Annotated in this window: 50 protein-coding genes and 2 tRNA genes (2 of these 52 cut by a window edge); 16 read left to right on the forward strand and 36 right to left on the reverse strand. The window is 41.7% G+C overall.

Translation table 11 applies throughout. The features are described 5' to 3' along the window. From murA to AC1EK3_RS04305, 8 genes are all read right to left on the reverse strand, one after another. On the reverse strand, window positions 1-516 hold the beginning of the coding sequence (gene murA / locus AC1EK3_RS04270; protein WP_004109784.1) for a UDP-N-acetylglucosamine 1-carboxyvinyltransferase. It extends 846 nt beyond the left edge of the window; only the first 516 of its 1,362 coding nucleotides appear in the window; it begins with the start codon at window positions 514-516; its stop codon lies off the left edge, out of view. A 91-nt stretch (window positions 517-607) separates the two neighbouring features. Further along, window positions 608-1,900 (reverse strand): metallophosphoesterase, encoded by a 1,293-nt coding sequence (locus AC1EK3_RS04275; RefSeq protein ID WP_415687441.1) that lies wholly within the window; start codon window positions 1,898-1,900, stop codon window positions 608-610. A gap of 646 nt (window positions 1,901-2,546) precedes the next feature. Next, a tRNA-Gln gene (locus tag AC1EK3_RS04280) sits at window positions 2,547-2,618 on the reverse strand. Window positions 2,619-2,658: 40 nt separating this feature from the next. Then, window positions 2,659-2,731, reverse strand: a tRNA-Glu gene (locus AC1EK3_RS04285). Window positions 2,732-2,921: 190 nt separating this feature from the next. After that, window positions 2,922-4,484, reverse strand: coding sequence for a glutamate--tRNA ligase (gltX, locus tag AC1EK3_RS04290; RefSeq protein ID WP_480033142.1), 1,563 nt, complete (start codon window positions 4,482-4,484; stop codon window positions 2,922-2,924). A 56-nt stretch (window positions 4,485-4,540) separates the two neighbouring features. Beyond that, entirely contained in the window at window positions 4,541-5,515 is a 975-nt protein-coding gene (locus AC1EK3_RS04295; RefSeq protein ID WP_480033141.1) for a hypothetical protein, read from the reverse strand. A gap of 28 nt (window positions 5,516-5,543) precedes the next feature. Then, window positions 5,544-6,260, reverse strand: coding sequence for a histidine phosphatase family protein (locus AC1EK3_RS04300; RefSeq protein ID WP_480033140.1), 717 nt, complete (start codon window positions 6,258-6,260; stop codon window positions 5,544-5,546). A gap of 34 nt (window positions 6,261-6,294) precedes the next feature. Continuing rightward, window positions 6,295-6,801 carry a GtrA family protein gene (locus AC1EK3_RS04305; RefSeq protein ID WP_032835361.1) on the reverse strand — a complete coding sequence of 169 codons (507 nt, stop codon included), beginning with the start codon at window positions 6,799-6,801 and terminating at the stop codon, window positions 6,295-6,297. An 84-nt stretch (window positions 6,802-6,885) separates the two neighbouring features. On the opposite strand from AC1EK3_RS04305, the gene AC1EK3_RS04310 reads away from it, so the two are divergent. Then, window positions 6,886-7,233: a phenylpyruvate tautomerase MIF-related protein gene (locus AC1EK3_RS04310; protein WP_004574134.1), complete on the forward strand. Its 348-nt coding sequence runs from the start codon at window positions 6,886-6,888 to the stop codon at window positions 7,231-7,233. Between the two features lie 24 nt (window positions 7,234-7,257). On the opposite strand, the gene AC1EK3_RS04315 is transcribed toward AC1EK3_RS04310, so the two are convergent. From AC1EK3_RS04315 to AC1EK3_RS04365, 11 genes are all read right to left on the reverse strand, one after another. Further along, window positions 7,258-8,322: a LacI family DNA-binding transcriptional regulator gene (locus AC1EK3_RS04315; RefSeq protein ID WP_032842347.1), complete on the reverse strand. Its 1,065-nt coding sequence runs from the start codon at window positions 8,320-8,322 to the stop codon at window positions 7,258-7,260. After that, on the reverse strand, window positions 8,319-9,713 hold the full coding sequence (locus AC1EK3_RS04320) for a glycoside hydrolase family 13 protein (protein ID WP_480033139.1): 1,395 nt from the start codon (window positions 9,711-9,713) through the stop codon (window positions 8,319-8,321). The genes AC1EK3_RS04315 and AC1EK3_RS04320 overlap by 4 nt, the downstream gene beginning before the upstream one ends. A 55-nt stretch (window positions 9,714-9,768) precedes the next feature. Continuing rightward, entirely contained in the window at window positions 9,769-10,611 is an 843-nt protein-coding gene (locus AC1EK3_RS04325) for a carbohydrate ABC transporter permease (RefSeq protein ID WP_050397215.1), read from the reverse strand. Then, window positions 10,595-11,560 (reverse strand): carbohydrate ABC transporter permease, encoded by a 966-nt coding sequence (locus AC1EK3_RS04330; protein WP_004105644.1) that lies wholly within the window; start codon window positions 11,558-11,560, stop codon window positions 10,595-10,597. Before AC1EK3_RS04330 ends, AC1EK3_RS04325 begins: the two co-directional genes overlap by 17 nt. Window positions 11,561-11,562: 2 nt before the next feature. Further along, complete coding sequence (locus tag AC1EK3_RS04335; protein WP_004105646.1) at window positions 11,563-12,843, reverse strand: ABC transporter substrate-binding protein; 1,281 nt, start codon at window positions 12,841-12,843, stop codon at window positions 11,563-11,565. 373 nt (window positions 12,844-13,216) lie between these two features. Then, window positions 13,217-14,773: a branched-chain amino acid transport system II carrier protein gene (gene brnQ / locus AC1EK3_RS04340; RefSeq protein WP_480033138.1), complete on the reverse strand. Its 1,557-nt coding sequence runs from the start codon at window positions 14,771-14,773 to the stop codon at window positions 13,217-13,219. Between the two features lie 253 nt (window positions 14,774-15,026). After that, a complete protein-coding gene (gene argS, locus AC1EK3_RS04345; protein WP_480033137.1) occupies window positions 15,027-16,823 on the reverse strand; it encodes an arginine--tRNA ligase in 1,797 nt (598 codons plus the stop codon). Between the two features lie 120 nt (window positions 16,824-16,943). Beyond that, a complete protein-coding gene (valS, locus tag AC1EK3_RS04350) occupies window positions 16,944-19,703 on the reverse strand; it encodes a valine--tRNA ligase (protein WP_480033136.1) in 2,760 nt (919 codons plus the stop codon). Between the two features lie 48 nt (window positions 19,704-19,751). Then, window positions 19,752-21,239 (reverse strand): ABC transporter substrate-binding protein, encoded by a 1,488-nt coding sequence (locus AC1EK3_RS04355; protein WP_480033204.1) that lies wholly within the window; start codon window positions 21,237-21,239, stop codon window positions 19,752-19,754. A gap of 130 nt (window positions 21,240-21,369) precedes the next feature. Then, window positions 21,370-22,023, reverse strand: coding sequence for an endonuclease III (nth, locus tag AC1EK3_RS04360; protein WP_480033135.1), 654 nt, complete (start codon window positions 22,021-22,023; stop codon window positions 21,370-21,372). A gap of 20 nt (window positions 22,024-22,043) precedes the next feature. Continuing rightward, complete coding sequence (locus AC1EK3_RS04365; protein ID WP_415683245.1) at window positions 22,044-22,835, reverse strand: response regulator transcription factor; 792 nt, start codon at window positions 22,833-22,835, stop codon at window positions 22,044-22,046. Between the two features lie 241 nt (window positions 22,836-23,076). On the opposite strand from AC1EK3_RS04365, the gene AC1EK3_RS04370 reads away from it, so the two are divergent. Beyond that, window positions 23,077-23,868: a beta-carotene 15,15'-monooxygenase gene (locus AC1EK3_RS04370; RefSeq protein ID WP_415683244.1), complete on the forward strand. Its 792-nt coding sequence runs from the start codon at window positions 23,077-23,079 to the stop codon at window positions 23,866-23,868. Between the two features lie 142 nt (window positions 23,869-24,010). On the opposite strand, the gene AC1EK3_RS04375 is transcribed toward AC1EK3_RS04370, so the two are convergent. After that, a complete protein-coding gene (locus tag AC1EK3_RS04375) occupies window positions 24,011-24,505 on the reverse strand; it encodes an inorganic diphosphatase (RefSeq protein ID WP_004105658.1) in 495 nt (164 codons plus the stop codon). A 303-nt stretch (window positions 24,506-24,808) separates the two neighbouring features. On the opposite strand from AC1EK3_RS04375, the gene AC1EK3_RS04380 reads away from it, so the two are divergent. The 4 genes from AC1EK3_RS04380 to pgl all read left to right on the forward strand — a co-directional run bounded on the left by AC1EK3_RS04380 (window position 24,809) and on the right by pgl (window position 30,790). Beyond that, window positions 24,809-27,265: an acyltransferase family protein gene (locus AC1EK3_RS04380; RefSeq protein WP_480033134.1), complete on the forward strand. Its 2,457-nt coding sequence runs from the start codon at window positions 24,809-24,811 to the stop codon at window positions 27,263-27,265. A 103-nt stretch (window positions 27,266-27,368) separates the two neighbouring features. After that, window positions 27,369-28,949, forward strand: a complete 1,581-nt coding sequence (zwf, locus tag AC1EK3_RS04385; RefSeq protein ID WP_480033133.1) for a glucose-6-phosphate dehydrogenase — start codon at window positions 27,369-27,371, stop codon at window positions 28,947-28,949. After that, entirely contained in the window at window positions 28,946-29,887 is a 942-nt protein-coding gene (locus tag AC1EK3_RS04390) for a glucose-6-phosphate dehydrogenase assembly protein OpcA (RefSeq protein WP_480033132.1), read from the forward strand. The genes zwf and AC1EK3_RS04390 overlap by 4 nt, the downstream gene beginning before the upstream one ends. Before the next feature lie 78 nt (window positions 29,888-29,965). Continuing rightward, window positions 29,966-30,790, forward strand: a complete 825-nt coding sequence (gene pgl, locus AC1EK3_RS04395) for a 6-phosphogluconolactonase (RefSeq protein WP_480033131.1) — start codon at window positions 29,966-29,968, stop codon at window positions 30,788-30,790. 98 nt (window positions 30,791-30,888) lie between these two features. On the opposite strand, the gene gndA is transcribed toward pgl, so the two are convergent. Then, a complete protein-coding gene (gndA, locus tag AC1EK3_RS04400) occupies window positions 30,889-32,343 on the reverse strand; it encodes an NADP-dependent phosphogluconate dehydrogenase (RefSeq protein WP_480033130.1) in 1,455 nt (484 codons plus the stop codon). Between the two features lie 426 nt (window positions 32,344-32,769). Here gndA and nrdH point away from each other — a divergent pair, with 426 nt between their 5' ends. From nrdH to AC1EK3_RS04425, 5 genes are all read left to right on the forward strand, one after another. Further along, entirely contained in the window at window positions 32,770-33,030 is a 261-nt protein-coding gene (gene nrdH, locus AC1EK3_RS04405) for a glutaredoxin-like protein NrdH (protein ID WP_480033129.1), read from the forward strand. A 3-nt stretch (window positions 33,031-33,033) separates the two neighbouring features. After that, window positions 33,034-33,534 (forward strand): class Ib ribonucleoside-diphosphate reductase assembly flavoprotein NrdI, encoded by a 501-nt coding sequence (nrdI, locus tag AC1EK3_RS04410; protein ID WP_480033128.1) that lies wholly within the window; start codon window positions 33,034-33,036, stop codon window positions 33,532-33,534. 85 nt (window positions 33,535-33,619) lie between these two features. After that, window positions 33,620-35,857: a class 1b ribonucleoside-diphosphate reductase subunit alpha gene (nrdE, locus tag AC1EK3_RS04415; protein WP_480033127.1), complete on the forward strand. Its 2,238-nt coding sequence runs from the start codon at window positions 33,620-33,622 to the stop codon at window positions 35,855-35,857. 98 nt (window positions 35,858-35,955) lie between these two features. Next, window positions 35,956-37,065: a class 1b ribonucleoside-diphosphate reductase subunit beta gene (gene nrdF / locus AC1EK3_RS04420; RefSeq protein ID WP_480033126.1), complete on the forward strand. Its 1,110-nt coding sequence runs from the start codon at window positions 35,956-35,958 to the stop codon at window positions 37,063-37,065. Between the two features lie 351 nt (window positions 37,066-37,416). After that, window positions 37,417-37,995 (forward strand): hypothetical protein, encoded by a 579-nt coding sequence (locus tag AC1EK3_RS04425; RefSeq protein WP_480033125.1) that lies wholly within the window; start codon window positions 37,417-37,419, stop codon window positions 37,993-37,995. A 356-nt stretch (window positions 37,996-38,351) separates the two neighbouring features. Here the strand turns inward: AC1EK3_RS04425 and AC1EK3_RS04430 are convergent, their stop codons facing one another. From AC1EK3_RS04430 to AC1EK3_RS04440, 3 genes are read right to left on the reverse strand one after another with little or no spacing between them, the layout of a single operon-like run. Continuing rightward, window positions 38,352-39,524 (reverse strand): sensor histidine kinase, encoded by a 1,173-nt coding sequence (locus AC1EK3_RS04430; RefSeq protein WP_480033124.1) that lies wholly within the window; start codon window positions 39,522-39,524, stop codon window positions 38,352-38,354. Between the two features lie 34 nt (window positions 39,525-39,558). Beyond that, entirely contained in the window at window positions 39,559-40,212 is a 654-nt protein-coding gene (locus tag AC1EK3_RS04435) for a response regulator transcription factor (RefSeq protein WP_410312083.1), read from the reverse strand. Window positions 40,213-40,246: 34 nt separating this feature from the next. Further along, window positions 40,247-40,708 carry a hypothetical protein gene (locus AC1EK3_RS04440; protein ID WP_480033123.1) on the reverse strand — a complete coding sequence of 154 codons (462 nt, stop codon included), beginning with the start codon at window positions 40,706-40,708 and terminating at the stop codon, window positions 40,247-40,249. Window positions 40,709-41,114: 406 nt separating this feature from the next. Between AC1EK3_RS04440 and AC1EK3_RS04445 the strand changes: the two genes are divergently transcribed. Then, the gene (locus AC1EK3_RS04445; RefSeq protein ID WP_480033122.1) at window positions 41,115-42,566 is read left to right on the forward strand and encodes an ATP-binding protein; all 1,452 of its coding nucleotides are present in this window, start codon (window positions 41,115-41,117) and stop codon (window positions 42,564-42,566) included. A gap of 186 nt (window positions 42,567-42,752) precedes the next feature. Here the strand turns inward: AC1EK3_RS04445 and AC1EK3_RS04450 are convergent, their stop codons facing one another. Continuing rightward, on the reverse strand, window positions 42,753-44,117 hold the full coding sequence (locus tag AC1EK3_RS04450; protein WP_480033121.1) for an RNA-binding domain-containing protein: 1,365 nt from the start codon (window positions 44,115-44,117) through the stop codon (window positions 42,753-42,755). A 288-nt stretch (window positions 44,118-44,405) separates the two neighbouring features. Here AC1EK3_RS04450 and AC1EK3_RS04455 point away from each other — a divergent pair, with 288 nt between their 5' ends. Together AC1EK3_RS04455 and AC1EK3_RS04460 are read left to right on the forward strand one after the other, a co-directional pair. After that, the gene (locus AC1EK3_RS04455; RefSeq protein ID WP_004110367.1) at window positions 44,406-44,699 is read left to right on the forward strand and encodes a DUF2089 family protein; all 294 of its coding nucleotides are present in this window, start codon (window positions 44,406-44,408) and stop codon (window positions 44,697-44,699) included. Continuing rightward, entirely contained in the window at window positions 44,696-44,869 is a 174-nt protein-coding gene (locus tag AC1EK3_RS04460; RefSeq protein ID WP_480033120.1) for a hypothetical protein, read from the forward strand. The genes AC1EK3_RS04455 and AC1EK3_RS04460 overlap by 4 nt, the downstream gene beginning before the upstream one ends. Window positions 44,870-44,946: 77 nt before the next feature. Here AC1EK3_RS04460 and AC1EK3_RS04465 read toward each other — a convergent pair whose 3' ends face one another. Together AC1EK3_RS04465 and AC1EK3_RS04470 are read right to left on the reverse strand one after the other, a co-directional pair. Beyond that, complete coding sequence (locus tag AC1EK3_RS04465) at window positions 44,947-46,164, reverse strand: histidine kinase (RefSeq protein WP_480033119.1); 1,218 nt, start codon at window positions 46,162-46,164, stop codon at window positions 44,947-44,949. After that, complete coding sequence (locus AC1EK3_RS04470; RefSeq protein WP_480033118.1) at window positions 46,158-46,898, reverse strand: LuxR C-terminal-related transcriptional regulator; 741 nt, start codon at window positions 46,896-46,898, stop codon at window positions 46,158-46,160. Before AC1EK3_RS04470 ends, AC1EK3_RS04465 begins: the two co-directional genes overlap by 7 nt. Before the next feature lie 193 nt (window positions 46,899-47,091). On the opposite strand from AC1EK3_RS04470, the gene AC1EK3_RS04475 reads away from it, so the two are divergent. Then, window positions 47,092-47,595, forward strand: a complete 504-nt coding sequence (locus tag AC1EK3_RS04475) for a hypothetical protein (protein ID WP_480033117.1) — start codon at window positions 47,092-47,094, stop codon at window positions 47,593-47,595. A 26-nt stretch (window positions 47,596-47,621) separates the two neighbouring features. Here the strand turns inward: AC1EK3_RS04475 and AC1EK3_RS04480 are convergent, their stop codons facing one another. Then, complete coding sequence (locus AC1EK3_RS04480; protein WP_480033116.1) at window positions 47,622-47,966, reverse strand: hypothetical protein; 345 nt, start codon at window positions 47,964-47,966, stop codon at window positions 47,622-47,624. Window positions 47,967-48,202: 236 nt separating this feature from the next. Between AC1EK3_RS04480 and AC1EK3_RS04485 the strand changes: the two genes are divergently transcribed. Next, complete coding sequence (locus AC1EK3_RS04485) at window positions 48,203-48,439, forward strand: hypothetical protein (protein ID WP_480033115.1); 237 nt, start codon at window positions 48,203-48,205, stop codon at window positions 48,437-48,439. A gap of 12 nt (window positions 48,440-48,451) precedes the next feature. Here the strand turns inward: AC1EK3_RS04485 and AC1EK3_RS04490 are convergent, their stop codons facing one another. From AC1EK3_RS04490 to AC1EK3_RS04525, 8 genes are all read right to left on the reverse strand, one after another. Further along, entirely contained in the window at window positions 48,452-49,051 is a 600-nt protein-coding gene (locus AC1EK3_RS04490) for an FMN-binding protein (protein WP_480033114.1), read from the reverse strand. Window positions 49,052-49,095: 44 nt separating this feature from the next. After that, on the reverse strand, window positions 49,096-49,941 hold the full coding sequence (locus tag AC1EK3_RS04495) for an ABC transporter ATP-binding protein (RefSeq protein WP_391496188.1): 846 nt from the start codon (window positions 49,939-49,941) through the stop codon (window positions 49,096-49,098). Between the two features lie 53 nt (window positions 49,942-49,994). Beyond that, window positions 49,995-51,326: an ABC transporter permease gene (locus AC1EK3_RS04500; protein ID WP_421790345.1), complete on the reverse strand. Its 1,332-nt coding sequence runs from the start codon at window positions 51,324-51,326 to the stop codon at window positions 49,995-49,997. After that, window positions 51,316-52,650: an ABC transporter permease gene (locus tag AC1EK3_RS04505; RefSeq protein ID WP_480033113.1), complete on the reverse strand. Its 1,335-nt coding sequence runs from the start codon at window positions 52,648-52,650 to the stop codon at window positions 51,316-51,318. The genes AC1EK3_RS04500 and AC1EK3_RS04505 overlap by 11 nt, the downstream gene beginning before the upstream one ends. A 12-nt stretch (window positions 52,651-52,662) precedes the next feature. Continuing rightward, window positions 52,663-53,934 carry a Fe-S-containing protein gene (locus tag AC1EK3_RS04510; protein ID WP_480033112.1) on the reverse strand — a complete coding sequence of 424 codons (1,272 nt, stop codon included), beginning with the start codon at window positions 53,932-53,934 and terminating at the stop codon, window positions 52,663-52,665. A 72-nt stretch (window positions 53,935-54,006) separates the two neighbouring features. Next, complete coding sequence (locus AC1EK3_RS04515; RefSeq protein ID WP_480033111.1) at window positions 54,007-54,651, reverse strand: iron transporter; 645 nt, start codon at window positions 54,649-54,651, stop codon at window positions 54,007-54,009. Between the two features lie 95 nt (window positions 54,652-54,746). Beyond that, window positions 54,747-56,465 carry an FTR1 family iron permease gene (locus tag AC1EK3_RS04520; RefSeq protein WP_480033110.1) on the reverse strand — a complete coding sequence of 573 codons (1,719 nt, stop codon included), beginning with the start codon at window positions 56,463-56,465 and terminating at the stop codon, window positions 54,747-54,749. 448 nt (window positions 56,466-56,913) lie between these two features. Further along, a protein-coding gene (locus AC1EK3_RS04525; RefSeq protein ID WP_480033109.1) for an Abi family protein crosses the window boundary here: on the reverse strand, window positions 56,914-57,671 show its 3' portion. It continues 196 nt past the right edge of the window; 758 of the gene's 954 nt are visible here — the last part of the coding sequence; its start codon lies beyond the right edge, outside the window; the stop codon is at window positions 56,914-56,916.

Genomic DNA, 57,671 nt, shown 5'->3' on the forward strand with positions numbered 1-57,671 from the left:
ATTAGGTGCAGTAATATGAATACCATCCTCGTGATCTTTATCTACATTTGCACCAAGTTTACGCAACGTTTCAAGATGAAAATCAATTGGACGACCACCAATATTACATCCTCCAAGCGCAGGAATAAACGCTTCTCCAAGACGATGAAGAAGAGGACCAGAGAAAAGAATTGGAATACGAGACGAACCAGAAAGAGTGTCGACGTCAGCTACATCTGCGAGCTGCACTTTTGTGGCATCAATTGTCACAATTCCTTCAGGCCCATTAACCTCAACGTCAACACCATGCAAACGCAACAAATCAGAAACTACATGAACATCGCGAATTTCAGGAACGTTTTTTAGAACAGACTTACCAGGCGCCAACAAAGCTGCAACCATAGCTTTGCTAACAAAGTTTTTTGCGCCACGCACTTTAATAGTGCCATTAAGCGGCTTACCACCTTCTACATGCAACACATCTGCAGCGTCAATGCCACTATTGTTGTTCTGTTCAGCCGTATTGTGTGCGGACACATTTACCTCTTTCGTTCGCGCTAAAACACTATTCACTATAATACCGGCATATTTGCCAACGCGCTCATGCAATCTATTAAAACTGATTAAATTAGCGCGTAGATCGTTGACGCCATCGACGAATCAATCTAGTAAGCAATGATGGTTTACGCAATAAATCTACTTCTGGCAATTCATGCTCAGACTCAGCTGTAAGAGCATAAGTATAGGCTTTTTTGGAAGAAGGTTTGCCAACAAGATTCCCAAATTCAAGCATTTGCGTACGCGGTTCAAACGGGTGACGAATATCAAATTCAAGCAAACGCACGCCTCTTTTAGCAGGTTCAGGGCCGTAAGATCCAAAACCACATGTAGGAGTAGCAACAAATAGCATATTACTCTCGGGATCTTTAGCTGCGAAAGAATTGCGGTGATCGTGACCGGCAATTAGCGCAAAAGCTCCTGCATCAAGCAAAGCAGCGTATTCACCACTATCGACGTCAGGGCAGCTAATTCCTTCACCTAAATACCCATCTGGCAGAACATGTTTTTCGTCAAGAGCATAATAGCGACCAGCAAAAGTACGATACCCTTCAATAGCATGTTCGCGCGCAGCGAGTTCTTGCGGAACTTCGCGAAGAACACGATAATATTGCGGCAATGGAAAATGCTGAAAAACGCAAATATGTTCAGGCAAATAAGAAGAAAGACCAGAAACAAACTCAATAGTTTTTTTAGAAGGGCTACCATAGCCGCCGGATTTAGCATAATCTCCCGAATCAACTAAAACTATTGAAAAAACAACCTTTTCATGCTTTTCATCCATAACAGGCAAGGCAAAAGTACCAGGCTCACATGTAAAAATAATCTGCTTTGGCAACACACATTTTGTCGATTGCATAGCACTTGCAGAAGATGCATTAGAAGCACTGCGATTCATGCAGCATGGAAAATCTTGATATATCTTATCAAGCTCTTCATTACTTAGACCGCACTGGAAATCATGATTACCATAAGTAACAACCCACGGAATACTGCGATCTTCTAGTGGCTTCATTAACTTAGCAACAAATTCGTGCACTTTATCAACCAATTGCTTCTTATCAGAAGCCGAAATATTGGAAGATTCCTGCCAGCGTCTACGCTGAAAAGTTTTTGCAAATACTTTTTCATAACCTGCAATCTGGTTTCCGCTAAAAACTACAAGATCTGGTCGCACAGCATCGCAAGCAGAAGCAATAAGTCGAATAGTATCTTGTGAAATACGTAACCCATCTTGAACATCTGCACACTGAAGCACCCGGAATTTACCAGAAAGATGGAACTGCAAACGTCCTAAACGCGCCGAAACAGATAAAGGAAGTGCCGCAGATGCATTAGCTTCAGATTGTGCAGAATCAGTCATACTTTAAGCATACGGCAGATATGCCGCGACTCACTCAATTTTGTGCGCAAGTTTACATAAATTATTTACATTCAAAAATACTAAATTAAGCAAATACTGATAATAAATAACCTAAAAGCGATAAAAACGTGCAATTTCAGTAAAATAGTTACAAATTCACAGACAATTCACAGGTAATCGCATTACTGCGCTCAGCATAAGGTGGTTATTATATATACATCAAAAGGAAATAAACTACAAGCAAGTAGTTGAATTTGACTTTAATAACTTAAACCTCTCTTCTTCTCTTCTTTCTCTAACCCCGGTCACGCACCGGGGTTTTTGATTTTAAGGCTGCATAAGAAGCACGCGGTAAGCGAGAGTAAGCGAGAGTAAGCGAGAGTAAGCGGCAGAAACTGAGCACGCATGTAAAGAAACTGCCGCTTTCACGCCAAAAAACGGCAGAAACTTTACAGCCGCGTAAAGAAAAGGTCGGCTACGCGCCCAAAAAAGGCAGAAACTTTACAGTGATGTAAAGAAACTGCCGTTTTATCGCCTTAATCCGACCAAAACTTTACAGCCGCGTAAAGAAAATGTCGCGCGCTGAGGCAAATCGCAGGAATACAGATAGATAACAAAAAAGCCCTCGTTCTACGAGAGCTATTCGCTGGGGTACCTGGACTCGAACCAAGAATGGATGAACCAGAATCACCTGTGTTGCCAATTACACCATACCCCAATTGGCAGGCTTCGCGGCTCTTGGAACCGTTCCGTCTTCGTACCCCCGACCGGATTTGAACCGGTGTTGGCGCCGTGAGAGGGCGTAGTCCTAGACCGCTAGACGACGGGGGCTTTCATTTATCAGCTACGCCTCTTGACGCAACAAATAGCGACTTTACAACATAACAGCTCAATACGCAACCGCGGCGTGTCGAAAATATATTAAACGAAGCATAAAACAAATAAAAAAGCGGAAACGTAGCAATAGTGCCACGTTCCCACCTTGTTCAAATTTTATTTGAGCTTATAAATTATTTGTGATTTACAAATGCTCACGCAATCCAGCCAAACGCGCCAAACTCACGTCTTTGCCCACGATTTCCATGGACTCAAACAATGGCGGAGAAACGCGACGGCCAGAAAGTGCAACTCGCACAGGACCAAACGCCAGGCGTGGCTTGTAACCAGCTTCCTCAACAAGCTTCTTATTCAAAAGCTCGTGCAAGGAATCAGTATGCCAATCAGCAGCATCAACGTCCTTCAAAGCAGCGAGCGCAGCGTCAAGAACCTCGCCTGCAGATTCCTTAAGCTGCTTACGCGCATCGTCATCTGGAGCAATGTAGCCATCTTCGCTTAACAGGCTTCCAACCATTCCAGCGACTTCACCAAGCAAACGCACGCGAGGCTGCACAAGAGGAGCTGCAGCTGTGAGTACTTCGCACTCGCGGTCAGTTAATGCATCCCAATTATCTGCGCTAACTACGCCATCCTTATGCAAGTAAGGCACAGAACGGTTCAAGAAATCTTGCGGATCTAGCATACGAATATGCTCAGCGTTGATGGAAATCGCCTTGTCCAAGTCAAAGTGTGCAGGATTTGCCTTAACGTCTCGCACATCAAACTTTTCAATCATTTCGTCCATAGTGAACACGTCACGATCAGGAGCAATCGACCATCCAAGCAAAGCCAAGTAGTTCAGCAAGCCTTCTGGAATAAATCCGTTATCTCTATGCAAGAACAAGTTGGACTCAGGGTCTCTCTTGGAAAGCTTCTTCTTACCTTCGCCCATAACGTAAGGCATATGGCCGTAAAGCGGAGTTTCCTTAGCAATGCCCATCTCCATAAGATAACGGTAAAGCACAATCTGACGAGGCGTGGAGCTCAAAATATCCTCACCGCGCAAAACCACATTCACATCCATTAACGCATCGTCAACAGGGTTCGTAAGCGTATAAAGTGGATCGCCATTCGGGCGCACAATCACATAATCTGGAACAGATCCAGCTTTAAAAGTAATTTCGCCACGAATCAAATCGTTAAAAGTAATGTCTTCATTTGGCATCTTCAAGCGAAGTGCAGGTTTGCGGCCTTCGTCGCGGAAAGCTTGCTTCTGCTCTTCCGTAAGATTGCGATCGTAGCCATCGTAGCCAAATTCAGCAGGACGACCAGCAGCAATATTACGCTCCTTAATTTCTTCAGGAGTAGAGAAGGATTCATAAGCGTATCCTGCTTCAAAAAGCTTTTGTGCTACGTCTTTATAAATTTCCATGCGCTGGGACTGGCGGTACGGTCCGCTATCTCCGCCAACATCAATGCCCTCGTCCCAATCAATATTGAGCCAACGAAGAGCCTCAACAATCTGCTGGTAGCTTTCCTCGCTATCGCGCTCATTATCGGTATCTTCAATACGGAACAGCAATTTGCCGTGAGTATGGCGAGCCTCCGCCCAGTTAAATAGCGCGGTACGAACCATACCTACGTGAGGTGTCCCGGTTGGCGAAGGGCAAAAACGCACGCGAACATTCTTTGGAAGTTCAGGCTTTGCGGATTTTGTTGCATTATTAGCAACTTCTTGAGTTTCCTCGATATCAGTCATAGGTTCCATTGTGCCGCGCGTTACGGACGTGCAGCATTCGCATCAAACATAAGTCAAGCTAAAAACTAATCAAGCGCCTGCGTAGATTCTTTATTACCCTCAACGTGCGCAAACTTCGCAGCAAGAGCCTCGCGTGACTTTCTATCATCCTCTTCTTTTGCGAGCTTCTTCGCAACTTCAGGATCCCACAGCACGTCTTCACGATGCTTTTCCCACTCTGAAATAAGCAGCGGCGAAATAAAATTGACCAACGCACTTATATCACAATTGCACTTATCGCTAGAATTGCGCACACAATCAACAATCTCACGCCATTGAGCATCCTTGAACATCATTCGCGGCAAACCAGCACACTCACATATTTCGTTAATATATAAGAAGATTGGTAAAGTTTCGCAAATCTCGTTAGTTTTTTTAATTAGATTTGTCAGTAAGCTTAAAACTACAATAATTTTTTGCGTTTCCAATGATTTATTTTCATAACAAGAAACCATTTGTTTCGCATAATTAATTGCAAAGTCAATATCGTTAATACTCCAATTACCTTCAACATTTAACGTATCGGCTGCTGCATTTATTGCATTAGAATCTTCGGCAGAATGAGATGCAATCTTACTAAAAATAGAATTTATATTATTACTATTTTCTAGTACTTCTTCTTCTGCTTCATCATAGTTAGGCTCATAGCATGAATCCATATTGTCGTAAGCATCGGCGGCAGCAAGTAGCGCGTCTACTATTTCTTGCGGACGTCCAGGAATTTCATCCGCGCCTTCATACACAAATTCAGCATCCGGAACAGTAACGTCAAGATTCGTAAGTATTCGTGCTATTGCTCGCATCGAGCGCACCTCAAGATTTTCCGCATATTTTGCGTCGTTATCTAAGTGTCGCGCTTCCGTCAATGGCCATAATTCTGTTAGTTTTGCGGCAGATTGCGCTGCATCATTCAGCATTAGCATACTTTTTTCATTCGTTTTAACATCTTCAGAATCTTTGACAGAACTAACCAAATCAACAGAATCAACAGAATCAACCATTTCAATGCTCCTTCGCATTATATGTTACTTACTTCACTTGCCCAGCAGGATTAACATACGTAATTGAAAGCACACGCAAAGTCTCGCAATCGTAAGTAACAGAAGTAATCGAAGCTAAAGCCGTGTGGCGAAGAAGCATATTATGTTCAGCGTGACCGGTTTCCAGTAGGTGTCTATAAGACCAGATTGGCGACTCATGAGTAACTGCAACGATTTGCTCACCCGGATGCTTACGAACCTGCTCGCGCGCAAAATCACCAACGCGAGTAGCAATACTGCGGTAGCTTTCTCCCCAACTTGGCTTCCACAAATTCGCAACAAGCTTCCAATTGTTGTTTTTCCACAGCGCGCCTTCACCGTAACCTATGCGTTTTCCACGGAAATTATTTCCAGCTTCAATTAAGCGTTTATCTAAAATAATGTCGCTTTCTTGAGATTGCGCAGAAAATTTCTCAGAAGATTGCGCAGAATCTTCGGCACAGTGCGCTTTTACATAGGCAGAATCTGCAATATTGCGCAAAGCATTTTCGATTTCACGCGCTGTTTCACGAGTTCGCTCAAGAGGAGACGAATAAATTGCAGTAATTCCGCGCATTTGCGGAACAGTGGCAATATATTTTGCTGTAGCTTGCGCCATCCTCACTCCGCGAGCCGAAAGATGAAATCCAGGAAGACGCTCATACAACACGTGATTTGGATTATCAACTTCTCCATGACGCACAAAATGAATTGTCGTAGCTGGCATTGCGTTCTACTTTCTGTTTAAAAGATTAAACCAATTACTTGCGGTTTTTTGTATGATTAAGCGACCACATTCCCAAGCGGTGAGCAAAACTCGTATCCTCTTGCGCAACATACCCAGGCTGTTGAGATTTAGTATCATCAAGCAACCACTTTCGTATAACAAAATTCCACACAGCAACAACAACAGTTGCTACAAGTTTTCCTATATTTGTGCGCAAAACGTATACTGCAGAACCGCGTAAAGTTTCAGCCATTCCTAACGTACTAGCCCAAATAATCAAATCATTTATAAGCAAACCTATGACTGCGGAAATAACAAAAATCAGAAGCTCCATCCACTTTGCCATATCTTCACGATGTTTAAAGACGTATTTCATACTGGCAATATAGTTGAAGATAAGTGAGATTACGAAAGAAATCGTACCCGCAACCACATTATTTAAGTGCGCAAGCATTAATAAATTGAGTAGCGCAACGTCAATAATAAGGGCAATAATGCCCACAATTCCAAACTTTACAACCTGTTCAATAAGCTTTTTCATAATATCCATTAAACACGCGGCTGCTAACAAATAACATATAATTGTTACGTAATAAAGCTTACTAAATTTAGCAAAGGAGCGATTATGCCAGTTATTCATACTCATGTTTCTGTAAGCACAACACCTGCCCAGCGCGACGCATTAAAAGCTGCTTATGGCAAAGCAATTAGCGCAGTTCCAGGAAAAAGCGAGCATTGGCTCATGTGCCCATTCGAGGACAATATGCCGATTTATTTTGCAGGAGACAATACTAAGCCTGCAGCTTACGTTGAGGTGAACGTGTTTGGTTCCAGCGTGCCAGGGTCTGCTTGGGAAAAGTTAACTGAGCAGATTATGGCAGCTTTAGAGCGAGAGCTTGGGATTCCACAGGATCGCACTTATATTCGTTACACTGCAACTACTGACTGGGGTTGGAACGGCGGCAACTTCTAAATAAAAAACTGCAGAATATATGAATTACTTCTTAAGAGGAGCTGCCCCAACCGATTCACGCACGATGAGGGCAGTTCCTAGTTTTTTATGCGAAACTGGCAAAGCTTCTTCATCAAAGCGTATTTGATCAATCAAACTTTCTGCAGCCAAACGTCCTTTTGAAGTAATTGGCTGATGAACCGTAGTTAATCGTGGCGTACAAATTGTAGACAAAGGCAAATCATCATAACCAGTAATGGAAAGGTCCTCAGGCACACGTAGTCCTTGTTGTTGAGCTGCTCCAAGCACGCCTAACGCAATAATGTCGCTAAACGACACAATCGCAGTAGGTCTGTATTCGAGATTAGTATCATTCCACATTTTATTGAAAACATCAGTGCCACCCTGATATGTGCAGGGCGTTTCTATAACGGTAATTTCTTTATCTTCTGGTGATAAGTTATGCTTTTTAAGCGCGCGCACAACACTTGCCATGCGCCTACCAACTATTCCTTGCCACCCAGGATAATCAGTATGCGATTTCGTTTCAATTGCCGCAATACCAATATTTCTATGACCTAAATCAATAAGTCGATCTACTAAATCTTCAAAATCATGCTCATCGTCAACTTCTACAGTCGGAACGTTAATAGGTTGAGCAGGATCCACAATCACTACAGGAACATGCTTATTCAAAATTTCAACAACTTCTGCACGTTCAGCTTCCAAGCCGCAAATTATAAAACCACTTACTGCAGCTGTAGGAATAGCTTTTAACATTGAACCTCTTAGCGGAGGAACAAGCATCAAAGTGTAGCCTTCCGACTGGCAAACCTGCCCAATGCCCTGAATCAAAAGTGAATAATAGGGATTTTGCAAAATCGTATCAATACCTTGCGGCAGCAACAAGCCCAAAGCATTCGAAGAATTTGTACGCAATGCTCTAGCTGTTGCACTTCGCACATATCCCATTTCTTCAGCAGTTTGCATAATATGTTCAACCGTCGCCTCAGATAGTTTTGACGGATCATTATATGCAAAAGATACTGCAGACTTGGAAACATTAGCTTTTTCTGCAACATCCTTAATAGTCACTCTACGAACATTCATAGCTTCCCCACTGCTTCACCTTCATATAATATAATGGATTTTTCTCCCATACGATATTGCTTACCTATTATACTTGGCACACCAAATAGCGCACGATCCATACGCACCGGCAAATCATCACAATTGATGTAAGCTCCAGATCCGCGATGCACTAAACATAAGCATGCACGCCCCGAAGGTAAGTTGCGCGTAATACACACAGTATGTTTACCTAAAGCAGCTACATGCTGCCTGCCATATTGGAGAGCAGCGTTTTCTCTACGTAGACGCATTAATTTGCAAACTGTTTTACGAACAGATAAATTCCAAGCATTCTCATTCCAAGTCATAGGAGCGCGGCAACCCGGATCATTTTCTCCTTCCATACCATTTTCATCGCCGTAATACACCATAGGAGCGCCATCAGCAGCGAATAACAGCGCATAAGCTAAATTCTCAGCGTCTTCAGCAGACGTATCCCAAGCATATTCATGAGCTTTTGTACGCGTAAGCAATCGCTCAGTATCGTGACTCCCAAGCAAATTCAACATACAAGAACGATGTTCTTCTGGAATATCGTTATACAAAGCATTCATACCATCTGCAAAATCATAAGCATCCAATGTTTCATCAGCGCAAAAACCTAGGACTAAATCACGAACTGTATAATTCATGGTTCCATCCATAAGTTCCGGAGTAAGCCATTGAGAAGGGTTACGCCATTCTTCAGCTACTAAGTATTTATCATCCCCAAAAGATTTCACTACTTTATGGAAACCCTTCCAAAATGTTTTATTGACGAAATATGGAACATCTAAACGCCAGCCATCAATACCACGATTTAACCAATATTTAGCAACGTTATAGTGATGTCTACGCACTTCTGGATTATATACATTCCATTTTGGTAAATAGTAACAGCCGGAACATGTTTTATAATTCGGTTCCGGATGAGACACTACAGGAAAGCCCTCTACCGAAAACCAATTAACATATTGCGATTGTTCGCCGTTACGTACAACATCTTGAAACGCCCAGTGGCCTATTCCACAATGATTGAATACACCATCTAAAACTACACGAATCTGCAATTCATGAGCACGCTTAATAAACCCATCAAAATCTGCGTCATTACCAAGACGTGAATCAATTTTGAAATAATCAGTGGCATCATAGCGATGATTCGTATCCGCTTGGAAAATTGGAGTAAGATACAAAGCATTGACACCCATATCCGCAAGATATGACAGATGCCCACTGATCCCTTGCAAATCACCACCGAAAAAATTGTCCCTAGTTGGAGATTTATCCCATGATTCTACAGGATTAGGGTTAATAGAAGCATTTGCATTTGCGAAACGCTCCGGAAAAATCTGATAAAATACACTTGATTTTACCCATTCAGGTTGCATGACTTGTTCCTAACAAATAGTAAATTTTACAAATTGTGAACGTCTTAGCACTTCTTCAATCTTTAAGACCTGTAGAAGCGATTCCTCGTTCAAGAGCTTTTTGGAAGAAGAAGAAAATAATAATTGATGGCAAAGTTGACGTCAAAGTTCCAGCCATTAAATAGTTCCATGACGTACCATAACGTCCAACAAAACCACTCAAGCCGATTTGAATAGTACGCATTTCTTCTGCATTTGTAACCAACAGAGGCCACAGAAAATCATTCCATGCAAATAGGAATGAGAATACACCAAGAGTTGCAAGAGCTGGCTTAGAAAGCGGCAGAATAACTTTAATAAAAATACCAAGGCTTGAACATCCGTCAATTCTTGCAGCCTCATCTAGCTCACGCGGGATAGTAGTAAAATGTTGGCGTAGCAAAATAATGCCAAATACATCAGCCAAACGCGGAACTGTTAAAGCTGCCATAGTATCAATCCAACGCAACTGAGCGATAATACCGTACATAGGTATAACTGTTACGAAAGCAGGAACCATGAAAGCAGAAAGTAGCAGCACGAATAATATTTTCTTTCCAGGAAACTCTAATCGCGCAAAAGCAAAAGCTGCCATAGCATCAAACGCAAGGTGACCAACTACAATAATTGCCGACATGATCAAGCTATTAATATAATAGTTTGCAAACGGAGCGCTTTGCCACGCATGCAGATAATTTTCCCAATGCCATGATGTTGGAATCACTGACTGAACGGCATACGTTTCGGCTTTTGTTTGCAACGACGTTGTAAACATCCACATAAATGGAATAAGTACCGAAGCTGCACCGATAATGAGTACAATATGCCGAGCAAGATGCAACGAACGCAATCTCGTAAAAACCTTACTTATTTTCTGCATTACTTACCTTCCATTGCACAAGAGTTACGATAAGAACTAACACCAGCGACGCTATAGCAATTGCCGTACCATAACCGAAATTGCCTAACCTAAATGCTTGACGATACATAAACATTCCTAGTACGTCAGTGCCACCTCGAGGACCGCCTTCAGTAAACACATAAATTAAATCAAATGATTGGAAACTACTAATCAGTGCTTGCACAACCACAAAGAATGTCATTGGTCTAAGCAGAGGAACTGTAATATAACGCAGCTGTTGCCAGCTCGTAGCACCATCAAGACTTGCAGCTTCATAAGTCGACTTAGAAAGAGATTGCAAAGCAGTCAAATATAGAATGATATTAAAACCTAAGTTCTTCCAAACTGTAAGGAGTGTAGTAGCAAGTAATGCTAGCCACTTGTTGTGGAGCCAGTCGGGTCCTGCAATACCTAGGGATGAGAGTACAGAATTTACAAGACCCGATGGATCCAACATATATTTCCACACAATTGCTACAGCCACCGAGGAGGTAACGACAGGAAGGAAATATATAGTGCGATACAATCCGCGAGCGCGAATTGGCGCATCTAGTAATACCGCAAAAAGCAACCCCGAAACAACCGATAGCACAGCTACACCAAATGCATAGATAACAGTCACGGTTAAACTATTCCAAAATTCTGGATCTTGAGATAGTTTCACATAATTCTTCAATCCAATAAAATCTGGATTTACAGAAAACCCGTTCCAATTCGTTAAGCTCGTATAAGCTGCAGAAATAATTGGATAAAAAGTGAAGATGACGAGAATCACTAATCCCGGAAGCAACAATCCCCATGCTGTGAGAATTTGCTCCCATTTACCTACAGTTTTACGACTATCACGAATCAGCTTACCATTACTAGCCTTTGCTTCTGCATTAGCAGCTGACTTGTTCTTTTTCAACTGTACTATCGGATTACGCATGATTACTTACCTTGCGATATTACTTCGTTGACTGCTTTTTCTGCATTCTTTAATGCAGTTCCAACATTTACTTCGCCAGAAAATGCTTTTTCCATTTCCTTTGCGAATGCCAACGAAATCTGTGGATATAGTTTGGTGTTTGGACGAGTATGAGCAGTTGCCATTTGTTCAATATATGGAAGTAAGCGAGGCTCTTTCTTTTCAACCCATGAACGATACTCTGCATTGTTAGCAGCACTCTTTGTCGCAGGCAGGAAACCAGTAGATTCACACCAATCAAGCACTTGCTTGTCTTGCAAGAACCAAGTCACAAATTCAGCAGCAGCTTTTACTTTTGCATCATCATTGTTAAACAACATGGCTTGTTCTCCGCCAAGATTAGTAGATGGTTTACCACCTTCAGGAGTTGGTAAAGGAGCTGCAGCAAAATCAAATGGAGGATCCGCTGCCCAAATACCTACCATCCAAGAACCTTCCTGAGCAGAACCACCTTTACCTTTTTCAAACTTGCCCCATCCAGCATATGGGCTCACTCCACTTTTAATAAGATCCATCCAGAAATTGGCAGCTTTCTTACCTGCAGGAGTGTTAAAAGCAGCAGCAGAGTTATCTTTCTTTAAGAATTCACCCCCAGCTTGCCAAAGATTGACTTGGAAGTTCCAGGTAAGAGCCTCACCGCTGTCTCCTGCTTCAGTTGGCAAATCGTATCCTGGAAGACCAGTCTTATCTTTGATTTGCTTTGCCATTTGCTTTAATTCAGCCCAAGTTTTTGGCGGCTTATCTGGATCTAAACCAGCCTTCTTAAATATTGTGCGATTGTACATATAAGCAAGATTATTGGCTGACATTGGAACGGATACTAAGCGACCATCAATTGACCCAAAATTCTTTAATGCTGGGTTAATATTGTCAATTACTTCAGGCTTGAGAAGCTTTTTTAAGTCTGCAGATTTGCCAATTTGCGCCATTTGAGGCATCCAAATCAAATCGCCTATAGCCATGTCTGGCAAAGTATTTGACGTAGCAGATGCGCGTAATTTTGTTAAGAAATCAGCATTAGGAACATTTGTAGTTTTAATCTCAATGTTCTTGTGCGAAGCATTAAATGCTTTTACTTTTTTATCGAAGGCATCTGCATTAGCGCCATCCCAATAATGCCAAACAGAAACGGTTGTTTTACCTTGAGCATTACTCGTGGAGCTTGTGCCGCCACCACATGCGGTAAGCGAAAGCGCAGCAACGAGCATCACAGAGATTGCTCCAAACTTTTTTAGTTTCAACATCGTTGTTCTTCCTTAGAAATATTTAGAGAAACTTAAAGGTTCTTGGGCATACCGCCCAATGCACCATTTGATATATAGCAACGCCAGACTTCTGCCGCAAACAGCGTCGTTTACTCCTTTCACTCATGAACAACCATTTTGCTAATGCCTCAGCGCCGAGCACTAGACGTGTGCCTTTTCGTATCTTGCTTTACTGGCTAAGCGAGAATTACTTTTAGATTGCACATTATTTTGTTCGTTATTGAAATATACTAAATCGTTCCAATAAATAAGTCAAGCGTGCGTTTTATATAAAATTCGCCATACTTTGCTACGAAAAATTACGCAACAAAATATGGCGATCATTATAACGTCTACGCGACTCTACAAAACTTTAGGATTGCTCACTAAAATTAGGCTCGTCAACAGTAGACTTAGCAGATACAACGAACGAATCCGACTCGTCAAACTCAGCATCGCTTGAATAATAATCATCGTCGCTAGCAACGCTGCCTTCAAGATCTGGACCAGCAGCTAGACGAGCCACCTCTTCCATGTCCTTGTTTTCAAATAAAACCATGCGGACATAGCCAACAACGAATCCAACAACAGCAGGGCAAACCCAAGCCATGCCAAATTCTGAGAACGGCAGCCAGTTTTGAGCAACCACCAACATATCGTTCATATGCAATGCGCTGCGCAAAACAGGCGGCAAACTATTCAAAAAGTCAAATACAGCTGCAACACCAGTAAAACCAAGTGTCCAAGCGTACACGACTTTGGAATTTCCAAAAAGTCGACCGCACAAAGCCAAAAGAATCAATACGATTGACAGTGGATACAAGAACATCAATACTGGAACTGCATATTCGATGATTGTGCTCAAACCAAAGTTTGCAAGGCCAAACGAAACAAGCGTAATCAACACAGACCAAACGCGATAGCTAGGACCCTTAGGGAATAACTTAGAGAAGGTTTCCGAGCAGCTTACAATTAAACCAACTGCCGTCTTTAAGCATGCAAGAGTAACAGTTGCAGCAAGCACAAATAAGCCAACGTTTCCAAGATGGTAACGTGCGACTTGCGCCAAAGTTATGCCACCGTTTTCAGCAGGCTTAAACAGTGCACGGCTACGCACGCCGACAATAACAATTGCGACGTAAATCAACGCCATAAGCAAGCAGCTAAAGAATCCAGATCGCACAGTATTCACTGCCACATCTTTAGGGTCTTTTACACCAAAGGATCGAATAGTACTAACAACTATAATGCCAAAAGCCAAGCTAGCTAAAGCATCCATTGTATTGTAACCATCTAAGAATCCTGTAAAGAATGATTCATTAACGTACTTTCCTATAGGAGCAGCATCCGAAGAAGCACCGCTTACAGGAGAAAACAGCGCAGTAAATACCAGGACGCCTAAGAAAACCAAGAATATAGGTGTAAGAACTTTACCAACCCATGTAAGTATGCCGCTTGGCTTTAGCGCAAAGAAGAACGCTAGTGCGAAGAAAACCACAGAGAACAAGAACAAATACAATTGACCGTTTCCGTCTTGTGGAACAACGCGCTCCAAACCAACAGTGTACGAAGTTGTTGCGCAGCGAGGAATTGCAAAGAATGGTCCGATTGTTAAATACAGCACGCAAGTAAAGAACATGCCGTATTTTCTGCTCGGCTTGCTTGAAAGTTCAAAAAGACCGTTTGCACGACTCATTGCAAGAGCTGTAACGCCCAACAATGGCAAACCAACGCCGGTAATAATAAAGCCTAATGCTGCAGGAATGGAATTGTTTCCTGCGTTAGCTCCAAGGAACACAGGGAAAATCAGGTTTCCTGCGCCAAAGAACATACCAAACAACATGACCGCCACGTACGCGGACTCAATAATTGTCAGGTTCCTTTTTTTCGGGGCACTGTCTGTGCTGACACTTTGTGTTGTGACGCTCATGCTTACACCTCCTATAAGGATAAATTTTGTATTTGCATACTATTCAGCTAAATCTCTGATTTTATATTTTGGATTTAAAGCGAAAATAATATTAGGGGGTATCTTAATAAATTGCATGTACTTAATCGGCATAAATTTACAATCTCGCGCGTGTCCTTAATAAAAATAAAAAGGACGCTGGCAAACTACCAACGTCCTATGCAATCAAAAATGCTTATAGCTTTGCTCTAAATCTTATATAAAATAAGTAAAATCACATCTTTTCTGGAGCAGAAACTCCAAGCAAATCAAGACCAGTTGCAATAACTGTGCGCACAGCAGCGTTAAGCTTTAAGCGAGCTGCAGCACGAGCTGGCTCTGGGCACTTTGCAATGCGCTGAGCTTCGCGCTCAGCTTCCGGCAAACGATTTTCAGGGTCAGTTAACTCCATTGGCACAACGCGCTCAAGGTTGTACCACTTGTGGTAGCTTGCTGCCAAATCCTCAAGGTAATGCGCAACTCTGTGAGGAGCGCGCAAATCGCCAGCTTGTGCAAGAGCTGCAGGCCATTGCGCCAAAGCAGCCAACACTTCACCGTCAGCCTCGGTATTAAGCAAGCTTAAATCAGCGCCATCTGCACTAATTCCAGCGTCCGCAGCATTGCGAGCCACATTGCAGCTGCGTGCGTGCGCGTATTGCACGTAATACACAGGATTATCGTTGCTATGAGAAGCAAGCAAATCCAAATCAATATCAACGCTTGTATTGTAATCGGTGCGAGCAAGTGAGTAACGCGAAGCGTCTACGCCAATTGCATCAACTAAATCGTCAATCGTAATAACGTTTCCTGCGCGCTTGCTCATGCGTACAGGCTTGCCGTCCTTCATAACGTTTACAAGCTGACCAATAAGAATCTGCATATTTTCGCCTGGCTTGTCTCCAAAAGCCGCGCACATTGCCATCATTCTGCCAATATAGCCGTGATGATCCGCGCCAAGCATGTAAATCGCTACGTCCGCAGGATTCTGATCACGGTGGCGCTTGTTGCGATAGTACGCAATATCTGCAGCAAAGTAAGCGTAATTGCCGTCAGACTTAATAATTACGCGATCTTTATCGTCGCCATGCTTGGTGGATTCAAACCAAGTTGCGCCATCTTTTTCAAAAATATCTCCACGCTCACGCAAGTCTGTAATAGCGCGCTCAACTTCGCCATCTTCGTACAGGCTGTTCTCGTGGAACCACACGTCAAAACCAACACGAAAATCGCGCATTGACTTGCGAATTTCAGCAAACATCATTGGCACTGCACGCTTGCGGAACTCTTCGCGCTGCTCGGAATCACCTTCACCAAGAGGCAAACCTTCCTCGTCTTTTCCAAGATCAATTCTTGGCAAAGAAAGAACATCAACTCCGTCTGCTTGCGCTTCTTTTATAACAGCGTCCGCGATTTCGTTAATATACGCGCCTTTGTAACCATCTGCAGGCGTTTCTTCTCCATGAGCAGCCGCTACAAGCGACTTTGCAAAACGGTTGATTTGCTCGCCATGATCATTGAAGTAGTATTCGCGCACAACTTTTGCGCCGTTTGCTTCCAAGACTCGAGCCATGGAATCGCCAACTGCAGCCCAGCGAGTTCCACCAATGTGGATTGGACCAGTTGGGTTTGCGGAAACAAACTCAAGATTCAAAGTTTTGCCGCTTAAGTGCGCATTCTTACCAAAATCAGCACCCTGCTTTAAGACCTCGTCAACAACAGCCGCTGCAGAAGCAGAATCAAGCGTTATGTTAATAAAGCCAGGACCTGCAACTTCTACAGACGCAATACCTTCCGCTTCTTGCAAACGCTCGGCAAAAAGTTCAGCTAAATCGTGAGGCTTCATACCAGCTTTTTTAGCGAGCTGCATAGCAACGTTCGTAGCCCAATCTCCGTGTGCGCGATCTTTTGGTCGCATAACTGCAAGTTTTTCGGCTGCAGGAATCAAATCTTCTGTTAGATTGCCAGCTTTACCGCTTGCTACTAAATCTTTAGCAATTTTTTCAATTAATTCACTTAAGCTTTCTGGATTCATGGTTTACAGTCTAGCGTTACCGCGCGATGCTTCGCGATTACAATACACAAAAAGCGCTGGAGTCGAAGATTGACTTCCAGCGCTTTTGTTTTGCGATTAATTATTTTCGACTACTTGCGTTTACTTCTTTTTTGCAGGAGCTTCGCCGAGTTCGCTTTGAGCAACTGAAACGTTTACGTTAGCTGCATCAGAATCTGCAGATTCAGAATCAGAAGAATCTCCAGCAACTGCAGCCTTAACAGCGTTAAGCTTTACTTCTCCAGTAACGCGTCCAGCTTCAGCAACGTCATCCAAAGTCTCCTCAACAGCCTTGTAAGCGTTTTCTACAACATTCAAAGTCACCTGCAAAATAGGAGTCTTCATAGAAACTTTTGCTTCAGACTTAATCTTTCGCAAAGTAGCCAAAGCTTCACCCGCATAAGCCAAAGTATCCGCAGAAACACCGTTTGCAGCAGACTCATACGCCTTAGCGCATGGCCAGCTAGCACGATGCACAGAGCCTTCGCCGTCATGCATCCAGCTCCACACCTCTTCAGTAGCGTAAGGCAAGTAAGGAGCAAGCAAGCGAGCCAAAGCATCGAGTGCAAGACCAAGAGTTGTGCGAGCAGACTTCACAGCAGCTTCACTTGGAGTGCGTCCAGTGGATTCTGCAGTACCGTAAGCACGATTCTTTGCAAGCTCAATATAATCGTCGCAGAATTCCCAGAAGAAGGTTTCGATTGCTTCCAAAGCCTTAGAATGCTCGTAAGATTCAAGCGCATCAGTTGCGGTACGAATAACGGATGCAAGCTTTGCCATAACAGAGCGATCCAATACTTCCGTAACGTCTGCAAAATCCCAGTCCGCGCTAGCAGGCTCAAGAACCTGATGCTCATCATCTTCGCGACCAATTGCGAGCGCAAACTTTGTAGCGTTCAAAAGCTTAATCGCAAGGCGACGACCAATCTTCATTTGACCTTCGTCGTAAGTTGCATCCAAGCCAAGTTTTGCAGAAGTTGCCCAGTAGCGCACAGCATCCGCACCAAACTCTTCGATTGGCTTATTTGGCACAACCACGTTGCCTTTAGATTTAGACATCTTCTTATGGTCAGGATCAAGAATCCAGCCAGAAAGCGCAGCATGCTTCCAAGGCAAGCAGCCGTTTTCAAGATGTGCACGATCAACAGTACTAAACAGCCAAGTACGAATGATATCCTGACCTTGTGGACGCAAATCCATTGGGAAAGTAGCCTTAAACAAAGCTTGATTTTCCTCACCTGGCTCTTCCCAACGAGTCACGATTTGTGGAGTTAAGGAAGATGTTGCCCAAGTGTCCATAATGTCTTGCTCAGCAGTAAAGCCATTTGGCTGGTCTCGCTGAGATTCATCAAAGCCTTCTGGAACGTCAATAGTTGGGTCGATTGGCAAACGATCTTCGCTAGGCGTCAAAGGATGCTCGTAATCAACTTCCCCATTTTCGTTTACTGGGTACCATAATGGGAATGGCACGCCGAAGAAGCGCTGGCGAGAAATAAGCCAGTCACCATTCAAGCCATGAACCCAATTCTCGTAGCGCACGCGCATAAAGTCTGGGTGGAAGTTAAGTTCCTTGCCACGCTCAATAAGCTCAGCATTCAGCTTTTCGTCTGTGCCGCCGTTCTTTAAGTACCATTGACGAGAAGTGACGATTTCCAAAGGCTTATCGCCCTTTTCGTAGAAGTTCGTCATGCGCTTTGTTGGCTTTGGATCGCCTTCCATATCTCCAGCTGCTTGCAAAGCTTCAACAACTTCCTTGCGAGCAGAGAACGTGGTTTTGCCGGCAATTTTCTCGAACATTTCGCGACCGGATTCATCCGTAATCCAATCAGGAGTCGTCATTACAATGCGACCGTTACGCTGAATGATTGGTCGAGTTGGCAAATTCAAATCGCGCCACCACTCAACGTCAGTTACATCACCGAAAGTGCAGCACATTGCAATGCCAGCACCTTTGTCCATTTGAGCAGCAGAATGCGCCAAAATCGGAACCTTCACCTTAAACAGCGGTGAATAAACTTCTTGACCAAAGTACTTCTTGTAACGCTCATCTTCTGGATTTGCAATTAAGGAAGTGCATGCAGCAAGCAATTCTGGGCGCGTAGTTTCAATATAAATTGGCGTACCATCTTCAAAACGGAACGCAATCTTATGGTAGAAACCAGGATATTCGCGCGATTCAAGCTCAGCCTGAGCAACTGCAGTCTGGAATGTAACATCCCACAAGCCTGGAGCGTCTTTTTGATAAGCTTCTCCGCGAGCAAGATTGCGAAGGAATGCTTTTTGCGCAACTCGGCGAGGCTGCTCGCCAATAGTGTGGTAAGTTTGCGACCAGTCTACAGAAAGACCGAGCCTGCGCCACAATGCTTCAAAAAGCTTCTCATCTTGAGAAGTTAAGCGCTCACAAAGCTCAATAAAGTTCTGTCGGCTTACAGGAACCTGATCCTTAGCTTCAATTTTCTTGCCTTCAGTGCCTTCAAAAGGCGGCTTAAAATCATGGTCATACTTCAACGAAGTGTCTACGCGCACGCCGTAATAGTTTTGTACGCGGCGCTCTGTTGGCAAACCGTTATCGTCCCAACCCATTGGGTAGAACACGTCAAAGCCTTGCATACGCTTATATCGCGCAATAACATCCGTATGCGTGTAGGAGAATACGTGACCAACATGCAAGTGTCCACTAACTGTTGGAGGTGGAGTATCGATAGAATATACGGCCTTACGGTCGCGAGAATTATGGAATGCGTAAGTCTTAGCTTCATCCCAATTGCTACGCCACTTGTCTTCAAGACCATCAACGCCAACTTTGTTAGGAAGAGGCGTTAAATGTGCGTGCTTTACTGTGTTGTTATCCTGTTCACTCATGAACTGAATATTAGAAACTCAGCGCGACAACGCAAATCTTACGCTTTTCTATTTCACAACTACGCTTTGCAATGGCAGAAGCTGATCCGTCATATTCTTCGTATAACCGCTTATATTAGATTTCACAGCCATTATGCTTTTACGAGCATAAAGCCAGTGCGCTGCAGCATTATTGCTTACTTCGCGAGCATATGCACGAGCATTTGCCTCATATTCGCTTGCATTCTTAGAATGAACTGCATCAGCCCAAGCTTGTTGAGCACGCGCGTCTTGCAAAACGAACGGAGAACCGCTTTCTGCAAACATGCCTTCATCTAAAGTACGATTACTAGTAGTAAGCGCAAGATCATACTTACCTTCACTAATACGCTTACGCATAGTTTGTTGATCAACTTCTTCAAGATTGACCTTAAAACCGCTCACGGAACTAATCTGTTTTGAAAGCTCGCGCCCAACTCCACCTTCGCCTTGTGAAACAAGGAAAGTAATAGTTCCTAAATATCTTGCGCTAAAGTAATGGAACAAGGGAGCAGCTTTGCTTGGATTATAAGGATACAATCCATTTAAATCTTCATAACCAGTTGAAAGAGGATCAATAGGTCCTCCTACTGGAACACCACCATTGCCATCAGCTGCAAGTACAGTTTGCGCATTCAAAGCGTATCTCGCAGCTTTACGAGCCTGCTCATCGCAGAAAATTGACGAAACTGTTGTATTTATTGCAACAAATCGCACTCTTGTGCTCTGTCCTTCTACCATTTGCGTATTAGCAACAGCAGCAAGACGCTTATTTTCGCTACCTTCAAGCGGAACTGCCATTTGAATATTGCCTTTTTCCATTGCCTCAGCTAGAGCAGTATCGCTATTGAAATATTGCAAAGTAACACTTGCGCAAGAAGCAGGAGTTCCCCAATATTTATCGTTGCGAAGTAATACTAAAGAATTGCCTTTATTGTAGTCACTTACAGTGAAAGGACCTGTGCCAAGAGCAGCACTTGCATAGTCGATCATTGATTTTGTGTCATACACAATGCCAACGCGTCCAGCAAGACGACGTAGAAGTAAAGCATCTGGATTATTAAGAGTGATTACTAGAGTGTAATTATCTGGATTATTAACGGTTTTAATATTTGAAAGCGCGCTATAACCAGGATAATTATTTGTTATGCCTTGTTTCAAAGATTCTAATACGGAATTGGAATTCATCTCACTACCGTTAGAGAAACGCACGCCTTGACGCAAATTAAAGCGATATGTTAAGCCGTCTTTCGAAATATCCCATGACTTCGCGAGACCCGGTTGCAAACTATTATCATCGCCACGTTTAACAAGAGTTTCGTAAACATTACCAATTAAAGCTTGCTGTAAAGCGTCACTATCGTCTTTTCTAATATCAAGAGATTCAGGAGCAGTACGCAAACCAACTTTTAGCACTGAGTTACTAGCTGGATGCATTATTGAAGCAAAAGGCGAATGACCTTGGTATATTTGCCATCCACACCACAAAATGCCGCTCATTATTACTGACACAACCACAAACACAACCCATGGCATCCAGTCTGTATTAACTCGAGCATGAGCTGACCTGGAAGCACGATACGCATATTTGCCTGTTCTTGACATAACTTACAGTCTATATCAATATCGGAATTGGAAACAACACGCTTTAAATAATTACTGACGGACATGTTGCATTTAAAGGGCATGAAACACATTTTGGATTCCGAGCAGTGCAAATTTTTCTGCCGTGCAAAATAAGTCTATGAGAAAGATTAGTCCACTCTTTAGGAGCAAAATAAGCTGTTATTTCGCGTTCAATAGCGACAGGATTTGGATGAGCCTGAACCTTACGCCAACCAAGACGCCCTGTAACACGTATTACGTGAGTGTCTACAGGAAACCCCGGTAATCCAAATGCGTTGCCAAGAACGACATTGGCAGTTTTACGGCCAACACCTGGCAACGATATTAAATCTTCCATATTTGATGGCACTATACCAGAAAAATTATTAAGCAAGCATGCAGATAATGAAATAATGTTCTGTGCTTTTACTCTATAAAATCCGAGAGGGTAAATAATTGACTCAACTTGAGATACAGGAGCAGCAGCTAAAGAACTCGCGTTGGGAAAAATAGAAAAGAGTTCAGGAGTCACAATATTTACGCGCTTATCTGTAGTTTGCGCACTTAATACAGTAGCAATTAGTAGCTCAAACGGATTTTTGAAATTTAATGCACACTTCGGTTCCGGTATTTCTTTGCACAATAAATCGTACTCTGCATAAATACGAGCTAATTTCGCTTGTTTTGATTCTCGCATATTAGAGCTTCAATAAATCGTTATTGTTCAGGCTGCTTATCTGCATCATTTTCAGAATCATCTTCAATGCTGCTTTCGGAAATTTCGCTATTCTCGTCTGATTCCGAAGGATCGAAGCGATAGCCAACATTACGCACTGTGCCAATCAAATGTTCATATTCAACACCAAGTTTTGCACGAAGCCTACGAATATGGACATCTACAGTACGAGTGCCACCGTAGTAGTCGTAACCCCATACTTCTTGCAACAAATGAGTGCGAGTAAACACCCTGCGCGGATGCTGCACAAAGTATTTCAGCAATTCAAATTCTTTATAAGCTAAATCAACAGGATGACCATGCAAACTCACTGTGTAGCTACGCATATCTACAACGAGATCTCCAGAACGCATAGTTCCATTGTCTGAATTGAAAGAATCATCAATTTCAGAACCTTGCGAATGCACAAATAAATCATCAGAAGATCCGTGTTGCAAAGAAGCCAAACGCAAACGACCTTCTACTTCTGCAGGAGAAGCATTGGTTAGCACAACATCAGAAATGTTCCACGAAGGATTTACTACAGTAAAACCACCCTCAGTTATAACTAATATGACAGGAACCGTAATATTTGCAACACGCAGAGAAGAACACATTGATTTAGCGAGAGCTAAATCCTCACGCGCGTCAAGCAAAAGAATGGTTTGTGCAGGTAGTTTTGCCAAACTTGACGTATCCAAAGAAAGTAAACGCACTTTATGAGATAACAAAGTAAGTGAAGGTAAAACTGAAGAGGGAGAAGCACACGAAGTCATCAATGTGATATCAGTCATATGATGCCTCCAACAAACAATTGATGTAGTAGCAAATTCAGCCTTTACAGGAATTGTAAACCATACTGCGAAAAATAGCGATAAGCGCAACACTTGCGTCTTCCGAAGATAAAAAATATCAACACAATAAAGCGCAGTGCAGGTTATAGGCTACATTAGTAAATAAACAAAGTAATTTGTTAATATTTTATGGGCATATTACGCTTTATAAATATAAAACTTACAGCACTAGGGAGTGTGTATGAGCAATGAAACACGTATCTGCAATGACAAGATGCAGAAAAATGATAATTCTTGCGTAAATGTTCAAAAACATACACGTATACCTAGCATGAACGCATTGGCGATGTTTATAAGCCAAATTTTTGTTGTAGTACTTCTCGCAATTGCAGCGATATTGCCAATTGCAACAGCAAAAATAACACTTATGTTATGCCTTATCATAATGCTTATATTTATAGCGTTGTGGCCACTGCGCGGAAATTTAATTGACAGAGCTATTGCATTATGCGCAGGAATTGCTTCTGCATGGTTTGCAACTGGAGTATTAAAGGTATGGCTGCCAAAAAGCGTCGTCATTGATAACGAAACTGTGTCAATGAGTAAGTTTATTGCTGCAATTCACCCTTACGAACGTTGGGCTGTATCTTTTGCTCTAATTCTTGTAGCAGCAACATTTGTGACATTCTTGAGGCAAATGCTGCGCGAGAATCGCACAAATTTAGTACGAAATCTTTCGCACACGTTGACTGCAAGTATTGCTTGTGCAGCACTTCCGGGTTGGCTATTTTTGCCGTCAATTATTAGCTTTATACCATCGCTTCGCAATTTAAACGCTGGAATACTCGTTATAGTACTGTGCATATTTATGCTAATCGCGCTATCAGGACTTTCATATTTATGGGTTCGCAACAATTATGAAGAATACAAAACTGGAATTATTGCGCACGATATCGCTACTTCTATATTGCCAATAATGCTTTCAGGAATGCTTGTGTATATTGCAGGTCTTGGAATGCTAGTAGCTGCTTAAAATTATTTAAAGCGTATGTAACGTTACGTTTTAATTTACTTTTGAAATCACCTGCTTACATAAAAACGTCGAAAACACGGTATGTGTCTTCGACGTTTTATTTAGCCTTTAATTTTATTGTTTTGCTTATTAAAAGCGAAACTTATTTTTCGCTTTCTTCCAAGCGCTTGCGAGCTGCAACGATTTCCTTCTCAGCCTGCTCAACGCCAGCCCAGAAGTCACCAGGAAGAACTTCCTTACCTGGCTCCAAAGCCTTGTACTGCTCGAAGAAGTGCTTGATTTCAGCCTTGTGATACTCGTTCACGTCATCAATATCCTTGATGTCGTCGAAACGAACGTCAGCTGGAACACACAAAACCTTGTCATCTCCACCGGCTTCGTCAACCATGTGATACAAGCCAACGGCGCGGCACTCAACAACGCATCCTGGGAACACAGAATTTGGAATCATAACAAGAGCGTCGAGTGGATCTCCATCTTCGCCCAAAGTGCCATCAATATAACCGTAATCATCTGGATAACCCATAGCTGTGAAAAGCGTACGATCCAAGAATACGCGACCAGTTTCGTGATCCACTTCATACTTGTTCTTAGAACCGCGTGGAATCTCTACCACAACGTTAAAAGTTTCTGCCATTTTGGCTCCTTTGATAACTTTAATAACAATTCATATAACTGTTCTATCTCACTTTAGCGCGCACCGACGAACGACAACAATAGAGCATGCAATACAAAATTTTGTTAACAAATTTCATTAAATAATAAACGTTTTGTATCCCTTACAGAAGTAGCATAAAATCACATATTTTTAGCGCATCCTAGGCATATCAACAAGACACGCTTTAAGCTATAAAAGTGTCTTAATACGCAGTTAATATTGCTACGTTTTACACACGATATGTTGCACACATACCAGTATGGTTACCGAAGCGTAGGCAAGATGACAAAAAAGAGATGCGTGAACACTTCCACTGTTTCACAAGCAGATCAATCCTTCAAAACAAAGAAGGTTACTGCAGAAAAAAATGCTAGTAAAACGAACTCAACTAATCTTTCATCAAAAGCAAATAATACAGTAGAAAAATCTATTACCGTAGAAAAAACTATTAATAGCGCAAAAGCTGAAAATAAACAATCATCTACTTTACCTACAAATACTGTTTCGAAGCGAAATAAAGCAATAGACGGTTTAAGAGCTCTAGCAATTATTGGTATTGTATGCTTTCATATGCGTCCAAGCCTTCTTACGGGAGGATTCCTTGGAGTAACACTGTTTTTGGTATTGGCAGGATATTTTTGCACGAGATCAGTTCTGCGCTATTTAAACGCAGATAAAAACGCAAAAAATGCAGAAAATATCGAAGATAATAATAAAAATACTCAAGGAATCAAGCATTACTGGGAATATTTACTAAAGCGCGTAAAAAGAATTTGGCCATCGACACTTGGAATTATCGCTATAACAGCACCAATTATGTGGCTTTTTTCGCCAAGTCTACTGCCAAAGTTACAAGCAGATGCTCTTTCAGGCTCCGGATTCTTTAGCAACATAATGTATGTTGCTCGTAAACTTTCATATTTTGAACAGTCCGGATTACCTTCTCCTATCAAACATCTTTGGTATCTCGGACTTATAATGCAAGCTTTTGTTATATGGCCTATTATCCTTGCTGCACTTATTAAATTCGTGCGTAGCAAGCTAGTACGCATGTATATCACAGCAGGCTTAGCAATACTTTCTTCTATTCTTACTTTTACTTTTTCCTACTTATTTGACAATTACACAACTCCAGCTCGCGTCTACTATTCTCTAGATACGAGAGCATCAGAATTCTTAATGGGCGCAATGTTAGCAATGTACGGCGCTTGGTTTGCAAAACATTCATTCCACGCGTGGCTTATTCATGCATTACATTTGCTAATTGGCAAAAAGAACATATCTGTCAGCTTAGCTTCATCAGTTAAGTTAGATAGTAATGCAGATAGTAGTGTAGATAATTCAGCACTAACGAAAAAATCAGATAAATCCTACGCAAATAACGAAAAAGTATTTGCTGAAGATGGAATACCTGCTGACTTGCGCGAAGGATTACAAATTGATTTATCAGATAATAGCGTAGCTCCAGATATACAAGAACTTCCAAATAACGCATTCAATAAGCCAAAAACTGTTTTTTATAATCCACTTCATGCATGGCAGAGATCTTGCATTGGACTGTTGGCAACAATTGTGTTGTGCTACTGCTTCGTGTATGCAGAAGGCACATCTTCAGTATTTGTTTTCGGCGGATACACAATAACAGCAGCCGCTTGCACACTAATACTGTGGTCTTGCACGCAAACTGATAATATTTGCTCAAGAATATTTGCATGGGCTCCGCTCGCTTATATCGGCAGACGCTCTTTTGCAATTTATTTAGTTCACTTCCCTGTTCTTGAATTATTCAACCCAGCAAATAGAACAACTGCTGTATCTACAGGCGAGCAAGTCTTTCAGGCACTAGTAATAGTTGCACTTGCAGAATGCTTGTATCAGTTATTTGAAAAGCCAATAAAAGATCAACAATTATTTAAGCTTATCCGCTCTGTTTCACTAACTTTGTGCTGCATAATTATTGTGTCGTTAATTATCTTGCCAGTAAATTGGCAAGATATAGCTAAGCATAGGTCAATGCAGCTTCGCCCAGAATTGACAGCACAAGTAGCTCAATCTTCATTGTTAAATAAAAAACCTACTGCTTTTGACAGAACTAATTCTGAGCAAAAAACAAAAGGAAAAGCAGTTCCAAAAGGTGCGCAAAAGGATGTAGTAAAACAGTCTCTTCCACCTACACCATCGAAGTATCGCATTCTCTTCCCTATTGCAGAAAAAGTTCCACGAAATCTTGTTACTACTCATACGCGAATCGACAAACGACGCAACACTTGTTCCGTGAACTTAACTATGGTTGGAGATTCTATTACTGAAGGCGCTAAACCATATTTGATGCAAGTTATGCCTAACGCTTATATAGATGGAAAAGTGAGTAGACAAATTTTCCACGGAGCTGATGAATACGAGAAAGATATTTCTGTAAAACACGCTGGAGATGTGGTAATTTTCGCTCTTGGAACCAACGGCCCTCCTCGTGACGATAGCGTGCTTCAACACATGGTTGATGTAGCAAAAGGTAGACCTGTTTACTTCGTTACCACACGAGTCCCACAACCTTGGCAGGATGCGACGAACGATAGCTTACGCAAGTTCGCAGCAACTCACCATAATGTTGGCATTATAGACTGGCATGGTTTGAGTAACGGTCACTCAGAATATTTGACTGACGATGGAGTTCACTTAACTCCAGTCGGTGGTCCGCAATACGCGAAAATGATTCGTTTAGCAGTGTGCGGTGGCTGAAAATTAGAGTTATAGCGCGCTAAAACTTTTTAATACTGTTATTAAGCGTAATAAATTGCGTTTTGCGTGGTGAAAATAGCTACGAAATATTACGATAGTATTTATGACTGAGTTGAGGACACTACATGATTCGCAAGACGCTGGGGAAAGCGTATCTACTTGGACGAATCCTTTGCGCGATCCGCGTGATTTGCGTTTAGCTCGTATTGCGGGCCCGTGCAGCCTAGTAATTTTTGGCATTACTGGCGATTTAGCACGCAAAAAACTTATGCCAGCAGTATATGATTTAGCTAATCGCGGTCTTTTGCCTCCAGGATTTGGTTTAACTGGTTTTGCAAGACGCGATTGGACGGATGAGCATTTCGTAAACTTTGTGCGCGAAAATATTGAGCAGCATTGCAGAACGCCATTTCGTGAGTCAACTTGGATTAATCTCGCTAAAGGCATACGTTTCGTGCGCGGTACTTTTGACGATGCGTCCGCGTTTGAGCGTTTAAGCAAAACAGTAAACGAGCTAGATAGAGATCGTGGAACTCGCAGAAATCACGCTTTTTACATGTCTATTCCGCCTTCCAGCTTCCCGGTTGTTGCGCAACAACTTGCAGCATCAGGTCTTTCGCACTCTTCTGAACATGCTTGGCGACGCGTAATTATTGAAAAGCCTTTTGGACACGATTTAGCGAGCGCACGAGAGTTGGATCGCGTTGTTTCTGAAGTTTTTGATCCTAATTCTGTGTTCCGAATTGACCATTATTTAGGCAAGGAAACTGTGCAAAATTTGCTTGCTTTCCGCTTTGCTAACGCAATGTATGAACCGATTTGGAACGCGAATTACGTCGATCACGTGCAAATTACGATGGCTGAAGATATTGGCATTGGCGGAAGAGCCGGATACTACGACGGAATCGGCGCTGCACGTGACGTGATTCAGAACCATTTGCTTCAACTTATGGCACTTACCGCTATGGAAGAGCCTGTAAGTTTCCGCGCTAGCGATTTGACTGCTGAAAAAACAAAAGTATTATCTGCAATCCGACTACCTCAAGACTTGGCTGCCAATACTGCTCGAGGACAGTATGCAGCAGGATGGCAGGGCTCTTACAAAGCTGTTGGATACTTGGAAGAACAAGGCATTGATCCTAAAAGCACTACTGAAACGTATGCTGCTGTGCGACTTGACGTTGATACTCGCCGTTGGGCTGGAGTTCCGTTCTACTTGCGAACCGGCAAACGTTTAGGCAAGCGCGTTACGGAAATTGCTGTTATTTTTAAGCGCGCTCCGCATTTGCCGTTTGAGTCTACTGCTGTGCGCGAACTTGGCAGTAACGCTATTGTGATTCGAGTGCAGCCAGACGAGGGCGTTACTATGCGCTTTGGTGCGAAAGTTCCTGGCGGAACTGCTATGGAAGTTCGAGACGTTTCTATGGACTTTAGTTACGGACGCTCTTTTACTGAAAGTTCCCCTGAAGCTTACGAGCGCTTGATTCTTGACGTACTTCTTGGCGAACCACCGCTATTCCCAACTACGCAAGAAGTAGATTTAAGTTGGAAAATTCTTGACCCTATTGAGGAATTCTGGAGTTCGCTTGGCACACAACCGCAACCGTATCGCGCTGGAACGTGGGGTCCAGCAGAAGCTGATGCTATGCTTGCTCGAGATAATCGCCATTGGAGGCTGCCATGATTATCAACCTTCCTGATACTAATACAAGCAAAATTGCAGCAAAAATCGACGAATTGCACGAAGAGCGCGGCGAATCCGCTACTGGTCGAGTGCTCACTTTGCTTATTGATACAAATCTTAAAGAGTTAGAGCATGCACTTGATGCAGCAAACGCAGCTAGCCGCGAGCATCCTTGCCGAGTTATTGCAATGGTTCGAGATTGGTCTAGCGAGCACGCTGCTGAGCGCGGTGAGGTTGTGCCGAATCTTGATGCTCAAGTACGTTTTGGCGCAGATGCTGGAGCTGGTGAAATTATTATTTTGTATCCGCACAACGGTTTAGTTCGTCATCCGGATACGCTTGTTATTCCACTACTTGTGCCAGATGCGCCGGTTGTTGCATGGTGGCCAACAAACGCTCCTGAAGATCCTGCTCACGATTTGCTTGGAGCTATGGCAAGTAGCAGAATTACTGATGCACAGCGAGCAGACGACACTCTTAAAACTGTGCAAAACTTGCGCAAAAACTGGTCTCCGCAAGATGCAGATTTGTCTTGGACGCGTTTAACTCCTTGGCGCGCTTTACTTGCTTCTATGCTCGATCAACCTCCACATTTGCCTATTCTTAGCGCGAAAGTTGTGGGTCCTACTCATTACGTGTCTTTGCATTTACTTGCAGCTTGGCTGAAGAGTAGCTTGCACGTGCCTGTAGAAATAGTTGAAAATCCCGAAGCTCAAGCTATTACTTCCGTAACTTTAGAACGCGAAGATGGCACATTGTCACTTACTCGCCCTGCTGGCGGAGATCAAGCTTTGATTAGCTTGCCTGGACAGGCTGCACAACCTATTGCGCTTCCTATTCGCACTTTGGATGATTGCTTAAGTGAAGAATTGCGACGCATTGATCCTGACGAAATTTACGCGCAGTTGGTTAGAGATAATCCTGCAGAAAATGCGTAAAACATTACGTGAAACAACTTGTGAAACAACGTATGAAACAGCGTGTGAAACATTTTTAATTGCATAAAAGGAACAACTATGACAAATAATGAAGTTACTTTTGCACATAACGCAAGTATTTACGGATACGATAATCGCGATGTGCTTGCAGCCGTTGCAGCTCAACGCCTAGTAACGCTTATTATGGAGTCACAAAATAATGTGCAAAATCTCAATAAACCATTCCATTTACTTCTTACTGGTGGCACAGATTCAATACGCATGTTCCAAATGTTTGCTAGCAATCCACTTTTACCTGCGATTAATTGGAATTTAGTGCATATTTGGTGGGCAGATGAGCGTTTCGTAGCTTATGATAGCGAGGATCGCAACGCACGCAAGGCTCGCGAAATGTTTCTTAACTTACTTACTTCTAACAAGGCTTTGGCAGAATCTCATATTCACGAAATGCCTGCAGACGAGCGTAGTGCTGAGGAAATTGCAACAGCCAGCGACGCTGAAAATGATGCAATTTTAGATGCTGCAGCACGCGACTATGAGGAAGAAATTGTGAGCATACTTGGTAAAGAGCCTGTGTTTGATTTAGCAATCCTCGGTATGGGTCCGGATGCTCATATGGCTTCACTTTTCCCAGGATTGCCGCATGTCAACAATCGCGAGCGCATTGTTGTTGGAGTAAACCACTCCCCTAAGCTTCCTCCAATGCGATTGTCTCTTACAGTTCCTGTGCTGGCTCACAGTCGCCGCACTTGGTTCTTGACTGCCGGAGCAGAAAAGGGCGCTTCTTTAATGAATTCACTTTCGGAAGCTAATAATCCTGAATATCCTGCGTCTTTTGCAAACGGCACAGACGAAATCTCTTGGCTAACAACCACAGAAACTTTGCAAGCTGCTATTAAGTAGCTTTCATAGCTTTCTAGCAACATGCATAATATTTAGAACAATAGATAACAGACCCCTGCATAATAATGCAAAGGTCTGTTATCTCTAAATATTATTTTTTAATCTTGCTTTACTTCTGGGCGATTAGGATCTGCCCACAAAGTGTGGAATACGCCTGGCTCGTCAATGCGACCGTAAGTGTGCGCACCGAAGAAATCGCGCTGAGCTTGAATAAGCGAAGCTGGCAAACGCTTGGAGCGCAAGCCATCGTAGTACGCAAGCAAGCTAGAGAATGCTGGAACAGGCACGCCATGCTCAACTGCACGCGCAATAACACGACGCCAAGCAGCTTGAGACTTTTCAATTGCATCCTTAAAGTACGGTGCAAAAAGCAGAGAAACGCTTGCTTCACCAGACTCAAAGGCCTCAGAAACACGGTTCAAGAACTGAGCACGAATAATGCATCCACCACGCCAAATGCGAGCAACCGCAGCCTGGTCAATCTTCCAATCATGCTCAATTGCAGCAGCTGCAATCTCATCGAAGCCCTGAGCATAAGAAACAATCTTAGAAGCGTACAAAGCTTGGCGAATATCCTCAATAAACGCCTTACGCTCAGCATCGTTCAAATCAAAATGAGCGTCCGGGCCAGTCAAACCTTGGCTTTCAGCAGCTTCACGTAAAGCAACTTGGCTTGAAAGACCACGCGCAAACACAGCTTCAGCAATACCGGTAACAGGTATGCCGAGCGAAAGCGCAGACTGCACAGTCCAAGTACCAGTACCCTTCATGCCAGCATGATCCACCATCATTTCAACCAAAGGCTTACCAGTCTTAGCATCCTTCTGGCGAAGCACATCAGCAGTAATCTCAATCAAATAAGAATCAAGTTCGCCCTTATTCCACTCGCTAAACACATCCGCAATTTCGTCGGACTTCATGCCCAATCCGCGAAGCATTAAATCGTAGCTTTCGGCAATAAGCTGCATATCCGAATACTCGATGCCATTGTGAACCATCTTCACAAAGTGACCAGCACCATCAGTGCCGATATGCGTTACGCAAGGCTCACCTTCAGCAACAGCAGCAATAGACTTCAAAATAGGACCAAGAGTCTTCCAAGATTCCTCAGTGCCACCAGGCATCATCGAAGGACCACGCAAAGCACCTTCTTCGCCGCCAGAAACACCGCAACCAACATAATGAAGACCGCGCGCGCGAATGTCACGCTCTCTGCGAATCGTATCTTCAAAATAAGAGTTTCCGCCGTCGACGATAATATCTCCCGGCTCCATAGCGTTCGCAAGTTCTTCAATCACAGCATCTGTAGGAGCACCAGCTTTTACCATAATTATTGCGGTGCGCGGCCGCTTTAGAGAAGCCACAAATTCTTCAACAGTTTTTGAAGGCACGAAAGCACCTTCACTGCCATGCTCATTCATTAAAGTTTCAGTGCGCGAATAATGACGGTTATAAACAGCTACTGTATTTCCATGATGCGCAAGATTACGCGCTAAATTCGAACCCATGGCAGCCAAACCAACAACACCAATATTTGCCTGAGCTTGAGTCATAATGACACCTCTTATCTTGTACTTGTTTTGTTATTTGCACGCATGCTTTGCGCACCCAAGCAATCTGCATTATCTACAAAATGCACAATTTTTTATTTTGCGTTACGCCCCTTCAAGAAACGCACTTAATAATTTTATAGGCGGATATGCACAAGGCTTAACAATATGCAAGCTAAGCAGTTTCAAATATAAATTTTGTGAAATAAATTACATTTTTAATCGTTAAAACTAAGCTCATATTCACTTCATAAAACACGACACGCTTACGAACACGCTATTTTTAGCTATTTTAAATAATAACTATATATAGTGTTTACACAATCGACACACCACTATAAATAGTGCTTATTCGGAGTAAGCTAACTACTTGGCTTTTGTCGATACAACCAGGAATTGCAAAATTCCCCATCACCAGAGGAGATTGAAATGACTATCACAGTGTTTACTAAACCTCATTGCCCACAGTGTGATGCAACTAAGCGACAGTTCACAAAACTTGGCGTGAACTTCGAAACTGTAGATTTATCCAAAAGTCCTGAAGCATTAGATCAGCTACGCAATGCAGGCTACCGTCAAGCTCCAGTAGTCATTGCTCCCGACGCATCCTGGAGTGGGTACCGTCCAGATTTAATTGCGCAAATTGCGGATAAACTCGGAACTTCCGCAGAGACAGCAAAAGAAGCATAAGAAATGTGTGAACAAGAAAATATAACACAACAAAGCGAACCAGAATCTAGCGCACAAGGCGAATCAATCGGAGCTGTAGTCTACTTTTCCTCAGTTTCCGAAAACACGTTAAGATTTGTGCAAAATTGCGATTTTCCAAGCAATAACGTGAACGTATATCGCATACCACTTCGCCCTAAAGAGCCGGAATTAAACGTGCGCGAACCGTATGTTTTGATTGTTCCAACTTACGGCGGTGGAAATATTGCAAAAGCAATACCGATGCAAGTTCGCAAATTCTTAAATAATCGCGAAAATCGTTCGTTTATTCGCGGAGTAATTTCTTCCGGAAATACGAATTTTGGAGAAGCATATTGCGCTGCAGGCGGTCAAATTGCAGGAAAGTGCGGAATCCCAAATATGTACTCGTTTGAGCTCACGGGAACTCAAGAAGATATAGAAAAAGTAGCGCAGGGCATACCGAGATTTTTAAAACAACTCAAAGAAACAGAAGAAACAAAATAAACAAGATAAACAAAATAAGTAAAAGAAACAAAACAAAAAGCGTTTGAAAAAGCAAAAATAACGCATGAAGAAAGGAACAAACCCCATGAATAGCACGGATCCGATGAGCGAATCTACTTCGCTTAATCTTGATCACACTGATTCTGCAAGCGCAACAGCCAGCGCAACTGCCAGCACAACAGCAGAGCGCATTCGCAACAGCCGCGACTACCACGTTCTTAACGCTATGCTCGGTCTTTTTGACCCAGAAAAGGGCATTCAGTTTGATAAAGATCAGGAAGCAGAAAAGCTTTACGTTTCGGGTTACGTGCAAGAACACAGCATGAAGTTTGCTTCCACTCGCGAGCGCTTGAACTATTTGATTGACAACTATTACTACAACGGCAACGTATTCGGAAAGTACAGCGACGAGTTCCTCGATAAATTCTACGAGCACGCGCAAGCCGCTCACCACACCTTCGGCACATTCTTGGGTGCTTTTAAGTTCTACACTTCTTACGCTTTGAAGACTTTCGACGGCAAGCAGTATTTGGAAAACTTCGCTCAGCGCGCAGCTGCAGTCGCTTTGGAACTTGCAGATGGTGACGAAAAAGCAGCGCTCAACTATTTGGACGAGATGCTTGCAGGTCGCTTCCAGCCAGCCACCCCAACGTTCTTGAATCTTGGTAAAGCTCAGCGTGGCGAGGCTGTAAGCTGCTTCCTCGTGCGTTTGGAAGATAACATGGAGTCTATTGCGCGTGGAATTAATTCTGCTTTGCAACTTTCTAAGCGTGGCGGCGGCGTGGCTCTGCTTCTTACGAATTTGCGCGAACTTGGCGCTCCTATTAAGCGCATTGAAAATCAGTCGAGTGGCGTTGTGCCTGTTATGAAGCTTTTGGAAGATTCATTCTCTTACGCTAATCAGCTTGGTGCTCGTCAGGGTGCTGGTGCCGTGTATATTAGCGCACACCACCCAGATATTATGCGTTTCCTCGACACTAAGCGCGAGAATGCTGACGAAAAGATTCGTATTAAGTCGCTTTCTTTGGGCGTTGTGATTCCAGATATTACTTTTGAGCTTGCTAAGCGCAAGGAAAAGATGGCTTTGTTTAGCCCTTACGACGTTGAGCGCGAATATGGCAAGCCTTTTGCAGATATTTCTGTTACTGAGCATTACGATGAGATGGTTGCAAATCCTCGTATTCACAAGAAGTACATCGACGCTCGCGAATTCTTTATGACACTTGCGGAAATTCAGTTTGAATCTGGCTACCCTTACATTTTGTTTGAGGATACTGTGAATCGCACAAATCCTATTGAGGGCCGCATTACTATGAGCAACTTGTGCTCCGAGATTTTGCAAACTCAAGAAGCAAGCACTTATAACGCTGACTTGTCTTATAGCCACGTTGGTCGCGATATTTCTTGCAATCTTGGCTCTCTTAATATTGCTAAGGCGATGGACGGCGACTTGGGTACAAGCGTTGAGCTTGCCGTTCGTGCGCTCACTTCTGTTTCTGAGCATACTTCGATTGATTCTGTGCCTTCAATTCGTCGCGGAAACGCGGAAGGCCACGCTATTGGCTTGGGTCAAATGAATTTGCACGGTTTCCTTGCTCGCGAACACATGCAGTACGGAAGCGAAGAAGCTCTTGACTTTACAGACATGTACTTTATGACTGTTGCTTACCACGCTTATAAAGCTTCTCACGCTTTAGCCGTAGAGCGCGGACACGCTTTTGCAAGCTTTAAGACGAGTGCCTACGCTAAGCCTGCAGGAAAAGGCAACTACTTCGATAAATACACTGATGGAAGTCGTTCTCTTGAACCTAAAACTCAAGCGGTTCGCGATTTGTTTGCTCGTTTTAATGTTGCGATTCCAACTGTTTCAGACTGGGAGCAACTGCGCGACGAGATTTTGCGCGACGGCATTTACAACGAGTATTTGCAGGCTGTTCCTCCAACCGGCTCAATCTCGTACATTAATCATTCCACAAGTTCTATTCACCCGATTGCTTCTCGCATTGAGATTCGCAAAGAGGGCAAAGTTGGACGCGTCTACTACCCTGCCGCTTACATGACGAATGACAATATGCAGTACTTTAAGGACGCTTACGAGATTGGCTGGAAGGCAATTATTGATACTTACGCTGAAGCAACTCAGCATGTGGATCAGGGATTGTCGCTTACTTTGTTCTTCCCAGACACTACGACTACTCGCGATTTGAATAAGGCTCAGATTTACGCATGGCGCAAGGGCATTAAGACTCTTTACTACATTCGTATTCGCCAGAAAGCTTTGGAAGGTACGGAAATCGAGGGTTGCGTAAGCTGCACGCTGTAAGCCGTGGCGCTGTAAATCACAGCGCTGTAAATCTTTAAAAGATTAAAATCAAAACTTAAAAAATTTTATAAAACGTAAACACAAGATCAGGAGTAATTATGACAGAACTCAACCAAACCGAGCTCGATCCAACAGCGCTTGACCCGACAGAACTGCGCAGTAGCCTCGATAAGCCTTTCGGCACAAATCGCGTAATCGCAGACGACGCTATGATGGCAGCTTCTATCACACCATCTCAGTACCGCTATCATCACGGTTCGCGCGTGCGCCCAGTTAATTGGAATAATATTGTTGACGACAAGGATTTAGACGTTTGGAATCGCCTTATTGCTAACTTCTGGCTTCCTGAAAAAGTGCCGCTGAGCAATGATATTCCTTCTTGGCGTTCCCTCACCGACCTTGAACGCAAGACCACTACTCGCGTTTTTACAGGTTTGACTTTGCTTGATACTAGCCAGGCAACTATTGGCGAGCTTTGCCAAATTGAGCACGCTCGCACTGAACACGAGCAGGCTATTTACACGAATATTGCTTTTATGCAGTCGATTCACGCTCGCTCCTACTCCTCTATTTTCTCCACTCTTTGCTCTAGCGAGGAGATTGATGAGGCTTACCGCTGGGCTGTTGGCAACGACGTTTTGCAGCAGCGCGTCACCACTGTGCTTTGCGAGTACGAGAGCGAAGATCCACTTAAGCGCAAGATTGCTGCAACTATGCTTTCTTCGCTGCTTCTTTACGCGGGCTTCTATTTGCCACTTTACTTTGCTTCTCGCGGCAAGATGATGAACACTGCCGATATGATCCGTTTGATTTTGCGCGATAAAGCAATTCATGGCTATTATTCCGGCTACAAGTTCCAGCGCGGTTTGGAGCTTAGAAGCGAGAACGATAAGAAGAATCTTGAAAAGTTCACTATGAACTTGCTTGATACTTTGTACGATTTGGAAGTTGAGTATTCTGGTCAGATTTACGAAGGATTTGACTTCCACGATGACGTTTTTGACTTCGTGCGCTACAACGCTAACAAAGCTTTGATGAATCTTGGCTATCCTGCTAAGTACAGCGAAGAAGAAACTCACGTAAGCCCAGAAATTCTTGCGGCTCTCTCTCCTGCTGCCGACGAAAATCACGACTTCTTCTCCGGCTCTGGTTCCAGCTACATTATGGGCAAGTCTGTTGAAACTGACGACGATGATTGGGATTTCTAATCGCATAGCCTACTGTTTGACTATTTAGCAGTTTGATTGGTTAACTAATTAGATTTAATTAGTTAACCAATTTAATTTATCTAAGTAAATTATTAAACCAAAATATCGCATACACAAAAACTGAAAAATTAGAGAATGATACGAGCTACCTCCACCCTTATGGTACACTATGGGAAAGGAACTGGTTTTGTTAATCCCTTTATGCAAAAATCAGCAGTGGCTATCACTCATCCTAATGTTTAAGCCAAAAGCTTTTGGGCTGAACTGAGCTGACGTTCAAGTTTGGAATCCAAATTGATAAGTATGCCTAGCAGCTATTAGTCACGTCTGTACGAAGAAAGAAGGACAGGTATGGGGAAAATGACTTATAAAAAATTACTTTGTGCTGTAATGCTATTCAGCTCGTTAGTAGGACTAGCAGCCTGCGGTAACACCAAAGCAAACAATCCAGCACCGACGACGAAAGTATCCCATCAGAAAGCAGCTAAAAAACATTCAGAAAAGAAAGTTCCTGAGGCTTTCGTAGAAGGCGAAAAAGGAACTTTTGAAGCTCTAGGCGAAACCAAATCTGTTATTTGGGAAGCTTACCCTAAAAGTTTGTCTCAGGTGAAAGATTCTTTTTATCACTGGACGACTAATGACAAATGGTTCCAAGTTAATACCGGTCATTACATGGTCGCAGACCGTTTAACCACTTCAGGAGCTTTATTAAGGAAACTTCAAAAGGGCACACCAGTCAAATTAAACGGCAAAGATTATAAAGTTACGGATTATAAAAACTTTGAAGGTAACGGCAGCTCTGATAAATTGTCAAAACTATTCAAAGAGTATATTAAGCAATTCCCTAAATCTGCTTACTTTGTCCAAACTTGTCTTGATGCCAAAACTTATGGCGGTCAACGTATAGTAGTTTTTGACGTAGCAAAATAGTAAACAGTTTAGCAACATAATTTAGATTATTTGCCAAATTTGTTGTTTTGAAAATATTGCCTGTTCATCAACGATATTGATGAACAGGCAATATTTTTTAACTGATTACGCGACTGTATCGCGTAACTTTAATTGCACAGTTGCTATGCTATACGAGTTATCGTGGCAGTTTTGCTAATTTTGCAATTTTTGCCATGATAACTCTTATAACATAGCAACGAAACAGCATTCTGCACCACAGATTATCCGCTTACTTGCATCTGCTACGCAAAGGCGCGTCCAAATACTCGGTCGAAATACGTCCAAACACTCGATTAAAGCGCAAGAAAGCACAATAATTTATTCTTGCGCAATGACTATTTCTCTACATGAAGCGGAACATGTACATTAATAATCCACGAACCGTCATCTTCAATAACCTTAAAAGTTCCGCCAACTCGTTCCGCAAGCATCTTATGAAAACGCAGTCCATATCCTAATTGCAAGTTAGCAAGAATACCGCGTTGTGCACTATTTATACACATAATATGACATTCATGGTCATTAAGCATTACATTCATAGCGTATTCTTTAGGCTTTGCAGCATGCTTTTTTACGTTCGCAAGCAGTTCTCTGCAAATATATTCAATTTGAGCACATTCTTCAAAAGGCAAATGGATTGACCGAGAATCTTCAGCAGTTAAATCACTACTCAAATCAATGGAACCAATATAGCCAAGCTTTTCAAATGACTTTTGTTCACAGTCAAATAAAACACGTAAGCCTGTGCAAAAATCTTTATAACATGTAGTCGATTGCATAACATTGCCAGTGCTTGCAGTTGTAGCATTGTCAAGAAGAGAAATAATATTACGTGCTCTATGAACAGTTGTAGTAGCACGTTGAAGAATCTCTCGCGAATTTTCATGCTCTTGGTCATGAGTTGTTTGAGGTTCAATAGATTGTTGAGCCATCATCATAATGCTGGAAAGCTCATTAGTTACTTCATCGTGCATGCGAATTGCTGCAATAGTGGCATATTTTTGAAAAACGTTGTAACGCTGTGCAAATAACTGTTCCTGCTGCTGGTGAATAGTAGAAATATAGTATTTTACGATTGCGCTAGAAATAAGAGTGATAAGAAGCCACCACGCCAGCACATAAGCGTTTTGAAAATCGCAGATAATAAAGAACCATGAAGATACTCCGCAAGAAGAAAGCACTGTGTACCAAGGTTGAGTAATTACAGCAATTGCCAAACAAATCAATATGGTAAGCATCATAGATGAGTAGTTGATATTGGGCGCAATAATTACCAACGGCATCCAAATAAGCACAATGAAAGATGCTTTACGAGGCCAGATTGCAATACATAAGCAGATTACAATCCATACTATTTCAACCGTAATTGCATGCCAATTAGAGTAGTAATGAAGATTATTATAGGAACAAATTTCAAGAATCAAAGTACAACTTATGATTGCACCAATTCCAATTTTCTGCCAGGCATCATGCGGCAAAAAATTAATCATACGCGTTAATAATTTCATAACTACCTACTTTTACACGTTAATTTCTTACACGTTATATGTCATGCGAGTATTTTGCGAGCGCAGCAAGCGCTTGCATACGACTTTTAACTTGAAGTTTTCCATAAATACGCCGTAAGTGCGTGTTGACTGTTGAAACTTTCACATTAAGCTGATCTGCAATCTCTTTCGTAGAAGATCCCTGTTTGCACAAGCGCATAATTTCCGATTCTTGAGGAGACAAAACTGAAGTCTTCGGAAGTTGAGAAATCATATTGAATGATTCTTGCGGAGTGTGAAAATAGTCAATATATTGTGGCAATTCTGGACACCCGTAGCTTGTTGCGCGCGATTGGATAGCTGCAACTACGTCTGATAAATTGTCTTTATGTATTAACGCTTGGCCACCCGACTTAGCAACTTGCAACACGTATTCATCTAACATGTAGGAAGTAATGCCAATTAAAACAATATTGCTATTGCGCTCGCGAATTGCTTTAATTACATCAACACCACTCATTTCTCTCATTGACATATCTACTAAAAGTACGTCAGGAGTATTTTCTGTAACGCAACGATGAATAGCTTGTTTTGCAGAAGAACACATCCATGCACAAACAAAGTTTTCAGGCAAACGACTTTTCAGAAGAAGTTGCATATATCGCAATACAAGCGTGTCATTATCAACAATTGCGTAAGTAGTGTTCATACAATATATGGTATCTTGTTTTGGAATCCGATTATCAAGAGATGTGCGATTGTATTGTTTTTCTCAAATTATCAAGATTGTACACATTAAAGTGCCATACGCTAGCACTTTCCGTTGGCACACTCCATTCTTCGGTTTTGCCATTCGCAGTAAAACGAATTATTTGATTTGTTGGCTTATTTATAACTTCAAAATTAGTGAGTTGATTCCACGCAATACAACGAAGATGCTTATCGTCTAATTTAGCTAGATTACCAGAGCCTAAAATGGCATTCGGATTAACAACAATAAGCTCATCATTAGTGGCAGCAACAATACGCGCATCAACACTTTGCGCTACATAGAATAATTTAGGTAACAAAAATAGTTTGATTAAATCTTTCCACCAAGGGTCGTATTTCATGGTAAATACATATGTCTTACCAACTGAAAGATTATGCGCTTTAAAGTACTTAACAATATCCTCTTCTCGTATACCGCGCAAAGGATTAGTCATAATAAGCACCTCCTCGTGATTCTTGTGTTGTAAATTATCAACATACTAACGTGCAGATTTTATCTACACAAATAGGCGTACTTATTTTTAACGATAGTGCTTTTAGAAAACTTTTACTATTAGCAGTTTGCATGTTCTCAACAATCAACATTTAAGAACATTTCCATTTTGGAACCATTCTTAAATAAAGACATACTTATGGAGTTATCGTGGCAGATTTTGTAAGATTTGCGATTTTTTACACAATAACGCATGATTGCGTTGAGTATATTGCAAAATAATATAATTTAGATTATTATAATTACGATTATAATAATCGCGATTATATTTTAAATAGAGCGTATATTCGGCAGCAATAAGATGCGCTGAAAAATATTGCAATTATTAGCGTAACGGCAGGTGGAATATGGTTTTTGTTGGCAGACAAGACGAGTTACAAGTACTTGAAAAACTGTATGAAAACAGCAAACACTCGTTCCAGATGGCAATAGTTTATGGTCGAAGACGAATAGGAAAAACTTCGCTTATTTCACAATTTTGTAAAAATAAGCGCGCAATACTTTTTACTGCTCGCGAGCAAACTAATATCGAGAATTTGCGTGATTTCTCGCACACTGTATACGACTTCTTCAATCTTCCATCAACTACAGGATCGTTTAATAATTGGAACGACGCTCTTGATTTTATTGCACAACAATCTAACAATGCAGATCAGAATGCTCCTAAATCTCCACTTATTCTAGTTTTCGACGAATTTCCGTACGCAGCTCAAGCAGATAAATCCTTAGCGTCAACATTCCAAGTCGCAATAGATCATAAATTTAAGAATGCGAACATGACTCTTATTTTGTGCGGCAGTAACGAAGGATTCATGGAAAGTGAGGTGCTTGGTAAAAAGAGTCCGCTTTACGGAAGACGTACCGCGCAGATTCGCCTGCAACCATTCAATCTTTTTGAAGCAGCTGAACTTATGCCAAATAATGCTACTTGGGAAGATAAAATCAACTATTTTGCATCCCTTGGAGGAACACCATACTATATTGAACAGTTGAACAATAACTCTTCGTTTGCGGAAAATCTTGAGCAATTATGCTTTAATATTTCGGGAATTTTGTACGCTGAACCAGACATGCTTATGCGCCAAGAATTGCGCGATCCTTCAACATACAATAGCGTACTAAATGCTCTTGCAACGGGCTGCAATACTCCGACTTTAATATCGGATCGCATTGGATTGCCAGCTACATCAGTGAACGTGTATTTGAAAACACTAGAAAGTCTTGGATTAATTGAAAGAAATATTCCATTTGGCATGAATCCACTTCATTGTAAAAAAGGATTATGGCAGATTTGTGACCCATTTTTTGCGTATTGGTATAGGTTTGTAGCACCTAATAAAGGATTAATTGAACGGGGGCTTTCACACGCTGCCGCAAGTAGTGTTCTTAGTGGCAAGCATGAAGCGTTTAGTACTTTTGTAGGTCAACAGTTTGAGAAAATGTGCGAACAATGGATTGTACACCAATGCAAAGTTGGCGGAATGGAATTTTTGCCAACTAAGTTAGGTAAATGGTGGGGTTCTGACCCCATTGCTCATGAACAAACTGATATTGATATTGTTGCAGAAGACGATATTAACAAGCAGCTTCTTATTGCAGAATGTAAGTGGCGTAATAATCTCAACGAAGCTGAAGCAGTAAGCAAGTTGTTGCAGCGCGCAACTTTAGTTGAGAATGCAAAAAATCGTAATTATAAGAAAATATTTATGCTGTTTACAAAGCATCCAACTTCTTACAATCCTCGTCATGCTAAGACAAACATCAACTTCGTCGACGCACAAACAATGTTTTTTAACTGATTGCGCGACAATAGTTACGACCATATCGCGCAGCCATAATCACAAGTTATCGTGGCAAAAATCGCAAAAACTGCCACGATAACTATATGTTCTCATATGCTACGCAAATATATCTTTATTATTTTTAGAAAGTAGAATTAAATTTACAGTTACTAATCGAATATATCAATCCTTCTAAAGTTTAGATTATCTTTTTACAATTAATTGCGTTAGATTATTAGACTTAACTTTTTCAACAATTCCTTTACTGCACAACGATGCAATCGCTCTTTGAATAGTTCTTCTTGTCACCCCAATTTGTTCAGCAATCATACTAGTTGTTGCTTGCGAGTTATTAATCAATATTTTTACAACACGTTTTTCTGTTTCATTGATAGAAAAACCATAATTACCATTAATGTCACTAATTTTTCCCGAGATGCCACTGTTATTAAGATTGTCAATTTTTATTTCAGAAAGAACTTTTTCATTGAAAGGTATTGTGCATCGAATGTAATTGCTGCTTATATCAAAACATTCTTTCCCATATTTATCAACAATAGTAGGAATACCATGCCCAGTATGCTCAGTTAGTCTCATATTCAAGAAGATTCTCATTAAAGTAGCATTTCTTGGTTTACTTATGCCTTCAAAAAACTCTTTTTCTGTCATTCCGTTTGGCAAACCACCATGCGATAATATTTCAAGTCGATTTGAAAATATTGAAATTTGCGGTTCAGTGATTGTCCAATCATTATGAACTATTGCATTTAAAATTGCTTCATTAACACAATCAAAATCAAATAAATATACATCTTTTCTTGGTCTAGTAGTTGTGTCAGATAATGTAATATTTTCAGACTGCAATCTAGTTCTTATTTTCTCATATGTTGTAAGAATACATCCGTAACCATAGTCGCTTGTTTCAGATATGCATGCCTTATTTTCTCCTTTAAATTTAACAAAAATAAAAGGAATATTGTTTCTGTCAGATAATAATTCAGCTAATAAATTATACTCGCCTAAATCATTTCTTAAGTTTAGGTTCGCTTCAAATGATTTATCATCTAAGTGATAATTCTTTTCAGAATAATATATTTTCAGTTCACGAAATGATAAATCTGCAATACTTGATCTTTTCTTAAGCATGTACTCAGTATCTATGAATTTTTTCTCATATCTTATGCCAATTTGCTCAGAAGTCATTCCTTTGCATGTAGTTCCAATTCGAATTGTGCATCCCATAGATGAAAATCCATATTTTTTCTGACAATAAATATATCTATGTCCTTTATTCACGTCTATTGCAATTATTGTTTTATCTTGCTCAAATTTTAGCTGTGCAGTAATTTCATCTTGTGGATTTGGTTCTATTTGATTAGTAATAATATCTGATATTTTTCTAAGCGTTTCGTCAATTTGTGTTACGCCGACAACAGTTCCATCATCCCTAATACCAATGAAAATTGTTCCACCATTGCTATTAAGAAAAGACACTATCTCTTTTACAAGAGTATCAGTATATTTTTCTTTTAGTTCCAAGGTTTCTGATTCTATATATTTACCCGTCATAGTTATCTCCCTTGATATTATTTTATTATTTTGGCGACAAAGTGACAATTTTGGCGACATAAAAATGTCGCCTTATTGTTATGAGATTATCATAAACGTTGATTTCTCGCCATTTATTATGTAACTCTATTATTTACATTGGCGACAAGACGACAATTTTGGCGACATAAAAATGTCGCTTTGCATCATATCTCTCATGTTCATTCTTGACAAACTCATACAACAACTTTAATATTTTTAATAAAAGTTTAATTTAATTAAAGTTTATAGTCTGAAGAAAGGGGTGATATGGATCATATTCCAAAATGGATGGCTAATCTCACAGACGAAGATATGTCGTTTATAAAGAACTTTGTATTATCGTCTGGATCGTTAAAAGAAATGTCGCAAATGTATCAAGTCTCTTACCCAACGATGAGAATCAGGCTTAACAGGCTTATTGAAAAACTGCGCATAAGTGACAATGAACCAGAAGACCCGTTCGTTCTTTTAGTAAAGAGTCTTGCTATTGACGATAAATACGATGTTGACACAGCTCGAACACTCATAAACGAATATAGAAAAAGAAAGGATGAATCATGAGCTATGCATTATTTGGTCTGATAATCGACATTCTTATTGCACTTGCCATATGCGCTTTAGTGTTCTTTATTGCAAGAAGTCTTATTCGATATGCGCATTCTCTTAAGAAGGACGATAAGTCATCTAAGCAGTCTGCAGAAGATAAAAGAATTGCGTTACAGGACTTATAAAACACAAAAACCGAGTTATCGTGGCAGTTTTTGCTAGATTTGTGATTTTGCCACGATAACTTGCGATTTGAGTGATGTTAGTTTAGCGGAATAACAACATTGACCAGCCAAGTGTCATCATCTTTTTGCGCGTTTAAAGATCCACCTAAACGTTCCACAGATTTTTTGTGGAATAGTAGTCCTTTGCCAAAAACAAGTCTTCCACCAAACTTATTCGACAACGAATTCATGCACATTATTTTGCATTCACGCTCATCAACAGTAACGTTCATAGAAAAATCAACGCTAGTACTGCAATGCTTACGAATATTAGTAAGCAGCTCGCTGCACATGCGAATAGCACATTGAGCTTTTTCGCCATTAACGATTGCAGATACAGCAAAATCGTTACTTTCCGAACTTTCATCATTTACTGTTATAGAGCCATAATACCCAAGCTGCTCGCAAATTTTACGCTCAGATTGCAATCGTGCGCGAATATTGCATAGAAAATCAGCCAAAGTCATGCAATTATTACCATTAGAACCATAAATAAACTGCGTGCTAGCAATATTTGAACCTAAAGAATCATCATACTTTTGTTCAGCTTGCTCAAGCAGGCTGATAACAAGTCTCGCTTTGGAAAGTGCATTACGCGAATGCTCAACAATCTGCTCTAGCGACTCTTTTGTATGATCACTTTTCTCGGCATATAAAGCATCAGTCGCAAGCAATGTAATATCCGTAATCTCATTGTTCACATCGTCGTGCAATTGCAATGCAACAGACGCAATATAAGACTGGAATTCGCTGCGCACAATATCCATTTTTGCGCGACTATTTTCCTCCAACATGTTCAAATATTTGCGCAAAGCGTAACCGCAAATCATGGAAATAAGAATAAAACAAGGGAAAGTAAGCGGAATGTACTCCATTTTTGCAAAATACATAATATTCAGCGAAACTATGTATGCACAAAGCAAATACTTCCACGAATCGTAAAAGCCTGCAACAAACATGCTAGCAATCAATGAAAAAAGAAAGCAAGTTGCATTTACGCCTGGCATTGCTAGCGTTAAACAATACAAAATCGGAGTTACGAGTGATATTTGACGCGGAAAAGCAATCAAAAGAAATATTGTGAACATCCAAACGTATTGGCACGCAGATTGTAATGGATTGTGCCACAGACCAGCCGTATTGCAAGATTGCACGTCCATTGATACTACAAGAATCGCCAATATTATGAATAAAGTTCGCTGGATTTTCCAGCTTTTAACCAACTCAATAACGCGCGAAAATGTGTTCATTAACATGCGTTATCCGTTTCTTGCAAAAAATTCGGATGATTCTGCGGCGAATTATAAGCATACGACAGATTGCCATCTTGCTCACGATTTTTCATTGCAGCAAACGCGGATATTGCTTGCACTCGGTTAGAAACATGCAATTTTTTGTAAATCCTATGAATATGCGTGTTAATAGTGTTTGGCATAAGACCAAGTTGAGCCGCAATCTGATTCGTTGTGTAACCTTTAGAGAGCAGCTCCATAATTTTTAGTTCTTGAGGCGGCAAAACGCTGCGCGACCTTGATTTAGAAAGCCTAATAAAAGATTCTTGCGGAGTAGCAAAATCGTAAGCAACGTCTTTAACGCAACGGCAGCCATACACGTGCTGATTATCGCAATATTGCAAAGCTTCTGCTAGCCCTTTGAAATTGTCTTTAGCAACCATTGCTTGCCCGCCAACTTGCGAAACCATCGAAGCGTAGGATCTACAATCGTAAGAAGTCATGCCAATTAAAATAATGCTGTTGTTTTTCTCGCGAATTGCGCGTATTACGTCTACTCCAGACATGTCTTTCATTGACATATCTATCAGAATATAATCTGGAGTACTTTTTGCTACTTGGCAATATTTCAAAGCTTGCACGCCTGATTTTACGCACCATTTGCACGCGTACTCGCTTGGCAAAAGCTTGCTGAGCACGTTTCGCATAACCGCTAAAACTAATGGGTCGTTATCTACTATTGCATACGTTTTTTGCATAATGGCTTTCTTGCAATCTTATGCTACTTTTCTTATATTCTACTTTATAAGCATGCGCAAAGTAGAGCAAATCGTGTAGTAATAAATGATTACAAGTAATGCATGTAAATCAAATGTGATTATAATAAGTAACAATATGTGACTTTTGGTTGCGTTGAAAATTCATTTTCAATAATGATTGCAGCAGGATTATATGACAAAACGACTAGTAGTATTGCACTCCGCAGAAGTAGCTGCGATGGCGTTTGCCTCAGCAGCTGCTTTTATGCGTAGCTTTGACTTGTTCGCTTTGTGGCTTGTTCTAGGACTTCTTTCTGTTGCAATGTATTCTTGTGCATATTTTTTCTTGCTCAAAAGCGTTATTAAAGAAAAAAATGCGTATATAGAAAATAATATATCTAAGCTTAGCGGCGCGGGCGCTAACAGCATAAGTAGTGACGTTGAGAATACAGAGAACAACAAAGATTACATAATTACTCTTGAGCGAGAGCGCAAAAAAGTCGAATCACAAAATAAGCAAATACTCAACAATTACTCAAATAATTTAATAAATATTATTTCATGCTTTATTTGTGGGCTTATTCACGTTCCTTGGATTTATTACTACGGAATTGCAAACGGCGTTTTAACATTGGTGATTCTGTGGCGAGTAATAAAGCGCCCACAAGGCCACCCTATTGACGAAAGCGATTTTTAAAGATTTAAGACTTTAAGGATTTAAGCTTATTGCTGATCTTCCATTGAAAGATTTAATCCTTTTGCAGCATTGCGAAAATATTCTATGTGATCACCATAACCGTCTGCAATAATAGCATCCTCTTTTACAACAAAAGAGCCATTTTCTAGCACAATATATTTTGTAAAGAATTCTTCTAATTGCTTAGCTAATTCATCAATTTCATCTTGTGAAAGCTCTTCGCTACTATTTTCCGCAAGTTTATCTTCCTGATTTTGAATTTGATTAATGCTATTTTCACTAGCGTTTCCTATTTTGTTTACGTTATCTTCTGGCAGCCAAGAGTTTATACCAAAATCACTGCTTACACTACCCATATTTGCGCTGTTCATGTTTGTATCTCCTTGTATTTGTAACGTATTTGCGCAACACATTTGTGCGTTGCTTTAAGTCTAATTACAAAGATTTTCCGCGCAATCTTGAGTACTGAGTTTTGAGTACATCATATTGTTGCAAAGAATTGCAATATTTATACTAGAAATACAAAATACATACGAACGAGAAGCAATGTACGCGAATTAGCTACAATGCTCACAAACAAAACAGCAAATTGGAAGGGAAACAACTCATGAGCAAGGATTCTATAAAACTTATTAAAAAAACGCTTATTTGGATTCTTAAGTGGGCAATATTTACAGCAGTCGAATTCCTTCTTTTGTACGTTGCGATTATTTCTTATGATCATGATTTTGCACAGTTCATGAGCGAATACAGAGATGCTATTATTCCATTTATGGCAGCAGTCGGAGCCATGGCAGCAGCAATGATTCGCGACGAAGGCACTATTCTTGAAGTCAAGGAGTAAGGTGATTCAAGATTATTTTGCGGATTGAATTGAGGCCTCTTGGCGAGCAACGTCAAGCGCTTTGTTGAAGGCGTCGCTAGTCCAACTTGCTCCAGCAACAACCGAAATATGCAAATCCTTCAACGGCTTTCCAACGATTTTGCCGGGTATAGCCTTTGAGAATGCATCCATATGACCTCTTGAAATCGGCGTAAATGGATGAGGCGTCATTTGCACATCGCTAACATTTCCATTTGCAACGCTTAAGCGCACATCAAAACTGTCTTCTGCAACAGGACCATACGTGGCTTTGACTTTATAGTCACCATCTTTGTAATTGCCAGTATCAGTTTTAGGCTGGTTTTTAGAATCCCCAGAATCTTCACTTTGCGCAGAAGACTTAGATTGCTGAGCACCAGCATCGTACTTTCCAGAAGGATTACCACCATCATCCGCGCTTTGACCAGAGTTTCCTGCAAACTCATCGTTCATCGGCACAGCACTCGGATCACCGCAAGCAGACAACATAGCAGACGATGCAGCTATAATTGCAAGCGCAGCAACGGTTTTTGCAACTTTTTTGGATTTCAAATCATCGCGTGAAACATCGTGAAACATATTATCTGAAACCATAAAATCATCGCCTTTAAATCTTGTATATTTTAAAACCCGCGCAACTAATCATCTAAATTCGCTAATTTAGGAGACTTAGTAGGCTCATGGTCTTGCAAAGCTTCCACAACACTTTCATCAACGTGAGCACTTGTAAACGCAGGCTTGCCGCCAATCGCCTCATACGCTTTGCGCGCATCCTCATTATTCCAGCGCTCACCAACTAGCACACCGTGATTAAGCATAATTTCTCGATCCGCACACTGAGCAACCAAAGAATCGTGCGTTACAACAATAATCGTCGTTCCTTGATTGTGCAGCTGCTTAAACAAATCGAGTACAATCTGCTCATTTTTTTCATCCAAATTACCAGTCGGCTCATCCGCAAGAAGCAACTTAGGGCAGTTTATAAGCGCACGCGCAACGCAAACACGCTGCTGCTCACCACCAGAAAGCTGGCTTGGCAAATGGTGAGCGCGATCCTTCAAACCTACGCGATCCAAAGCATCCATTGCTTGAGCTTCGTCAACAACCGAATGATAGTATTGCGCAACCATCACGTTTTCAACTGCCGTTAAATGCGGCACAAGATAAAACTTTTGAAAAACTAAACCGATTACGTTTTTACGAACGTCAGCAAGCTGACCGGCATTCAAATCCTCAAGTTTGCGTCCTTGCAAAGATACGGAACCCTTGGATGGCGAATCCATGCAGCCAATAATGTTCATAAGCGTGGTTTTGCCAGAACCACTCGAGCCAACGATTGAAAGCCACTCACCTTCTGGCACAGTAAGCGACAAATCGTCAACCGCGCGAAGAGAGCCGTAAATCTTGGAAATATGATCCAAAGTCAAAAGCATTTTTGACGTAGCTTTTGTGTTCTCCGGCTTAGTTTCTTTATTCTCTGTCATATTAAATCCTTAACTCAAATCCTTAACTAATCACTCTAAAATCACTCTAAAAGCTATTCTTCCCGAAGCACAATCGCAGGGTCAATTTTCGAAGCGCGCAAAACAGGCGGCAACGCAGCAACACAAGACGCAGCAACGCTAAATACAATAGAGAATACGACTAGCCACCAATTCACGCCCAAATCTCTAGCAAACACCATTGCAGCAAGCAAGCGCGCAAACACATACCCCACTGCAGTACCAGCAATGCCACCAACGAAACCGTATAATCCAGCTTCCGCAGTAAATTCCACGCCAATACTACGGGCACTAGCACCCAAAGCTTTGCGCAAACCGATTTCATTTCGACGCTGTTGCACAATCGAAGAAATAGTAGTGCTCACACCAACCATCATCAGCACTAGAACAACTAGCGACACAATGCAGAACAGGCTGCGAAGCATTGTAATAATACCAGTATCTGCAGCAGTAACTTTAGTAACTTGCTGAGCGCGCACACGCATAGAAGTCATGTCGTTAATACTTCTAACAACCGCATCTACGCTAGGCGCAGAAGACGAGTAAGCAATAACGTCTGCTCCGCGCTTAACTCCCGTAAGAGTATTCACATCCGCATTAAGAGCGTAAAGCATAGAATCTTCAGCACCACCTGTATCCAAAATGCCGCAAACGCGGAAAGTTGTGCCGTGAGTATCCATAATATCCGTTGAAACTCTGCCTTCAACAAGCTTTTGTTGAGATGAATTTTGCGCAGACTCTTCTGAAGAATTTGCAACGGAATTTTGCGCTGGTTTATTTGCAGATTTATCTGCAGACTTATTTGCAGCCTTATTTTCAGACTTCTCTGCTGGCTTATGCGAGCCGGCAGCATTATCTGAAGATCTATACGCAATCGCAATTCGAGAGCCTATTTTTAAGCCCATTGCGAGAGCTACATCTCGCCCAACCATAACATTTCCACTGCTAGGCCAAGAGCCGTCTACATTCCAATGCTTATTAAGCGACTTTACTGAACGAACGTCTATTCCTGCTAAAACATACGGAGCTGCGTTAATACGCACATTTTCATAACGATACGTAGCAGATCGCATAGCACCTTTTGCAAGAACCATATCGTTTGTGTGCAAAACCATTGCGCGATCAATACCGTTTTTCCACTCGCCCTCAATTGGAGTTACGATAATATTTGCTCCATACGCACGCATTTCGTCGCTCATCTGCTGAGGTACAACCAAGCAGATTGCAGCTAAACAAAACAGCGTGGCAGCGCCAACAAGCGTTGCAATAACAGCCATCAAAGCACGCGATTTTCTACGAAATACCGCGCTAAATAGCATGGTAATAAACATAGAATTGTTGGAAGTCATATAAGATTTACCTGCCATGAAGCACCTCCGCAGGACGCACACTCAAAATCGAACGAATCGACGAGCCTGCAGCCGCAAGCACAGTCAACGCAAGCAGCACGAACACCAGAACAAATACCATTGGTCGGAACAAAATCGCAGAGCCGAACACTGTGAAACCAATAATCTGCGCAACAGCAAATCCTAAAGCCATGCCAAGTAACGCTCCACCAAACGCAATAACCGCAGTTTCCATAAGCATAAGACGAGCAACAGCACCATCACGCGCACCTAAAGCCTTAAGCAATGCAAGCTCGCCCGAACGCTCAGAAATTGAAGCAGCCATAAGATTCGCCACAGCAACAGCCGCAGCAATTAAACTTAACGCAGTCATCAAAACCATAACGGCGCGCGTCTTATTTAATACGTTACCCTGAAGAGCTGCAACTTGACGAACCTGCTTTGCAACAGCTCCAGGAATTACCTCCTCAATTTGGTAAGTAATCGAACTCGGGTAAGCCGTGCAATACCAAGTTTCCCACTCTTCCTGACTGAGCGCTGCCGGATTTTTAGCAGCCTTTCGCGCTAAATCATTTTCAGGAGTAGTAAGCGCCTTTACTTCAATCGAATCAACCTTATTCGGTTTATTTGCAAGGCTTTGAGCATCACTAGAACTTGCGTAGATTGCGTTATTATCGTCGTCGCCAGAATCGTATACGCCAGCCAAGCGCAGCGAAACCTCGCGCCCGTCACGAATCAAACGCAAATGCTGACCAATTTTTAACTGCAAACGCTCAGCTAGCTGCGCACCTACCATTGCTTCAGATTTATTATCCTTTGCCCAACGACCTGCATTAATCTTCCACCAAGAACGCAAACCTCTAACACCAACAACTGTTGTCTCCCCGGAAGCGAGCGCAAGTTTACGATTAAACCAAGTTCCAATAATAGGCACTACCAAATCGCCAGAAGATTTCACTTCAAGATTTGCGTGAACTTTTATTTTCGGCGCAAAATTAGTGATATTAAACGCCCAGAAAATCATTTTTATTTTTGCAGCGTCTGATTCCTTCAAAAAAGCAGTAGACTCGTGGCTTTCCGCAGCCTTTAAACTCCCAGAACTATTAGTATCAATCTGCTCGCGAGAAGCATACAAATCATTTACAACAGCGCTTGATTTTGGCTGAACCACAATATTTGAACCGTACGAGCTGAGCTCTGCGTTAATCTTGTCTCCAACGTCGTACACAACGCTAAGCATTGACACGCTAACGCACGCGCTTAAGCACACTACGAGCGCAATTAACACACGCTTCTTCAATTGCCGCACAAGAGATCGAGCAACCATGCGCATCATAAACATAGCAACTCTCCCTTACTTAAAATGCGAACTGAGCACGTCTAAATCAGCAGTATGAATTGTGATTTTGCCATGCCCAGCCTTATACGGGAACGGAATCGGATTGCAACCACCTTTAAAACCGATAGTTGCCAAATTAATTGCTACGTCGCACTTACGGCAAATAATCTTACCGTCTTTTTCATAGTAGCCTGCATCTCCACAGTTTTCGCAAGCATCCAAGCCAACGCCATACGCTCCACCATTCTTTTTAATGATTATAAAGCGCATAACAGTGCCGTCTTTTGCTTTGTATTGGAAGCGATGCAAATGACCATCTGAAACTTGAACGTAATTAATAGTCGCAACGCCATCGTGCAATTCATACGGTTCTGGAGGCGTAAGAGTTGGTTTAATATTCATAATAGATACGCCTACAGTAAGCGTAAGTATTACTGTGATAGCAGCCAAAAGAGCTGCGAGCGCAGACTTTCGAGATTTCCTTTTAAACGCTCGCTTCGTGCGAATTTCTGCAGCATTTTCACCAACTACAGCCGTTTTAAAGCCGATTATTACGGATACATCAGCAGGAATCATAAACACGCTAATTTGCGCCATAATCATTAACGGAGCGTTATTAATTAGCCAAACAAGCACGCTGAAAGAAAAGTCATCCATATAAAGCAGAATGCTTCCTTGCATAATCTGCAAAAGTGAAGTTATGTGCTGCACTAGCAAAATAATCATGCTTAAAACTACAGCAATTTTGAAAGAAATCGCGTTAGATGTAGTGCGCAAAGAACGAACCATAAGGCTTAAGCAAATAGCAGCAATAACGCCAAGTACAAAACCCAGCGCGCGAAGCAACATGTCTGATGTAAAAGGCGGAGTGCTTGAATCTACGAAAATAGTAAGCTGCAAAATAACATCTGGCAAAGCATAAAACACAGTAAACGCTAAGCAACATGCGCCAATCACGTTACTTATGTGCATTAAAAGCGGGCAATTACGCCAATTTCTTACTATTTTGCGTGAAAAAATAACCACAATAATTGCAGCAATATCAAGCGGAACCGCAATGCACAAAGCCGGCATATTAATAAAGTTTCGCTGATTAATTACTACAGATGCGCGAAGTATAGCAAAAATAAGAGCTGCAACTGTGCCTGCAGACAGCCCATACAATCTCCAACGTGCACTTAGAGGCTTATCTCGCCCCTCGCCAACAGTAAGCGATGTGCTCAATCCCATTGTGAGTAGCGCAAGAGGGAGCAGCCCAGGCATAACTGCCACAAACAGTCTGAGCATAACTCCCTCCTTTGCTATTACTTATTATTTACTAAAATTATTAATTAATCGCTAATTATTAACTAGCTATCACTACCACTGACGAGGAGTGTACTTCCAATCGTCGAAAGTTGCCTTAATTGGCTCAGTCCAGAAGCGACCGGTTACGCCGGTAGCAGGATCGACGTGAAGCATCCAACCCTTCTTTTCTGGGGATTCAATAGAAAGCACGAGCTTGTATTTTCCAGCTTTGTCAAGCTTAACGTTTGCACCGTAGTGAGGACCGTCGGAAGCATTCATCTGCATGAAAGTACCCTTGCCAACGGATTCACCGCTTGCCGTATCGACAATCTCATAATTCACAGTCAAATCTGGAATGAACTCGCCTTTACCGTAGCCAAGCTTGGCGCCTTCCTTGTTTGCGTGAATATCGGCTTCAAGGTGGAAGCTAGCCTCGCTTGCCTTCAAACCCATGCCGGCTGGGAGCATATCAACTGGCTGGAAGTATACGGCACCAATAGTAAGAGGTCCAATGTTCTGATCTTGGTGAGGACCAACTGGAACCTCCTCAAAGCCCTTATCGCCACCCTTGTCATCAGCCTTGTCGTCAGCCTTCTGCTCGGTTGCTTGTGACTTAGCATCAGTCTTAGCTGAATTGCCATTAGAACCGCAGCCAGCAAGAGCAAGCAGTCCAGCAAGAGCCAAAGCTGCAATTGCCATCATTTTATTATTCTTCATATCTAACCTTCTGTGTTTGTTGTTAGTTATTTTTATTTAATTGTTGTTATTGGTTGTTTATTAATTATTTATTAGTTGGTTATTTGTTGTTTTGCTTATTTATTTTCTATCGCGCGTTTCCCACGACTTCGCGCAATAGATACGCAAAGCAGTGAAATCACAACAATTGCTGCCACAATTTGAGCAACAATCGTCTCAACATACGGATAGAACCCAAGCCAATCGTTAGTTGGCAAGCCTTGAATATACATTCCTTCGAGAGCATCGCCCTCGATTAACGCGTGCACGCCACCGCCCGCAAAAATCACTACGAGAACAGACATAAGAGCGCTTGTTCCAGTAAAGAATGGGCGAATTGGTATGCGCACAGATGCGAAACGAATCAGCAAGAATATCACTACAAGAACTGCAGCAGCAGAAATGAAGCCTCCCCAAATCATAGAGTCAGCTCCGTTTGAAACTGCAAAGATTGCTTGATAGAAGATTACAGTTTCAGCACCTTCGCGGAACACAGCAAGGAAACTCAATAACGCTAAAGAAACCAAGCTTCCCTTAGAAACTGCTGCCGTTGTTTGCTCACTAATATACTTATTCCATGCTTGCACTGAAGATCTAGAAATCATCCAATTACTCGTGTAAAGCAGCATAAGCATTGCGAACAATGCAACAACGCCTTCTGTAATCTCCTGCTGCGGACCAGAGCCATTAAATAGCAAGCCGAATAGTGCAGCTACAGCAAGAGATGCCACAATTCCAGCCGCAATACCTAGGTAAATATACTTCACCATATTCTTGTGACCGGATTTAACAAGGTAAGCAATAATTGCTGCAACAACTAGCAACGCTTCCAAACCTTCACGAAGCAAAATTACGAAAGCTTGACCAAATGAACTAGTTATGAATTGCATAAATGGATTTGCGTTTGAAGATGCACCTTTATCTAATTTCTCTGCGTCTTCGATAAGCATCGCTTTAAGATCCGTTACGAATTTTTTAGCTTGCTCAATAGTTCCGCCGTTGTTCATTGTTTGGCGGCACTCTTTGAATTGATACTCGACAGTCGAAACGCGACTTCCGCTTATTGCATTCATCACGTTCTTCTCGAAACCAAGCTTTTCGTAATACTGGTAATAGGCTTCATTAATTAAATCAACTGCGGATGCTACTTGAGTTTTATTACCTTTTGCAGACTTGTAGGTTGCAACAGATTTGTCGAGAATAACGTTCATTTCTCGAGCAACTTGACCCCACGTACGACCATTGCGCCCAAGGTTTTTCTTTTTTGCAGCATCTAGCTTTTTGCGCTCTGCTTTAATTTGCGCACGCAACTTTTGTGCATAAACATTTGGCCTATCTACTTTTGAGTTGGCATCGAGACTAGATGCAGTTTGCGCAACATCCGCTGAAAGAGCCGTTGAAACAGCACTTATTTGCGAACCTTGATTTTGCTGGTATACAAGCGTTTGCAGCTGCTGGAATTGATCAGTTTGTGCCTGAACTTTATTCTGCCCGATTGCATCTCGCACAACCGTAATCATGTTAGAAGCAACATAAACGGAATTGTATGCTGCTTCAAATCGAGTTGCAGCTCCAGAATTATTGCCACTATTGTATTCTGATTGACCTTGTAGCAATTCTTTGTCGATTGCTTTAGAAACTTCTGTCCAGCTAGTGTACGAACGATCTGCATCTGTTGCAAAAGCTGGAATAGTTGTAGCGAACGAACTCACTATGCAACCTACCAACATGCACACAGCCAGAATCAGTGCAGCCGAGTCACGAATAATTCGGCGCACTTTTACATACGCGCGCATAACATCTCCTCGCGTTCTTCCGCGTCTTCTTGCGATTCCGCACTTCTCACGCGTTTTACGCCTTTTGCGTTAACGCATTTCCTGCATATCTACGCGCTCTACCCCAAATTGAGCGCACCCAACTAAAACTTGCCATCAAGGGCCCCACAGGTACATAATATCGACATATCATGTAGATTGATATAGTTCGACACAAAAAACACGCAAATATTACAAAAAATATGTTAATAATGAGAATTATCTTTCGTTTTGACTAAAGCCAATAAGCCCAACAAACTCATCAAACAGTTTTCTCATACTTTCTGTAATGCGATTTTTCTTTTCAGCGCGTAGGATGGCGTAAACGTAGACATTACAGTGCTATCTTTATTCTCTAACACGATTTTCATTCTGCTTCCTTCTTCTTACTCTTACTCACATAACGCATTGCATATTCTACAAATTTAAATTATCTCCAATGTAAATGGTTAAATATCCCATTTTTATATTCTTCATTCTTATTCAGAAATTCTTTTATTTCCATCTCATAATTATGATTGTTTTCTATTTTTGATACTAAATACATTAAATTTACTAATGCTGCAGCAATAGATTTATCTGTATAGCCGTTTAATAAAGAAGAATTTTTAACATCACGAATTGAAGGAGTTGATATTACAGTTTCCTTATACCATAATCTACAATGATGAGAACACAAATTACGCAAGTACACTATTGAATGGATTAATTCAGAAGATTTACGAATTTCTGTTTTTAACCCCATTGAATCAAAAAGTTTTCGCAACACATTAGTATCTTTATACAAAGAAATCATTCGTGAAATAGTATCAAATGGAAAAGCTTCAACGGCAGCCCATATTGGTATAGGTTGTTTCTTACTCTTATAATGTTTTATACAAACTTCATTAGATTTTTTCAGCCATTTGTTCATATTAGATAAAAGATTCTTTATTCTTATATTAGACTTTTTAATATATGAATCTGAATTGAGGTATGTATATGCTCCTCCAGAGCTTGCAACGTGATATGCAAATCTAGATCTTAATGTTAACTCTACTTGTGCTGTACCTTTAAGGATAATTGTTCGCAATTCTTCATCCATTTTGTATGGCACAAGAAAATCAACATCTTTGCTACCTGGCTTAAACTGATTATTGCCAGAAGAAGGATCGATTTGAAACACTCGAAAATATCCAGATAATCTAT

Source organism: Gardnerella sp. C0026F2, assembly GCF_056590715.1.

Bases quoted from the DNA above. Each gene is read 5' to 3' on its own strand.
- AC1EK3_RS04465 (WP_480033119.1), bottom strand. From the start codon at position 46,164: ATGTTAATGAACACATTTTCGCGCGTTATTGAGTTGGTTAAAAGCTGG.
- AC1EK3_RS04515 (WP_480033111.1), bottom strand. From the start codon at position 54,651: ATGAAGAATAATAAAATGATGGCAATTGCAGCTTTGGCTCTTGCTGGA.
- AC1EK3_RS04520 (WP_480033110.1), bottom strand. From the start codon at position 56,465: ATGCGCGCGTATGTAAAAGTGCGCCGAATTATTCGTGACTCGGCTGCA.
- AC1EK3_RS04475 (WP_480033117.1), top strand. From the start codon at position 47,092: ATGACAAAACGACTAGTAGTATTGCACTCCGCAGAAGTAGCTGCGATG.
- valS (WP_480033136.1), bottom strand. From the start codon at position 19,703: ATGAGTGAACAGGATAACAACACAGTAAAGCACGCACATTTAACGCCT.
- AC1EK3_RS04460 (WP_480033120.1), top strand. From the start codon at position 44,696: ATGAGCTATGCATTATTTGGTCTGATAATCGACATTCTTATTGCACTT.
- nrdE (WP_480033127.1), top strand. From the start codon at position 33,620: ATGAATAGCACGGATCCGATGAGCGAATCTACTTCGCTTAATCTTGAT.
- AC1EK3_RS04325 (WP_050397215.1), bottom strand. From the start codon at position 10,611: ATGCAGAAAATAAGTAAGGTTTTTACGAGATTGCGTTCGTTGCATCTT.
- AC1EK3_RS04310 (WP_004574134.1), top strand. From the start codon at position 6,886: ATGCCAGTTATTCATACTCATGTTTCTGTAAGCACAACACCTGCCCAG.
- AC1EK3_RS04495 (WP_391496188.1), bottom strand. From the start codon at position 49,941: ATGACAGAGAATAAAGAAACTAAGCCGGAGAACACAAAAGCTACGTCA.
- AC1EK3_RS04500 (WP_421790345.1), bottom strand. From the start codon at position 51,326: ATGGCAGGTAAATCTTATATGACTTCCAACAATTCTATGTTTATTACC.
- nrdH (WP_480033129.1), top strand. From the start codon at position 32,770: ATGACTATCACAGTGTTTACTAAACCTCATTGCCCACAGTGTGATGCA.
- gndA (WP_480033130.1), bottom strand. From the start codon at position 32,343: ATGACTCAAGCTCAGGCAAATATTGGTGTTGTTGGTTTGGCTGCCATG.
- AC1EK3_RS04440 (WP_480033123.1), bottom strand. From the start codon at position 40,708: ATGACTAATCCTTTGCGCGGTATACGAGAAGAGGATATTGTTAAGTAC.
- zwf (WP_480033133.1), top strand. From the start codon at position 27,369: ATGACTGAGTTGAGGACACTACATGATTCGCAAGACGCTGGGGAAAGC.
- AC1EK3_RS04365 (WP_415683245.1), bottom strand. From the start codon at position 22,835: ATGACTGATATCACATTGATGACTTCGTGTGCTTCTCCCTCTTCAGTT.
- AC1EK3_RS04455 (WP_004110367.1), top strand. From the start codon at position 44,406: ATGGATCATATTCCAAAATGGATGGCTAATCTCACAGACGAAGATATG.
- nrdI (WP_480033128.1), top strand. From the start codon at position 33,034: ATGTGTGAACAAGAAAATATAACACAACAAAGCGAACCAGAATCTAGC.
- nrdF (WP_480033126.1), top strand. From the start codon at position 35,956: ATGACAGAACTCAACCAAACCGAGCTCGATCCAACAGCGCTTGACCCG.
- AC1EK3_RS04425 (WP_480033125.1), top strand. From the start codon at position 37,417: ATGGGGAAAATGACTTATAAAAAATTACTTTGTGCTGTAATGCTATTC.
- AC1EK3_RS04335 (WP_004105646.1), bottom strand. From the start codon at position 12,843: ATGTTGAAACTAAAAAAGTTTGGAGCAATCTCTGTGATGCTCGTTGCT.
- AC1EK3_RS04305 (WP_032835361.1), bottom strand. From the start codon at position 6,801: ATGAAAAAGCTTATTGAACAGGTTGTAAAGTTTGGAATTGTGGGCATT.
- AC1EK3_RS04370 (WP_415683244.1), top strand. From the start codon at position 23,077: ATGAGCAATGAAACACGTATCTGCAATGACAAGATGCAGAAAAATGAT.
- gltX (WP_480033142.1), bottom strand. From the start codon at position 4,484: ATGGAACCTATGACTGATATCGAGGAAACTCAAGAAGTTGCTAATAAT.
- AC1EK3_RS04445 (WP_480033122.1), top strand. From the start codon at position 41,115: ATGGTTTTTGTTGGCAGACAAGACGAGTTACAAGTACTTGAAAAACTG.
- AC1EK3_RS04450 (WP_480033121.1), bottom strand. From the start codon at position 44,117: ATGACGGGTAAATATATAGAATCAGAAACCTTGGAACTAAAAGAAAAA.
- AC1EK3_RS04505 (WP_480033113.1), bottom strand. From the start codon at position 52,650: ATGTTTATGATGCGCATGGTTGCTCGATCTCTTGTGCGGCAATTGAAG.
- pgl (WP_480033131.1), top strand. From the start codon at position 29,966: ATGACAAATAATGAAGTTACTTTTGCACATAACGCAAGTATTTACGGA.
- AC1EK3_RS04275 (WP_415687441.1), bottom strand. From the start codon at position 1,900: ATGACTGATTCTGCACAATCTGAAGCTAATGCATCTGCGGCACTTCCT.
- AC1EK3_RS04330 (WP_004105644.1), bottom strand. From the start codon at position 11,560: ATGCGTAATCCGATAGTACAGTTGAAAAAGAACAAGTCAGCTGCTAAT.
- AC1EK3_RS04390 (WP_480033132.1), top strand. From the start codon at position 28,946: ATGATTATCAACCTTCCTGATACTAATACAAGCAAAATTGCAGCAAAA.
- AC1EK3_RS04435 (WP_410312083.1), bottom strand. From the start codon at position 40,212: ATGAACACTACTTACGCAATTGTTGATAATGACACGCTTGTATTGCGA.
- AC1EK3_RS04470 (WP_480033118.1), bottom strand. From the start codon at position 46,898: ATGCAAAAAACGTATGCAATAGTAGATAACGACCCATTAGTTTTAGCG.
- AC1EK3_RS04375 (WP_004105658.1), bottom strand. From the start codon at position 24,505: ATGGCAGAAACTTTTAACGTTGTGGTAGAGATTCCACGCGGTTCTAAG.
- AC1EK3_RS04510 (WP_480033112.1), bottom strand. From the start codon at position 53,934: ATGCTCAGACTGTTTGTGGCAGTTATGCCTGGGCTGCTCCCTCTTGCG.
- AC1EK3_RS04320 (WP_480033139.1), bottom strand. From the start codon at position 9,713: ATGCAACCTGAATGGGTAAAATCAAGTGTATTTTATCAGATTTTTCCG.
- argS (WP_480033137.1), bottom strand. From the start codon at position 16,823: ATGAATCCAGAAAGCTTAAGTGAATTAATTGAAAAAATTGCTAAAGAT.
- AC1EK3_RS04295 (WP_480033141.1), bottom strand. From the start codon at position 5,515: ATGGTTGATTCTGTTGATTCTGTTGATTTGGTTAGTTCTGTCAAAGAT.
- AC1EK3_RS04490 (WP_480033114.1), bottom strand. From the start codon at position 49,051: ATGGTTTCAGATAATATGTTTCACGATGTTTCACGCGATGATTTGAAA.
- AC1EK3_RS04380 (WP_480033134.1), top strand. From the start codon at position 24,809: ATGACAAAAAAGAGATGCGTGAACACTTCCACTGTTTCACAAGCAGAT.
- nth (WP_480033135.1), bottom strand. From the start codon at position 22,023: ATGCGAGAATCAAAACAAGCGAAATTAGCTCGTATTTATGCAGAGTAC.
- brnQ (WP_480033138.1), bottom strand. From the start codon at position 14,773: ATGAGCGTCACAACACAAAGTGTCAGCACAGACAGTGCCCCGAAAAAA.
- AC1EK3_RS04315 (WP_032842347.1), bottom strand. From the start codon at position 8,322: ATGAATGTTCGTAGAGTGACTATTAAGGATGTTGCAGAAAAAGCTAAT.
- AC1EK3_RS04300 (WP_480033140.1), bottom strand. From the start codon at position 6,260: ATGCCAGCTACGACAATTCATTTTGTGCGTCATGGAGAAGTTGATAAT.
- AC1EK3_RS04480 (WP_480033116.1), bottom strand. From the start codon at position 47,966: ATGAACAGCGCAAATATGGGTAGTGTAAGCAGTGATTTTGGTATAAAC.
- AC1EK3_RS04485 (WP_480033115.1), top strand. From the start codon at position 48,203: ATGAGCAAGGATTCTATAAAACTTATTAAAAAAACGCTTATTTGGATT.
- AC1EK3_RS04430 (WP_480033124.1), bottom strand. From the start codon at position 39,524: ATGAAATTATTAACGCGTATGATTAATTTTTTGCCGCATGATGCCTGG.